The organism is Vogesella oryzagri (genome assembly GCF_040148885.1).
GTDB classification, from domain to species: Bacteria; Pseudomonadota; Gammaproteobacteria; order Burkholderiales; family Chromobacteriaceae; genus Vogesella; species Vogesella oryzagri.
In genome coordinates, this window is record NZ_JBEFLD010000002.1 from 223,600 (window position 1) to 272,781 (window position 49,182).

A 49,182-nucleotide genomic window follows, 5' to 3' on the forward strand; every position below is an offset into this window, starting at 1 on the left:
TTGGCCGCAGGCGGCCAAGCTTCCAGGCTGCAGGCAATATGCGTCGTTCAAACCTTATCGGCCCCGGCAACGCCGGACCGCTCCGGCCAGGTGCTTGAATTGGCCGCCTTCCGGTTTACACCACAAAGCCCCTGCGCATCGCGCAAGGGCTTTGTCTAGGTACTCAAGGTTGGCCGCATGCGGCCAACCTTTATCATGCGCCGCCGCGCGATCTCAGCTCTCGTCCAGTACCGGCGTGCCGGCAATCACCGAGGCATCGACGATGCGGCCGTCGGCCACGCGGTAGATCATGGTCATGGTCATGCTGCCGCGCCCTTCGGGAAAGGTGCGGGTCACGATCTCGTCGTCGATCACCACCTCGCCCAGCACCACGCGCCGGCGCAGCTCGGCATGCAGGTCCGGCTCGGCGAAGCGCAGGCGCATGCGCTCGCGGATGGCGGCATGGCCCTGCGCCACCAGCGTGGCCGGGTAGGCATACATGCAGGCATCGGCGGCATAGCAGGCCAGCAGCGCGTCGAGATCCTTGCGGTTGTAGGCATCCAGCTGGGCGGCCACCACTTGTTCCGGACTGCTCATCTCAGCTCTCCAGGTGGGCGGCGGCGCGGGCGCGGATGGTGGCAAAATCCTCGTCCAGCAGCAGCTGGCCGTTCTCCCACACCACGCGCATCTGCAGGTCGGCATCGCTGACCCGCTCCAGCGTGTTCACCCCCCAGGCGGAGCGGCTGTCGCGCGCCGCCACCACGCGCCCGCCCAGCGAGCGCTTGCCGGGGTCGGTCACCGGGTCCTTAAACACGTCGCGCCATTCGCCGCCGATGCGTACCGCCGAGCATTTCAGCGCCATCTTGTGGGTGTCGCGGTCCAGCTTCTGCAACAGCTCCGCGCCCATGCCGAAGGCGACGTTGTCGGCGCTGTAGCCCAGCTTGGCCAGCCGCGACAGGATGGCCTCGATGCTGGCCAGATTGACGCCGTCGCCCTGGATCACGCGTACATGGTTGAGCACGCGGTAACCCTTACGGTTCAGCGTGGTGCCAAAGGCGGCAGCCAACCGGTCGATCACCTCGGCCACCACCTGCACCGGCTCGCCGGAATCCGGGCGGATCACCACGGTGGCGCCGCTGTCGATTACCTGCTGGCGCAGGCGCTCGCCCCACAGTTCGCTGACCGCGTGGAACACGTCGTAGCTGTCGCTGACCACCGCCAGGATGGCGCCGGGTTTGGCGAACTGCGCCAGCATATTGGCAAACGCATCGCCCTCCTGCGCGCGGCCCCAGGCGGTGATGGTGGAATGCTCCGCCGCTGGGATCGAATACGCGGCGCACGGCTCGTGGTAGTGCCGCCGCGCCGCCGCCACCGCGGCCAGGGTGTCGCTGCCCATGAAGTTGACCAGGTGCGCCATACCGCCGATCTCGGCGCTCTCGTAGCTGGACACCCCGCGCGCGCCGAAGTCGTGCAGCTTGAACGGCAGCCCGTCCAGGTTGTCGGCAGTCTGCGTCAGATAGCGGCGGATGATCTCCTTGGCACGGAAGCTGCGCGTGGCCACGCTGATCGGGTACCAGGCGCGCAGCAGCGCGGTTTCCAGGAACGACACCACCCAGAACAGCTCCGGGTCGGTGGATTCGATGGTGATCATCGGGATGCCGGTGGGCACCAGCTCACCCTCGGCCACCGCACGGATGCGCACCGGCCAGTAGCCGCCATACAGCGCGAGGATGCGCTCGAAGCCGGCACGGTTGAACGGCAGGCCGTGCAAGCCGGCCAGCGCCTCCGCCTCGTCGATGTGCGCAGCGGTCAGCGGCTGGCTGAGGTAGTCCTTCAGCAGTGCCTGCAGGCCGAAAAACAGTACATGCGAAGCAGTGCCGCCGCGTGCAGCGACGTAGGAATACATGCCGTCGGTGCCCGGCGGGTACTGTTTCCAGTGGCTGAGCTTGTAGGAATCGGTATTGAGGATGGGATTGAAGGCCATGGCAGGATAGAGGCGCGTAACGATGGAGCTAGCATACGCCTGCCCACCGGCACTGTCATAACCGCTCGCGGCCGGCGCATGCGGCACGAGCATGTCGATGCTAAGCGGGCGTGCGCATCGCCAACGGCCATGTCGCCCGGCCGCCGGGCGAGGCGCAGCCCAGGTTGGCCGCACACCGCGACCACGGCCCGGCTTGGCAAGCCGGGAAACCGCCAGCCACGCTGGCGGTGGCGGTTGCTTCATGCATCAGCACGGTTGGCCAAGCCAGGTTTTTGCCGGCGGCCTTGGCCGGGCCAAGCCTTCTTGCCGCCGCTGGCCTCAACCAAGCGGCCAGGCTGACGACTCAGGCAAAAACGAAGTACTTGCGCACCGTCTCCACCACTTCCCAGGTGCCCTTCATGCCGGGCTCGATCACGAACACATCGCCAGCCTTCAGATGCACCGGCGCTTCGCCTTCCGGCGTGATGATGCAGTAACCGTCGAGAAAGTGGCAGTACTCCCACTTTTCGTAGTTCACCTCGAACTTGCCCGGGGTGCAGATCCAGGTACCCATGATCTTGCTGCCGTCTTTGGAGAGGTAGGCATTGAGGTTGACGGTATGCGGGTCGCCGCCGATGCGCTTCCACTTGGTGGCATCAACGACCGGGATAGGGCAGGTTTCACGCAACACAGTGATGAAATCGGACATGTCAGCTCCAGACGATCAGATAGAGGGCCGCTCATGATAGGTTCAATGCCCTGCCGGAAATTGTCTGCTTCCGACCAGCTTTGTCAGTGAACGGCACAATCGCTTGCGCCACCGCCAGCAGAGCGCGCGGCGGAAGAAACACGGTGTCGCACTGCCAGCATGGCAGCAGGATGGGGAAAGATGCCGGCCGGCCTAGCATTTTCCATGGCAATGTCGACCGGGATACATTGCTTGGCGCCCCCGGCACAGCAAAACCATGCCGTAATGGAAGTATTACCCGGACAGCAACCGAAGCAGCCATCTCCGGGCGGTTAGCGGAGCGGCAAGGTAGTACGCACCAACCGCTTTGATGGCCCCAGTTTGGGCAAGTACCGGCGGCAGCATGTCACAGCGAGATATCTGTCCCGCTTGAATATCCACCGTGCCGTTCCGTGCTTGATGATTAACCCGCAGCCATGATTTTTGGATAAAACAGCAAGGGGCTTCCATTGCATACCACGACAGTACTTGCCGCGACTGACTTTGCGTTCCAGCTGGCCGGCCGTAACGCCACACTGGAGGACATTTTCCCCGGCTTCCAGGACAGCGATCGAATCGGCATCGTGGTGAATCAACCATGTGGGGCGATGGGGGCAAGCTCCCTGCTAATGGCGGCGGCCACCCATTTTTATGCGGTGCATCGGCAGCAACTGGGAAATGAACCGGGAAAACGTAGAATCTATCCAGACTACTTTATTTTCCATGTGGGGAAATGCCATGGCAACCATGCACAATTGGATGTGTGGCCGCCACACAAGGAAGTGATCGTGGCGGATGATGCCGAGCAAATACTGGAGGCAATCAACGACCGCGGCATCACCCGGCTACTGGTTGAAGACCTGCCATTCTGTTCTGCCACTTTTCTGCGAGAAACGCTGGCCAGTGCCAGTCGGCGAATCCGGACCGTACTGGCCTACTCTTCGAGCGGTCGAGTCCGGCACGGCGATATTATCTGCACGCATAGTCTTCCCGTAGAAGGCTATATCCGGAAGATGCTTGGCGACTCGCAAGCGCTGGTCAAATTACCGGAAAAACAATACAGCAGCCTGCTGCAGGCCCGGGAAAACCTGCTTGCAGACGAGCAGGTCATGGAGCAATACCGCAGGATCGAATTGAGCACGGCCTTTGGCATGCTAACGTCGAACAGCAACCCCAGCGCACTCACGCAGCACTACATAGCTACCAGCCACCCGGATGCCGCCATTGTGCTGAATAAAGCGTGAACGCTGCCTGGAGCTTTCAGAGAGACGACCACGGCGGCAGACAACCGCCGGCTTCCCCCGGATTCGTGCAAAACCCTTAAGGCGGATATCGCCGGGGGGCGGTGGTGCTGGATAGCCGACGGCATAGACAGCACCCACCACGTTGGCCGCAGAGCGGCTGGTTCATGCCGATCAGGCCGCCGGCCGGCCGGTGCGCCGGGGGAGGCTTCGGCCCGGCCCAAGCCGCCAGTCGGCGAGGCGGTAGACCGCGGCCGGTTGAGATAGCAAACCGGCCGTGCCCTTGCCCGGCTTAACCGCGCCCCATTTACTTGAGACTGCCGCGCAGGAACTGCTGCAGGCGCTCGCTGGAAGGCTGCTGGAACAGGCGCTGTGGCGGCCCCTGCTCCTCGATGCGGCCCTGGTGCAGAAAGATCACGTGGCTGGACACCTCGCGGGCGAAGCCCATTTCGTGCGTCACCACGATCATGGTGCGGCCCTCCTCCGCCAGCGCCTGCATCACTTTCAGCACCTCACCCACCAGCTCCGGGTCCAGCGCCGAGGTCGGCTCGTCGAACAGCATCACCTCCGGCTCCATCGCCAGCGCGCGGGCGATGGCCACCCGCTGCTGCTGGCCGCCGGACAGCTGCGACGGGTACTTGGCCTCCACCCCGGCATTCAGCCCCACCTTGGCTAGGTATTTGCGCGCCCGCGCCACCGCCTCGTCGCGGCTGATGCTCAGCACGTGCAGCGGCGCCTCGATCACGTTCTCCAGCACCGTCATGTGCGCCCACAGGTTGAAGTGCTGGAACACCATTGCCAGCTTGGTGCGCACCTCAATCAGTTCCCGCTGCAGCGCACTGCTGCGCCGCCCGGCGGACGGGGCGTGCAGCACATGCGCGCCCAGCGCCACGCTGCCGGCACACGGTGTTTCCAGGAAGTTGATGCAGCGCAGGAAGGTGCTCTTGCCGGAGCCGGACGAGCCGATGATGCTGATCACATCGCCCTTTCGCGCTCGCAGCGAAATACCCTTCAGCACCTCGTGTGTGCCGAATTTTTGGTGGATGTCGTCCACCATCAGTGTGTACATGCTATGTCTCCTTGCCGGGCTCAGTGGCTGCCGGTGTGCAGAAAGGCCAGCCAGCGCCGCTCCAGCCGCCGGAAAATCCAGACGATCAGGAACGACACGGCGGCATAGATCAGGGCCGCGGTGCCAAAGGCTTCGAACGAGGCATAGGTGGCCGAATTGACATCGCGTGCCACTTTCAACAGCTCCGGCACCGTGGCGGTGAAAGCGATGGGCGTGGCGTGCAGGATCAGGATCACCTCGTTGCTGTAGTTGGGCAGCGCGCGGCGCAGCGCCGCGGGCAGGATGATGTGGCGGTACATCGCCCAGCGCGACATGCCGAAGGCCTCGGCGGCCTCGATCTCGCCGTGCGGAATGCTGCGGATGGCGCCGGCCAGGATCTCGGTGGTGTAGGCGCTGGTATTCAGCACGAAGGCCAGCAGCGCGCAGTTGAAGCCGTCCTGGAAAAACTGGTTCAGGTCCGGCTGCTGCTGCACCAGCTGCAAGCTGTACACGCCGGAGTAGATGATCAGCAGCTGGATGTACAGCGGCGTGCCGCGGAAGAAATAGGTGTACAGGTACACCGGCACGCGCAGCCGGCGCCTGGCCGACACCCGCGCCACCGCCAGCAGCACCGACAGCGGAAAGCCGATGCCGATAGTGGCCAGCAGCAACAACAGGGTCATGCCCAGGCCGGACAGGCGCTGGCCGTCGCTCCACAGATAGGCCAGCCAGTACTGTTGCAGGATCTCGATCATAGCCGTCCCTCCTTCACGCCCAGGTTGTAGCGCCGCTCCAGGCGGTGCAGCAGCAGGCTGGACACGGTGGTGATCGCCAGATAAATGAAGGCGGCCAGGAAGCTGAACTCGAACAGCGCCATGGTGCTGCGGCCGGCATCCTGGGTGACCTTGACGATGTCGGCCAGGCCGATGATGGACACCAGCGCCGAGGCCTTGATCAGCACCTGCCAGTTGTTGCCGAGACCGGGCAGTGCGAAGCGCATCATCTGCGGGAACAGCACGCGGCGGAAGGTCAGCAGCCGCCCCATGCCGTAGGCCGCTGCCGCCTCCAGTTGGCCGCGCGGCACCGCCAGAAACGCGGCACGGAAGGTCTCGGTGAAATAGGCGCCGTAGATAAAACCGATGGTGACCACCCCGGCGCTGAACGGATCGATATCGATCTGCGCCAGCGCCAGCGCATCGGTCAGCTGGTTCAGCGCGATCTGCAGGCTGTAGAACAGCAGCAGCATCAGCACCAGATCCGGCACGCTGCGGATCAGCGTGGAATAGCCCTGCGCCAGCCGGCGCAGCAGCGGCTGCGGCGACAGCTTGCACAGCGCGCCCAGCAGGCCGAACACGATGGCCAGCAGCAGCGACAGCAACGACAGCTTCACCGTCATCCACGTGCCGTCGATGATCTGGGCCTCATAGCCATAGAACAGCATCGGTGCTCCTTTCGAAAAAAACCGCCATTGGCGAGAGTGAACCAATGGCGGAAAGTGCAACTGAACCGGTTGCAACTGGGAGGAGGACTCAGTTGTTGTAGATGTCGAACGAGAAATACTTGGCGGCCAACTTCTGGTAGCTGCCGTCCTGCAGCATGGCGGCCAGCGCCTTGTTGATCTGCTGTCGCAGCGCCTCGTCTTCCTTGCGCAGGCCGATGCCGGTGCCGATGCCGAAGACTTCCGCGTCTTTCAGCGTGCCGCCGGCAAATTCGAAATTGGCGCCCTTGCTGCTCTTCAGCAGGCCATACTCGGCTTCCACCGCATCCTGCAGGCTGGCCTGGATGCGGCCGGAAGTCAGATCCTGGTACACCTGCTCCTGGTTCTGGTACGACACCACGTTGACCCCGGCGGCTTCCCAGCGCTTCTTGGCATAGCTTTCCTGCACCGTGCCCTGCTGCACGCCGATGCGCAGCCCCTTCAGCGACTCGGCGGTCGGCTGCAGCTTGCTGCCCTTGCGCGCCACCATGCGGGTGGGCGAGTTATAGGTGCGGTCGCTGAAGGCGATCTGCTTCTTGCGTGCCTCGGTGATGTTCATCGAGGCCAGGATGGCGTCGAACTTGCGCGCCTTCAGCGCCGGGATCAGGCCGTCGAAATCGTTCTCCACCCACACGCACTTGGCCTGCAGCCTGCGGCAAATCTCGTTGCCCAGATCGACGTCGAAACCGGCCACGCCGCTGGCAGTCTTGAACTCGAACGGCGCATAGGCCGGGCTGGTGCCGAACTTCAGCACATCGCCGGGTGCGGCCAACGTTACGGCGGACAGACAACCCAGCGACAGGGCAAACAGGGCTTTCTTCATTTCTCGTTTCTCCTTGCAGTACCGGCCTGGCTGGCCGGCTTATCTTTTTGGCGGCAGAAAGTTTTCGGCCACCATGCAGCGCGCACCGCCACCGCCCAGGTCCTCGATGGTGTCCAGTGGCGCGTGCGCCACCTGGCCGCAGGCCAGCAGCCGTGCCTGCTGCGCCGGGGTGAAGCTGTGCCAGGCGCGGCTGGACATGGCGAACACCGCGCCGCCGGCGGCATCCGCCAGCTCAATCACGTTGCCGCAGAAGCTTTCCATCTGCTGGTAGTCGATATCGATGATTTCGCGGCCAGCCAGCTGCAGGCTGGCGCGCAGCCGGTCGCGCTGCTGTGGGTCGCGGATGGACTGCAGGCACACCACCGCCAGGCGGCGGCCCACCGCCATCATCACGTTGGTGTGGTAGATGGCCGCGCCGTGGCGATCGACGGCGTCGAACGGCAATGCCCGGTAGCCCAGCTGTGGCAGCAGCGCGTCCAGCACCGCCGGGTGGCTGCGCGAGGACAGACAGACGTAGGCGACGCGCGCCTGGTGGTCGAACACGATGGAGCCGGTGCCTTCCAGAAACTGCCGCTGCGCCTCGAAGCCGCTCAGGTCGGTTACCGACTCGATGTAAAAATCCTGGCGCAGGCGCGCCAGCGTGCTGTCACGGCGCTCGCGGCGGCGGTTGGGTGCCTCCATCGGGTACAGGAACACGCGGCCGTCGGCGTGCATGCTGATCCAGTTGTTGGGGAAGATGGAGTCAGGGGTATCACCCGGCTGCTGGTCCTCGATCACCAGCACCTGCACCCCGGCGGCGCGCAGCGCGGCGACGTAGCCATCGAACTCGCCGCGGGCGGCGCTCTGCGCACAGTCCGGCTGCTGCTCCGGCTTCTGGAACCGGTTGGATTCGCTGGTTTCCGGGTTGGAAAAGAAATTCACCGGACGCACCATCACGATATTGCGGGTGGTTTGTTGCATGCTGCGATTTCCCTATGCCATTTATGCCAGCATGGCAAACAGGTTTTTCGGATTTTCCGGCTGCGGAATCAAATCGATAAGCTGGCCGATATTCAAATCGCTGGCCTTATCCAGTACAAAACGCAGTGCGGAAAAATCCTCCAGCGCAAAACCCACCGAATCGAATACCGTAATATCGTCGGCATTTTCACGACCCGGTTTCTGCCTATTTAATACCTGCCAGAATTCGGTTACCGGGAAATCCGCCGGCATTTGCTGGATATCGCCCTCGATACGCGTTTGCGGCTCGAATTCCACAAACACGCGGGCCATGTGCAGGATGTCGGCATGCAGTTCGGTCTTGCCGGGGCAGTCACCGCCCACCGCGTTGATGTGCATGCCGGGACGCACCATGTCAGGGGTGAGGATGGTGGCGTAGTTCTTGTCGGCGGTGACGGTGGTGATGATGTCGGCGTCGCGGCAGGCCTCACGGCTGCTGGCGCAGGCAGTGAGGCGGATGCCGGCAAAGCCTTCCAGGTTCTGCTGCAGCTTGCGCGTGGCGGCGGCATCGATGTCGTAGAGGTAGAACTGCGAGATGCCCAGCAGGCGGTGGAAGGCGATGATCTGGAACTCGCTCTGCGCGCCGTTGCCGATGATGGCCATGCTGCGGCTGTCCGGCCGCGCCAGTACGCTGGCGAACAGCGCCGAGGTGGCGGCGGTGCGCAGTGCGGTGGTAATGGTCAGCTCGCTCAGCAGCAGCGGGCTGCCGGTGGCCACTTCCGCCAGCGCGCCAAAAGCCATCACCGTCAGCAGATTATCGCGGGTATTTTTCGGGTGGCCATTGACGTATTTGAAACCATAAAACTGTGCATCGGATGTCGGCATCAATTCGATTACGCCATCACGCGAGTGATTGGCGACGCGGGCACATTTCTCAAATTGTTCCCAGCGTCTATAATCAGATTCGATATAATCTGCCAGCTCGCCGATAAAATTGGCAACGCCAATCCGGCTGACAATATTGCGAATGTCACGGGTGTCGATATAGCGTGTCATAACCACTGCCTTTCGGAAAATGTGTCGTGGTGTTGTGTTTTCTGGACGCTATTTTCCCTACAGCAGTTGCCAATATGAAGTTGCAGAAATGTGCAATTTTTATTGGTGACTTTACAAACTGCCAAGGCAATCTAACAATATGTCAATGAACGATACCGATCGACAGCTGCTGGCCCTGCTGCGCGACAACGCGCGCATGTCCGTCACCGAACTGGCGCAGAAGCTGCGTGTCTCGCGCGCCACGGTGCAGAACCGTATCGACAAGCTGGAACAAAGCGGGGTGATCATCGGCTACACCGTACGGCTGAAGCCGGAGGCGGAAGAGCACCGCATCCGCGCCTGGATGGGCATTGCGGTGGAAGGCAACAAGGCACCGGCCGTGCTGCAGGCGCTGCGCGGCGAGCCGCATGTCTATGCGCTGCATTCAACCAATGGCCGTTGGGACATCGTCACCGAGCTGCGGGCAGACACGCTTGAACAATTTGACAGGGTGCTGGGTCGAATCCGGTTGATACCGGGAATTGCCGCCACGGAGACCAGCATCCTGTTGTCCACGCACAAGGTTTGAGGGTGTTGCCTGCCTCTCCGCGCCAGCGCAAGAAGCAGTGAGTCAGCACTCGCTTTCATGGCGGCGCCTAGGACGGAAGCAGCCATGTTCGGCGGCCGCAAGGTTGGCCGCGGGGACCGAGTGGTACGGCCAGGGTTTTTCCCTAAACTGAATCGTTCCAAACCAACTGCCTACTGCAGCGTCACCACCATGGAGGAGGAAGCGTATGTGGCACAGACTTGCCTTGTTGCTAGGCCTGTTGCTCTCTATTCCTGCCTGGTCCGAAACGATTACTGTTGCCGCTGACCCGTATCCACCTTTCGTAGATTCGACGCAGCCAAAGCAGGGGATTACCTTGCAAATTGTCCGCGCTGCATATGCCACCCAAGGCTACGACATAGAGATGCACTTCGTGCCCTGGGCGCGAGCGATCAATGCCGTAAGGAATGGCGAATACGATATCTTACCCAATGCATGGTGGACACAGGAGCGAACAACGTTCCTGCTGTATAGCGCTCCCTACCTAAAGACGGAGATCAAGTTCATCAAGCGTAAAGGTGATCCATTCGAGTACACCGGGTTGGAAAGCCTGAACGGAAAGACGGTGGGTATCGTCCGCGGGTATGGCTATGGCGACCTATTCCTCAATGCCACCAACTTTGCGCGCCCCGAAGTCGGCAGCATCATGCAGAACATCAAGAAGCTGCTACTCGGCAGAATTGATCTGACCCTGGAAGACGAGATTGTGGTTCGCTCACTGCTGAAGCAGGATGCGCCGGATCTGCAGCAGCAGATCGAGTTCACACAGAACCCGCTGTCCACCCAGGAATTGCATGTCACCAGCGGCTTGAAGAACCCGCGACACAAAGCCATCATTGAGGCGTTCAACAAGGGGCTCGCCGCCATCAAGGCCAACGGCACATACGATAAAATTCTCACCGAGAATGGCCTGAAGCGGCCGTAGCTACGCATCGGGGAAGGCCCCCTGATGTGTTCCCTTACACGCCAAGTACGGCCACCTAGCGCCACACCCCGGTATTGGAGCCCAGGTAACTCTGGGACGACCTTGGACTTGAATCGCGCCTTGTCTGCCAGATAGTTCAAGGCTGTTTTCAAAGTGACAGCAGCCAGTGAACGTGCGAATGGCTGCTTCGGTCACGCAGCACACCTTGCGCGCCATATCCTTCCGGTCAAACCAAACAATCACATACAAAAAGAGGCCCTTCCGGGCCTCTTTAGTTTGGAGCAGTTGGAAACAAGCGGATCATGTCTTTGTTGTGACGTGACTTGATTGTCACGTGACAGACTTCATTTTTTCCGCTGTTAGAAACAAATAAAGTTCTTTCCAAAACCAACCGTAAGTGATTGATTTTAAAAAGCCGCCCACTATCTCAGGTTAGAAAAAGTTCTTTACCACATTGTAAAAATCTGGAATTTAAGTGAATTTAACAGATATTAAAGTCCTTTCTTCTGTTTCCACCAAGTACGGAACCAAATGCAGGTGCAGTCTACTTCTCGAATGCCACCTCATTGGCCGAAGCGATCACTCGCAGTCACAACCAAGGAAGACCGCTTAAGGTTGATTGCCGTCATTCGTTTCGAGATGCCGATTGTCGGCGATGACCGGAACATGACTTTCAGACTGCGGCAGCCCGGCCAGCTGCTCAATCACGAAGTCGTAGGAAGAAGTCCTCGTCAGCGCAGCAGTGGAAGAGTGCTGGCCGTGCGCCTACGCCAAGCGAAACAGGCGGCGGGAGCGAACTGCGCCTTCCCGTGGGGTTAATGACAACAAGCAGCCCTTTTGAACTAAGACCGCCTCGATGATCAGCACACGACCGTTTCGACGACGCCAGCGTCGGTGAGTAACTGGTAAAGGTCCGAGACCTTCTGGCGGTCACCTCGCTCATCACAGAACATGAACACAGCGCGTTGCTTGGCACGGGACAGCGCGACGAAGAACGTCGCAAGCCCCTCCGGATTGCCTGGCGTGTGGCTCCACCAAGACTTGTCGTCCAACCCGACGAAGGCAATCGTGTCGTACTCAAGGCCCTTGCTCTTATGCACGGTGAGAAGTGGAACTTGGTCCGTGCCTTCGTACAGGTCCAGACATGCAGCCCAGCTCTCAGTGGCTTCTGCGCACTCGCTGAGATGAATGGCGAGCCCCTCCCGAATCAGCTGGGCCATGTCATTGCGCTGATAGCGGACATGGGAGCGAACAATGCGCTCCATACTGAGGAACTCATAGACCATGTCGACGGCGGCTCCTGCGGCGGACTCCGTCGGCATATGTACGTCTAGGAAGCTTCGCAGCTCGCCCAGAAATCGCTCCAATGTGGTCTCAACGTTTCTTGTGCCGAAGGTAGCCGCGTATCGGCTTGCAGTGCTACACGCAACTGAGGACGTGGAAAATGCTTTCTCAGCCTTAGTCAAACGGGAGGAGCAGGCTACCGTCCTAGCACGGGGTGTTGGCTCACTCGACCGTGCCCGATCGGCTTCGTTTGCCGCCTATCAAAAAGGAGTCGTCAGCCTAATCGAGGTTCTGCAAGCCGATGAAAGCTTGCTCCGTACCTCCGACGCACAAGCACAGGCGCAAACAGAATCGGCACGTGCAGCGGTCGCAGCCTTCAAGGCACTGGGCGGTGGTTGGCAGCCTCGTGGGTCTGAGGTACTGGCAATCAAGTAGCAACAGGGGCAAACCCGGATTTCGATGCAAACCTGCCATTGCGAATCTCTCTACTCACCGACTCCTTTAGTCGAACTGAAGCTGGCCTGACTGACGAGTCGACAGTTGGCCAGCGGTGGTGCCTGTCTTACCATAATCGAGAAAGGGAGTGGTCACATTTTGAAACCCAACATCATATTTTTTAGCATCATGGTGACCACACTGGGCTTAGACTAGGGAATGCAATGTTTCAGCCAACACTCGAAGATTCATCAGATCGTCGCTTTGTGCCGGCATCACCAGATAGTAGCCGTGCTCACCCGAGTGGAATTGTGGGAATGGCATAACAAGCTCGCCATGGCTGAGCTGGCTCTGAAATAACCGGGGATCTCCCAAAACAACACCGTAACCCTGCACTGCGGCGCTGGTTGCCACTTCCAATGAGTCGAAAACTAGGTGCTGCCCCGGCAATGAATCAGTTGAAAACTGTCTCCACCAAGCTTGCCATTCATCCCGGCTGGCATTTGCATGGATCAGTCGACAAGTCTCCATTTCCGCCGGACTGTGTAGATCAATGGCCAGCGCTGGACTGCACATGGGCGTGAGCTGTTCAGGGAAGAGTAGTTCTGCATGCAGACCGTCCCACTGCCCATTGCCACGGACAATCATGGCATCAAACTCGGTATTGCTAAATTCGGGGGTATCACTAACTGCCGTACTTATCTCCAGATGAGTACCTGACAAGCATTGCTGAATTGCATCAAGACGGGGTAGAAACCATCGCAAGGCAAATGTGGAAGGCAGACGTAGCCGAATGCTGGTTTGTGGCTCCCTAGGCCTGCTGGAAAAGGCAGACAAGGACCCAAGCAAATGAGTAGCCAATGCATACAGCGCCTCACCATCGGGTGACATGCTCATTCCACTTGGCGTACGGTAAAACAGCATCATTTGGTAATGCTGCTCCAGTTGCTGGATCTGTCGGCTGACTGCTCCCTGGGTACGACAAAGCTGCCGGGCCGCACGTGTCAAACTCCCCAGACTGGCAACAGCAACAAATGCTTGCAGCCCCATCATGGATGGCAACGGCCTGGTCAGTGCATCCAGGGGGTATGCATGGAGTGCATTCCCCCCTTCAGAATTAGTCGATATTCCGCTCATGATAGTCTTTGCTAAGGTCTGGCTTCCAACTTGAGAAGGAGAGACTGATGTCTGATGTAGAAGCAAATTTTTTTGCGGGGAAGCTGAAAGAGTACCTGCGCGAGCTTGAAAAGAGCAATGTTGATGGTGTCGTCGCCTTGTTTGCCGAGGATGCCAAGATCTACTCCCCCTTACTGGGCTGGGTCAGTCCGCAACCGTTTTATAGCAAACTGGCTGATGCATCCGGAAACAGTACGATCACCTTGCTGGACATCTACCAAAGCACAGAAGGCAATCGTTCTTCATGCGCATTTTTCCGCTACGACTGGGTACTGCGAGATGGAAGCAAGGTCAGTTTTGATTGCGTTGATGTCTTTGATTTCAACGATGACGGCCTGATTGAGAAGCTTGTCATCGTTTATGACACGCATCAGATACGTGGAGACCTAGGAGATCGTTTTGTGTAACGGCCCCTCCAGATTAGGGTCGAGAACATTGAGCAATACATTGCCCAGGCAACAGCGGCAAGTGGGATAGATGACTAGCTGCTTCCGGTTCGAAGCAGCCTTTTTCATTTGCTGGGCGAGTGACGAGGTTACCCGAGTATCATGTCTTGCGACCCATACATTTCTAGTTCGTCAAACCAAGCAGTCGCATACGAAAAGAGGCCCTTCCGGGCCTCTTTTTTTTGATCTACCAGCAACAAGCTGGCAATGCTGATGCAATGAAAAACGTAATGTCTTCAATCACCAAATGGTAAAGTACTTTATTTATTGAGAAAGAACTTTATTTTATCGGAAAGAACTTTATTTTATAAAAACATCCGCCACATTTAATGACAATTAATTATTCAACAGTCACGCTCTTGGCTAGATTACGTGGCTTATCCACATCGGTGCCACGCGCCAACGCCACATGATAGGCCAGCAGCTGCACCGGGATGGAATGCACGATCGGGCTGAGGATGCCCACGTGGCGCGGGGTGCGGATCACGTGCACGCCGTCGGACTCGCTGAAGTGACTATCGGCGTCGGCAAACACGAACAGCTCGCCGCCACGGGCGCGCACTTCCTGCATATTGGACTTCACCTTCTCCAGCAGCGCGTCGTTAGGGGCAATCACCACCACCGGCATGTTCTCGTCCACCAATGCCAGCGGACCATGCTTGAGCTCGCCAGCCGGGTAGGCTTCGGCATGGATGTACGAGATTTCCTTCAGCTTCAGTGCACCTTCCAGCGCGATCGGGTAGTGCAGGCCGCGGCCGAGGAACAGCGCGTCGTTCTTGGCTGCGAACTGCTGCGACCAGGCGGTGATCTGCGGCTCCAGGTTGAGCGCGTGCTGCACGCTGCCCGGTAGGTGGCGCAGTTCGTCCAGATACTGAGCTTCCTGCTCGGCAGTCACGCGGCCACGCACCTTGCCCAGGGTTACCGCCAACGCGAACAGGCTGACCAGCTGGGTAGTGAAGGCCTTGGTGGAAGCGACGCCGATTTCGGCGCCGGCGCGGGTGTAGAACACCAGGTCGGAGGCACGCGGAATGGCCGATTCGCGCACGTTGCAGATCGACAGCGCGTGGCGGTGGCCCAAGCTGCGCGCGTATTTCAGCGCTTCCATGGTGTCCAGCGTCTCGCCGGACTGCGAGATGGTCACCACCAGGTGCTGTGGATCGGCGAAGGCGTCGCGGTAGCGGTATTCGCTGGCGATTTCCACATCACACACCACGCCGGCGATGCTTTCGATCCAGTATTTGGCGGTCAGGCCGGCGTAGTAGCTGGTGCCGCAAGCCAGGATCTTCACCCCGCTCAGCGTCGGCAGCACGTTGGCCGCAGCAGCGCCGAACAGTTCGGCGCTGAAACCGTCGTCAAGAATCGCCTCGATGGTGTCGGACAGCGCTTTCGGCTGCTCGTGGATTTCCTTCTGCATGAAGTGGCTGTACGGGCCCAGCTCCAGCGAGGCCAGCGACACGTCGGAGACGTGCACCTTGCGCACCACCGGCTGGTCGTCCTTGTCGATCAGCGTCACGCCGTCGCGAGTCAGCAGGCCGATGTCGCCCTCTTCCAGGAAGATCACGCGACGGGTGGCGGACAGGATGGCGGAGACGTCGGAGGCGATGAAGTTCTCGCCCTCGCCGAGGCCGACCAGCAGCGGGCAGCCCATGCGTGCGCACACCAGTTCGTCCGGGCGGTCCAGCGCGATGACGCCGATGGCGTAGGCGCCGGTCAGCTCGCGGGTGGCCTTGTGCACTGCGCGGAACAGGTCTTTTTCCTGCAGGTAGTACTGGTGCACCAGGTGGGCGATCACCTCGGTGTCGGTCTGCGATTCGAACACGTAGCCGGCGGCTTTCAGCTCGGCGCGCTTCTGTTCGTGATTCTCGATGATGCCGTTGTGCACCACCGCAATCAGGCCGTGCGACACGTGCGGGTGGGCGTTGTATTCGGTCACGCCGCCGTGGGTGGCCCAGCGCGTGTGGCCGATGCCAAGCTGGCCCTGCACGTTGTCGGCCTGTGCCGCGGCCTCCATTTCCGCCACGCGGCCAACGCGGCGCACGCGGGTGATCTGGTCACCAGCGTGTACGGCGATGCCGGACGAGTCATAGCCGCGGTATTCCAGGCGCTTCAGGCCCTCGACCAGCACGGACACGATATTACGGTTGGCGATGGCGCCGACGATGCCGCACATGTTTTATCTCCTTGAATGATCAGACAGCGACGGGGCGCAGATCAGCGTCACCCCCTTGGCTTGAATACTGTCCCGGGCTTCCGGCGACAGGGCGTCGTCGGTCACCAGGGTCTGAATGCGCGCCCACGGCAGTTCCAGATTGGGAATGCGGCGCCCGATCTTGTCGGACTCCACCATTACCACCACTTCGCGTGCCACTTCGGCCATCACCCGCGACAGCCCCACCAGCTCGTTGAAAGTGGTGGTGCCACGCGCCAGGTCGATGCCATCGGCGCCGATGAACAACTGGTCAAAATCGTAGGAGCGCAGCACCTGCTCGGCCACCTGCCCCTGGAACGATTCGGAATGCGGGTCCCAGGTGCCGCCGGTCATCAGCAGCGTGGGTTCGTTTTCCAGCTCGCGCAACGCGCCGGCCACATTCAGCGAATTGGTCATCACGATCAGCCCGCGCTTGTGGCCCAGCAGCGGGATCATGGCGCTGGTGGTGGTGCCGCTATCGATAATGATGCGGTTGTGGTCGCGAATGCGTTCCGCCGCCGCACGGGCGATGGCGAGCTTTCGCTCCGAAATACGGGCCGGGTCACCACTGTTGACCATCTCTGCCGGTAGCGATACCGCGCCACCGTAGCGGCGCAGCAACAGGCCACCGGTTTCCAGCAGCGCCAGATCCTTGCGGATGGTCACTTCGGAGGTGGAGAAGCGCCGGGTCAGCTCGTCGACGCTGATTTCACCGCGCTCCTGCACCAAGGCGACGATGGCGTGGCGACGTTGCTGCGTGTTTCGCTTGGTCATCAAATATTTCGTTTCGAAAGTTTTGCGAAATATATCAGCGAAACATGCCGCCGACAAGTACTGCTGTCGCCACAGCAAGCATGCCCATGCGGCCAACCTTGCCCCGCGTACAGGCAAGAAAAAACCGCCCGGCAGCTGGCCTGGGCGGTTATTGGTGAACGCAGCTAGCGTCAGCTCTTCTTCTGCGGCCGCTGCCAGCCGGGCACGGTCAGTTGCTTGGCGCGCGCCACCGTCAGTTGCTCGGACGGTGCGGTCTTGGTGATGACCGAACCGGCACCGATGGTGGCACCATCCTCCAGCGTCACCGGCGCCACCAGCATGCTGCCGGAGCCGACGAACACGCCGTTGCCAATGGTAGTACGGAATTTGTTCACACCGTCGTAGTTGCAGGTCACCGTGCCGGCACCGACATTCACCTTGCTGCCGATGTCGGCATCACCAATGTAGGTCAGGTGGTTGACCTTGGAGCCACTGCCGATGGTGCTCTTCTTCACTTCCACGAAGTTACCGATATGCACGTGGTCGGCCAGCTTGGCACCCGGACGCAAACGCGCATATGGGCCCAATTGGCAACCAGCGCCCACTTCGGCGTCTTCCAGGTGCGAATACGGCGCGATGCGCGTGCCCGCCGCCACGGTGACATTCTTCAGTACGCAGTAGGCGCCGATCTGCACCCCGGCGCCCAGTTTGACCTGGCCTTCGAACACGCAGCCCACATCGATGCTGACATCCTCGCTGTGCTCAAGTTGGCCGCGGATATCGATACGCGCCGGGTCAGCCAGGGTTACCCCGGCAGTCAGCAGCGCGCGCGCCTGGTTCAGTTGCAGCTGGCGCTCCAGCTCGGCCAGCTGCAGCTTGTTGTTCACGCCGGCGGCTTCCCAGCTGGCGCCCACGGTCACGCCCGGTACCGCGATGCCATCACGTACCGCCAGCGCAATGACGTCGGTCAGGTAGTACTCGCCCTGGGCGTTGCCGTTCTTCAGTTCCGCCAGCCAGCCTTCCAGCCGCGCGTTGGGCAGCACCAGCATGCCGGTATTGATCTCGCGGATCGCCTTCTGCTGCGGGTCACAATCCTTGTCTTCGACGATGGCCACGATGTCGCCGCCAGCATTGCGCACGATGCGGCCATAACCGCTGGCATCGGCCAACACATCGGTAAGCAACGACATACCGCCTTCGGCTGCGGCCAGCAGCTGCTGCAGCGTGGACAGGGTGGTGAGCGGCACGTCGCCGTACAGCACCAGGGTGTGGCCATCTTTCGGCAGGTGCGGCAGCGCCATCTTCAGCGCGTGGCCGGTACCCAGCTGCTCGGCCTGCAGCGCCCACTCCACGTCCGCATCCGTAATCGTCGCGCGTACCTGTTCGCCGCCGTGGCCGTACACCACCACGATCTTGGCCGGCTGCAGCTGGCGGGCCGTGGCGATCACGCGCGCCAGCATGGGTTGGCCGCCAATCGGGTGCAGCACCTTGGGCAGTGCCGAATACATGCGCTTGCCTTTACCGGCAGCAAGAATGACTACGCTGAGGGATTCCATGGATGCGTCCGCAACAATCTAGGTGAATAGCCCGCCATTATGCGGGGCTTTGCAGAAATGAAAAAGGCTGCCACTTGCGTGGCAGCCTGCGACTATACACTTGGCGCTTTCGCGCTATCAGTGCACGCGCTTGCGGAGGTATTCCAGCGCCTTGAGCTGGGCGATGGCCGCTGCCAGGGCAGCATGGGCCTTCGCCGTATCCAGGTCGTCGGTAGCGTGCTTGAGGGATTCCTCGGCAGCACGTTTGGCCTCGTTGGCGCGAGCTTCGTCGAGATCCTCACCGCGGATCGCCGTATCGGCCAGAACGGTGATGTGGGTGGGCTGTACTTCCAGCAGTCCGCCGGAAACAGCCACCAACACTTCGTCCTTGCTGCCCGGTACTGTCAGACGCAGTACGCCAGGCTTGATACGGGTCAGAAGCGGCACGTGACGTGGGTAAACACCGATTTCGCCTTCCAGCGCCGGCGCAACCAGAAACTCGGCTTCGCCGGAGTAGATCTGCTGCTCGGAGCTGACCACTTCCACATGCATCTTGGCCATGAGCCGTCTCCTTGATTACAGGGTCTTGGCTTTTTCCGCAGCTTCGTCGATACCACCAACCATGTAGAACGCTTGTTCCGGCAGGTGGTCGAATTCGCCGCTGAGAATCGCCTTGAAGCCCTTGATCGTTTCCTTCAGCGGAACGTATTTGCCCGGGGAACCGGTAAATACTTCAGCTACGTGGAACGGCTGCGACAGGAAGCGCTGGATCTTACGCGCACGGTATACGGTGAGTTTGTCTTCTTCAGACAGTTCATCCATACCCAGAATCGCGATGATGTCACGCAGTTCCTTGTACTTCTGCAGGGTGGACTGCACGCCGCGGGCGACGGAGTAATGCTCCTCGCCTACAACCAGCGGATCCAGCTGACGGGAAGTGGAGTCCAGCGGGTCAACGGCCGGGTAGATACCCAGCGACGCGATGTCACGGGACAGAACCACGGTCGCATCCAAGTGGGCGAAGGTGGTAGCCGGGGACGGGTCGGTCAAGTCATCGGCAGGTACGTATACGGCCTGGATGGAGGTAATGGAACCATCCTTGGTCGAGGTAATACGTTCTTGCAGGCGACCCATTTCTTCCGCCAGCGTCGGCTGATAGCCCACGGCAGACGGCATACGACCCAGCAGCGCGGACACTTCGGTACCGGCCAGGGTGTAACGGTAGATGTTGTCCACGAAGAACAGAACGTCACGGCCTTTGCCGTTGGCATCCTTCTCATCGCGGAAGTGCTCGGCCATGGTCAGACCGGTCAGTGCAACACGCAGACGGTTACCCGGCGGTTCGTTCATCTGACCGTACACCATTGCCACTTTATCAAGGACGTTGGAGTCCTTCATTTCGTGGTAGAAGTCGTTACCTTCACGGGTACGTTCACCAACACCGGCGAATACGGACAAACCGGAGTGTGCCTTCGCGATGTTGTTGATGAGTTCCATCATGTTAACGGTCTTGCCCACACCGGCACCACCGAACAGGCCCACCTTACCGCCTTTGGCAAACGGGCACAGCAGGTCAATAACCTTGATGCCAGTTTCCAGAAGTTCGGTAGCGGAGGACAGTTCGTCGAACTTCGGCGCAGCCTGGTGAATGGCGCGAGTGTGTTCGGAAGCTACCGGGCCGGCTTCATCAACCGGGCTGCCCAGTACGTCCATGATACGACCCAGGGTGGCGGCGCCAACCGGTACCGAAATCGGTGCACCGGTGTTGGTGATTGCCATGCCACGCTTCAGGCCGTCCGAGCTACCCATAGCAATGGTACGCACAACGCCATCGCCCAGCTGTTGCTGGACTTCAAGCGTCAGGTCTGCGTCAACCAGCTTCAGGGCATCATAAACCTTTGGCATGGCGTCGCGCGGAAACTCCACGTCGACCACCGGGCCAATGATTTGTACGATTTTGCCTTGGCTCATTATCGGTTCCTAACTCAATAAACTTTTACAGTCTGCGACGGTTATACCGCTGCGGCGCCAGACACGATTTCCGACAGCTCTTTGGTAATTGCTGCCTGACGTGACTTGTTGTAAACCAGACGCAGTTGCTTGATCGCGTTACCGGCGTTATCCGTTGCTGCCTTCATGGCCACCATACGGGCAGCCTGTTCGGAAGCCATGTTCTCGGCCACAGCCTGATACACGACGGACTCCAGGTAACGCTTGACCAGAAACTCCATGACGTCGGTGGCACTCGGCTCGTACACGTAATCCCAAGCATGGGCGTGCTCGACAACCATGTGTTCCTCGGTCAGCGGCAGCAACTGTTCCAGCGCCGGCTCCTGTTTCATCGTATTGATGAAACGGGAGTACACGAGATAAACCGCATCCAGTTCGCCTTCAGCGTACTGTTTCAACAGCACTGTAAGCGGGCCAATCAGTTTGTCCATCTTGGGCACATCGCCCAGATGCACTGCGCTTGCCACAACGTTCAATTTGGCGCGCTGGCTGGCGGCCAGGCCTTTTTGGCCCAGGGCGCACACCTGCACATCGACACCTTGTGTCTGCAGCTCGCTAACCTTGGCGTAAAAGCGCTTGATGATGTTGGCGTTGAGGCCACCACACAAACCCTTGTCCGAGGTTACAACGATAATGCCGGCACGCTTGATTTCGCTGCGACGGGCAAGCAGTGGGTGCTCCAGATCCGTATTGGCCGAAGCCAGGTGCGCCATGACAGCACGCACCTTTTCGGCGTAAGGACGGGCAGCGCGCATACGCTCTTGCGTTTTGCGCATCTTGGAGGTCGACACCATTTGCATAGCGCGGGTGATCTTCTGCGTGTTCTGCACGCTTCGGATCTTGGTGAGAATCTCTTTACCGACTGCCATATCCTGAACCTTTCTTTAACTCTAGGTATCCGAAAGACTCAGCTTAGAAGCTGTAGCCAGCCTTGAACGATTCGATCGCCTTGGCCAGTACTTTTTCATTGTCGGCAGACAGGTCACCAGACGCATCGGTCGCGGTCAGCACGTCGGCGTGGTTAGCGCGAACGTAGGCCAGGAACGCGGCTTCGAATGCCAGAGCACTCTTCACCGGTACGTCTTCGTAGTAACCCTTGTTCACCGCCCACAGCGTCAGCGCCATTTCGGCGGTCGACAGGGTGGAGAACTGTTTCTGCTTCATCAGCTCGGTAACCACTTCACCGTGTTGCAGCTGCTTGCGGGTTGCTTCGTCCAGATCGGAAGCAAACTGCGAGAAGGCTGCCAGTTCACGATACTGGGCCAGAGCCAGACGAATACCGCCGCCCAGCTTCTTGATAACCTTGGTCTGAGCCGCACCGCCCACGCGCGATACCGAGATACCGGCGTTAATGGCCGGACGGATACCTGCGTTGAACAGATCGGTTTCCAGGAAGATCTGACCGTCGGTAATCGAAATTACGTTGGTCGGAACGAAAGCGGAAACGTCACCAGCCTGGGTTTCGATGATCGGCAGCGCGGTCAGGGAACCGGTCTTGCCTTTCACGGCGCCAGCAGTCAGTTTCTCTACTTCATCCACGTTGATGCGGGAAGCGCGTTCCAGCAGACGGGAGTGCAGATAGAAAACGTCACCCGGGTAAGCTTCGCGGCCCGGAGGGCGACGCAGCAGCAGGGAAATCTGACGGTAGGCTACAGCCTGCTTGGACAGGTCATCGTATACGATCAGAGCATCTTCACCGTTGTCACGGAAGAATTCACCCATCGCGCAACCGGAGTACGGTGCAATGAACTGCAGGGCAGCGGCTTCGGAAGCGGTAGCGGCAACCACGATGGTATGACCCATCGCGCCGTGCTCTTCCAGCTTGCGTACCACGTTGGCGATGGAGGACGCTTTCTGACCTACGGCAACGTAGATACAAATAACGCCAGTGCCTTTCTGGTTAACGATCGCGTCCAGTGCAACGGCGGTCTTACCAGTCTGGCGGTCACCAATGATCAGCTCACGTTGGCCGCGGCCAACCGGAACCATGGAGTCGATAGACTTCAGGCCGGTCTGCATCGGCTGCGATACCGATTGACGGGCAATAACGCCCGGAGCAATCTTCTCGATCGGGGAAGTCTTGGTCGCATTGATCGGGCCTTTGCCATCGATCGGCTGACCCAGCGCGTTTACCACGCGGCCAACCAGTTCACGACCCACCGGCACTTCCAGAATGCGACCGGTGCACTTCACTTCCTGACCTTCGGAAATGTGCTCGTACTCGCCCAGGATCACGGCACCTACGGAGTCACGCTCCAGGTTCATGGCCAGGCCGAAGGTGTTGCCCGCAAACTCGAGCATTTCACCCTGCATGACGTCTGCCAGACCATGGATACGAACGATGCCGTCGGTTACGGAGATCACGGTACCTTTGGTACGGGACTCAACGCCTTCGGACAGGTTCTGAATCTTGGCCTTGATCAGGTCACTGATTTCAGAGGGGTTCAACTGCATGATCTCTCCTAATTCTTGAGGCTTGCGGCCATTGCCTGCAGTTTGCCGCTGACAGACGCATCAATCACGTCGTCACCAATCAGGATACGTACGCCACCGATCAATTCCGGTACTTCACGCACGACGATGCGTACGGATTTGGCGTATTTATGACTGAGAGATGCGGTCAGTTCGGCTTGCTGGGCATCGGTCAGGGCAAAAGCGGTTTCGACAGTAGCGTCGATCACACCTTCAGCCTGAGCCTTCAGCACTTCAAACTGGGCGGCAATTTCCGGCAGCAGCGTCAGACGGCGGTTTTCGATGAGGGCAACAACAAAGTTACGCACTTCGTCAGTTGCCTTATCACCCAGCACGTCAAACAACAGCGCCTCAATCTCTTGCGCGGTATGTTTCGGGTTGGTGACGACTTGCGTCACGTCCGGGTTCGCCACCATGGCAGCCAGCCACGCGAGAGCTTCCGACCACTTGCTCTGGGTCTGCTGCTCGGTGGCAAGGCTGTATACCGCTTCGGCGTAGGGCCTTGCTACGGTAATGAGTTCTGCCATGAGTTAATTAAAACTCCGCTTTGATGGAGGCCAACAGATCCGCGTGCTTGGCTGCATCGATCTCTTTGCGCAGGATTTTTTCTGCGCCGGTTACGGCCAGACCAGCTACCTGCTCACGCAGGGCTTCCTTGGCACGCAACACTTCCTGATCGATCTGGGCCTTGGCGTCCGCCACGAGTTTCGCACCTTCGGTACGAGCCACGTCTTTGGCTTCTTCCACGATCTGGCTGGCACGCTTTTCAGCAGCGATAACGAGTTCGGTAGCCTGTTGTTTGGCTTGACGAAGTTCGTCTGCTACGCGCTTTTCAGCCGCTTCCAGATCCTGTTTGCCGCGTTCTGCAGCGGCCAAGCCATCAGCGATTCGCTTGGCACGCTCTTCCATCATGTTGGTAAGCGGAGGCCAAACAAACTTCATGGTGAACCATACCAGGATGGCGAAAGTGATCGCCTGGCCCAGTAGTGTTACGTTGAATTCCACGCTTGTTTTCCTCCAGTGTGGTTACGACAACAACCGTTTCCGCTTAAAAATTAAGCGCCAGCTTTCAGTGCAGCAACAGCAGCGGTCAGGAACGGGTTGTTGAAGGTGTACAGCATTGCAACACCCACACCGATCATGGAAATGGCGTCCAGCAGACCAGCAATAATGAACAGCTTGGTTTGCAGAACCGGGATCAGTTCCGGCTGGCGAGCGGACGACTCCAGGAACTTGCCACCCAGGATGGCGAAGCCCAGAGCGGTACCGATAGCGCCGAGGCCAATGATCAGGGCTGCAGCCAGAGCGGTCATGGACTGGATCTGAGAAACGAGAGCTTCCATTTAAATCTCCTAAAGACTAATGCAAGGATGGTTTGAGAAAAGGTACTAAAAAAACACAAAAAATCAGTGATGCTCAACTGCCAGGCTCAGGTACACGATGGTCAGCATCATGAACACGAAGGCCTGCAAGGTGATAACCAGGATGTGGAAGATGGCCCACGGCGCACCCAGCACCCACTGCACACCCCACGGCAGCAGCGCGATCAGGATGAAGATCAGTTCGCCGGAGTACATGTTACCGAACAGACGAAGCGCCAGAGAGATCGGCTTGGCAGCCAGTTCCACCAGCTGGAACGCGAAGTTCACCGGCGCCAGGATAATGATCATCGGCAGGCTTTCGGCATGGAACGGCGCGGTAAACAGCTCCTTGATCCAGCCACCCAAGCCCTTGGCCGAGATGGAGAAGCCGATGATGCACAGCATCACGGACAGCGACATGGCGAAAGTGGCGTTCACGTCGGCGGACGGTACGACGCGGAAGTAAACGTGATGCGGGTCATGACCCAGCGCGGCGCCGATGTTGCCGGCAATCCACGGCAGCAGGTCAACCGGCAGCATGTCCATGGCGTTCATCAGGAACACCCACACGAAAATGGTCAGTGCCAGCGGGGCAACAACCTTGCTCTTGGCGTGGAAAATTTCCTTCACTTGGGTATCGACCATCTCAACGATGGACTCTACAAACAGTTGCAGACGGCCCGGGTTTTCCAGTTTAGCGTTACGGGCAACCTTGGCAAAAATGCCGACAAACAGGAAGCCCAGCAGCAGGGAAATGGAGAAGGTATCGACGTGCAGACTCCAGAAACCGCCCTCGTGCGAGGAGTTCCAGAACGTCAAGTGGTGCTGAATATACTCAGTTGCGTTACTTGCCATTGCGTTGGTCTCGATTATTGCTCAAAAGCCCGAACCAGTAGCCGGATGTCGCGGCGATATAGCCTGCAAACAGTCCCGCTACCGATAAATCCTTGAAAAATGCGAACGTAGCCGCAAATAACAGGACAGTGACAACAAATTTCACCGCCTCTGCCTGGTAATGCGCCCGCATCAGTGCTGACGGAGCTGCCCGCTGCACCTTGCCGGCGATCCGCACATACAGCAGGGCGGGCATGATGGCACATAGCCCGCCTATCAGTACAGACATTGGTACGCTGGGCACTGCACCAGCAATGAGTACGCTCACCAGCATGGCCAGCAAAGTCAGTCTGACCTGCGCGCGCAGTACGCGCTTGGCGTCCGTATTAATCATGTCTGAATCTGAAAAAATCGAGCGATTATAGGCTTGAGCTGACGAGAGCGTCAACTTTGCCCATTGGCATCTGTACATTTGTAACCAAGCTGTCAGCAGCTTGATTTTGCTTGAAGTTTTTCAAGTAGTCCGTCAAGTTCATCCAGACTTGCATAATCGATGATCAACTTGCCGCGCCCCTTGCCGGAATGGCGAAACGAGACCGACATCCCCAGACGGTCCGACAGCAGCCCCGCCAGCCGGTCGATATCCGGATCGCGACGCGCGGCACCGTCCGTTTTGTGGCCAACCTTGCCGCTTGCCGGCGCCTGCTGTACCCGCTGTTCCACCTCGCGCACTGTCAGACCTGCCGCCACGATCTCCTGCGCCAGCGCCACCTGCTCGATCACCGGCAACGGCAACAAGGCGCGAGCATGCCCCATCTCCAGCTGCCCCTGATGCAGCATGTCCTGCAACGGCTGCGGCAGCGCCAGCAGCCGCAATAGGTTGCTGACCGCGCTGCGCGAGCGTCCCAGCGCGGCAGCAGCTGCTTCATGGGTAAGAGCAAATTCGGCGATCAGTCGCTGAATGCCACGCGCCTCTTCGATGGGGTCCAGATCTTCGCGCTGGATATTTTCGATCAACGCCATCGCCAGCGCGGTTTCATCCGCCACACTGCGCACCACCGCCGGGATTTCCTGCAGGCCGGCCAGCTGGCTGGCGCGCCAGCGACGTTCGCCGGCGATCAGTTCGTAATCACCCAGTCCGACTTCGCGCACCACCACCGGCTGAATCACGCCCTGCGACTGGATGGATGCGGCCAACTCCTGCAGCGCCTCGTCCGCCATAAAGCTGCGCGGCTGATATTTGCCGGGGCGGATGCGATGAAGCGGCAGCGAGGTCAGGCGATCATCCGCCACCTCGACCGTGGAGAGGAGCGCGTCCAGGCCGCGCCCGAGTCCTTTCAGTTTGGCCATGGTTTATTGCTCGGTAGATTCGGTTTGCGGCTCCAGGCGGGCGATGAGTTCGCCAGCCAGGGCCAGATAGGCTTGCGAGCCACGGGCGGTGCGGTCGTAGACGATGCCGGGCAAGCCGTGGCTGGGCGCTTCCGCCAGCCGGATATTGCGCGGCACCACGGTGTCGAACACCTTGTCGCCGAAGTGGCGCGCCAGTTGCTCCGACACCTGCTGTGACAGATTGCTGCGCGCATCGAACATGGTGCGCAGCAGCCCCATGATTTCGATGCGCGGATTGACGGCGGCACGCACCTTGCGCAGCGTGCCGACCAGATCGGTAAGACCTTCCAGCGCGTAGTACTCGCACACCATGGGAATGAGCACGCCCTGCGCCGCCACCAGCCCGTTGAGGGTCAGCAGGTTCAGCGACGGCGGACTGTCGATCAGCACGTAATCGTACTGCTCCGCCACCAGTTCCAGCGCGTTCTTCAGCCGCGCTTCGCGCGCCAGCTCCTGCACCAGCTGCACCTCGGCAGCGGATAGGTCACGGTTGGCCGGCAGCACATCGTAGCCACCCTCCTTGGCCGGACGGCGCACTTCCTCGATGCTGTTTTCTGCCAGCAGCACGTGATACACCGACAGCGGCAGATCGCTCTTGTCGATGCCGCTGCCCATGGTGGCATTGCCCTGCGGATCCAGGTCGACGATCAGCACGCGCCGCCCCTGCTCCGCCAGGCCGGTCGCCAGATTGACCACCGTGGTGGTCTTGCCTACTCCACCTTTCTGGTTGGCAACGGCGATGATACGGGCTGTCATTTTGCTACCACGCGCACCAGGTGGCGCTCCGCATCCAGGCCGGGCACCTGCAACGGACGCACTTCCGACACGGCAAAGCCTTCCGGCAACTGGGCGATTTCCTCGTATGGGTACACCCCCTTCATCGCCACGAACTGGCCGTCTGCGGCCAACAGGTGGCGCGACAGCTTGACGAAATCGGCCAGCTCGGCAAAAGCGCGGCTGGTGATGCGGTCAAACTTCTGTTCCGGCTGATACGCCTCCACCCGGCCAGTAATCACTTCCACGTTGGACAGTTTCAGCTCGATGGCCGCCTGGCGCAGAAAGGTGGTTTTCTTGTGATTGGCATCCAGCAGCACCACGTGCAGATCCGGGCGGGCAATCGCCGCCGGAATGCCCGGCATGCCACCACCGGAGCCCACGTCCAGCAGACGGGTGCCACCGGCCAGCTGCGGTACCAGCGTCAGGCTGTCCAGCAGATGGTAGCTGACCATGCGCTCTTCCTCGCGGATGGCGGTCAGGTTGTAGGTCTGGTTCCACTTGGCCAGCAGGCCCAGGTAGCCTTCCAGCAGGCCAACCTGCTGTTCGCTCAGTTCCAGGCCGATGGCGGCCAACCCTGCGGTGATGTCTGCGCGGTGAGTCATGTCGTTTGCAATATTCGAATTCGTGGATCGCCCGATTGTAACGGGTATCAAAAACAAATGCGCCCCGAAGTCGGCACTCCGGAGCGCACTGCAGCATTTTTTGCGGCTCAGCTGGCGCTGCGGGCATCGGCAAAACCGCGCTTGAGGTGCACCAGCAGCAGCGCCACCGCCGCCGGGGTGATGCCCTGGATGCGCGACGCCTGGCCCAGCGTTTCCGGGCGATGCTGGTTCAGCTTCTGCGACACTTCCTTGGACAGCCCCTTCACCAGGCCGTAGTCGATGTCGGCCGGCAGCTTCACATCGTCCAGCTGCTCGCGGCGCGACACTTCCTCGTTCTGGCGGTCGATGTAGCCCTGGTACTTGATCTGGATCTCCACCTGTTCGGCCACCACCTCGTCAGTCACCCCCTCCCCCGCCAGCGACAGCGTCATCAGCTCACGGTAGGACACGTTGGGACGGCGCAGCAGATCGGCCAGCGAATATTCGCGCGTCAGCTTCTGGCCAACGATGCGCTCGTCCTCGCCCGGCTGGATCTTGCCCGGATGCACCCAGATGCTGCCCAGGCGCTGCTTCTCCGCTTCCACCGCGTCGCGCTTGCGGCAGAAGGCATCCCACTGCGCATCGCCGACCAGGCCCAGCTTGCGGCCAACCTCGGTCAGGCGCAGGTCGGCATTGTCTTCGCGCAGTTGCAGGCGGAACTCGGCGCGGCTGGTGAACATGCGATACGGCTCGGACACGCCCATGGTGGACAGGTCGTCCACCAGCACGCCGAGGTAGGCCTCGTCGCGGCGCGGGCACCAGCCGGCCTGCTCGCGGGCATACAGGCCGGCATTGAGACCGGCCAGCAGACCCTGCGCCGCTGCTTCTTCGTAGCCGGTGGTGCCGTTGATCTGGCCGGCGAAGAACAGGCCCTGAATGGCCTTGGTTTCCAGCGTCGATTTCAGCCCGCGCGGGTCGAAATAGTCATACTCGATGGCATAGCCCGGACGCAGGATGTGCGCGTTTTCCAGGCCGCGGATCGAGCGCACCGCCGCCAGCTGCACGTCGAACGGCAGGCTGGTGGAAATACCGTTGGGGTAGTACTCGTTGGTGGTCAGGCCTTCCGGCTCCAGGAACACCTGGTGGCTGTCCTTGTCGGCGAAGCGATTGATCTTGTCCTCGATCGACGGGCAGTAGCGCGGGCCGACGCCTTCGATCACCCCGGTGAACATCGGGCTGCGGTCGAAGCCGCTGCGGATGATGTCGTGGGTCTGCAAGTTGGTGTGCGCAATCCAGCACGGCAGCTGCTGCGGGTGCATGGCGCGGCTGCCGCGGTAGGAGAACACCGGCGCCGGGGTATCGCCCGGTTGCACTTCCAGCACCGAAAAATCGATGCTGCGGCCATCGATGCGTGGCGGGGTGCCGGTCTTGAGGCGGCCCACCGGCAGGTTCAGTTCGCGCAGGCGCGCGCCCAGCGTGGAAGCGGCTTCATCGCCGGCGCGGCCGCCGGTGTAGTTTTCCATGCCGACGTGGATCTTGCCGGACAGGAAGGTGCCGGCAGTCAGTACCACGGTCTTGCCGCGGAAGGTGATGCCGATGGCGGTGATGGCACCGGCCACGCGCTCGCCTTCGATCAGCAGGTCGTCCACCGGCTGCTGGAACAGCGTGAGATTGGGCTGGTTTTCCAGCATCTCGCGGATCGCCGCCTTGTACAGGATGCGGTCGGCCTGGGCGCGGGTGGCGCGCACCGCCGGGCCTTTGGAGGCGTTGAGGGTACGGAACTGGATACCGCTGATGTCGGTGGCCAGCGCCATGGCGCCACCGAGCGCATCCACCTCTTTCACCAGATGACCCTTGCCGATACCGCCGATGGACGGATTGCACGACATCTGGCCCAGGGTTTCGATGTTGTGCGTCAACAGCAGGGTGCTGCAGCCCATGCGCGCGGCTGCCAGCGCGGCTTCGGTGCCGGCGTGACCGCCGCCCACCACAATCACGTCAAAGGTCGTCGGGTAGATCATAAGGTGTGTAAGGCAAAGACCGGAAAAACGGAACCGGATATTGTACGCCAAAACAGTGCCATTGTAAGTCGTTGATTTTCATCATCCTGTTTGTCACCGCGGCTTAACCGCCATGTCATGGCGCAGTCATGACAACGACACGGCACTGTCAACCGCGCGCTCTAGCATGGTCTGGCGATTCATTACGGGAAAGCCGCATGCAATATCTCAGCGAACAGCAGCTACCGGCCGCCGCCGGCAAACTCAGCGTCCGCCTCGCCCGCAGCGACAAGGACATCCGCCGCGCGCAGAAGCTGCGCTACCAGATCTTTGCCGGCGAAATGGGCGCGCAGCTGGCCAGCGCCGCCGACGGCATCGACCGCGACGACTACGACGCCCACTGCGACCACCTGATCGTGGAGGACAACGCCAGCGGCAAGGTGGTCGGCACCTATCGCATGTTGCCGCCGTCGCGCGCACATGCCGTGCCCAGCCTGTATTCCGAGCATGAATTCGATCTCGCCCGCCTGGCCGGCATCCGCAATCACATCATCGAGGTTGGCCGCTCCTGCGTGCACAAGGACTACCGCCGCGGCGCGGTGATCGCCATGCTGTGGGCCGGCCTCGCCGACTACGTGCGCCAGCAGGGCGGGCAGTACCTGGCCGGCTGCGCCAGCGTCAGTCTGGCCGATGGCGGCCATCAGGCGGTGAGTCTGTACCGCCAGCTGGCAGGCAAACACCTGGCGCCAGCGGAATGGCGCGTGACGCCGCACCTGGCGCTGCCACTGGACCAGGTGATCGACGATGCCGCCCCGGCACCGCTGCCACCGCTGATCAAGGGCTATTTACGCGCCGGCGCCTGGGTATGCGGCGAGCCAGCGTGGGATCCGGACTTCAACTGCGCCGACTTCTTCATGCTGCTGCCGATGAGCCGGCTGGATTTGCGCCACCAGAAGCACTTCGCCGCCTGAGCCGATGCACGATCATCGGCGACGCGGTCGAGGCCGACGGTTGAAGGCGCAGTGACTATTTGCCAACTCCGCGCCCCAGCTGTCGCCTGCTGTCGCGCCGGCTCGCTAAGCGTGCACACGCGCCGATGACAGGCCAAGGTTGGCCGCAGACGCTGCGGCCAACCTTGTCTTGGCGCCGCCGCGCATCGGCTACAATCGCGCCATGCGCTTCGAACTCGACACCATCGGCGTGATCCACTCGCCGTACCAGGAAAAATTCGGTATTCCGCGCCAGCCGGCGCTGGCGCCGTCCGCCCCGGTAACGCTGCAACTGCTACCGCCCTACAACCAGCCGGACTGCGTGCGCGGACTGGAGGCGTTCTCGCACGTCTGGCTCAGCTTCGTATTCCATGAAACCGCCACCCGCGGCTGGCAGCCTCTGGTGCGACCGCCGCGGCTGGGCGGCAATGCCAAGGTCGGTGTGTTCGCCAGCCGCGCCACCCACCGCCCCAACGCGCTGGGGCTGTCGCTGGTCGAGCTCAAGGCCATCGACACCACGGACGGCGTCACGCTGCAGCTGGCCGGCGCCGACTTGCTGGATGGCACGCCGGTGCTGGACATCAAGCCCTACATCCCGTTTGTGGAAGCCAAGCCAGACGCACGCGGCGGCTTTGTCGATGGCCCGCCGCCGCAGCTGGCGGTGCAGTGGCAGGAGCGTGCCCGCGCCGATCTGGCCGCCTGGCCGGACACCCCGTCCTGGCTGCCGGCGCTGATCGACGAAGTGCTGGCGCAGGACCCGCGCCCGGCCTACCAAGACGACCCGGCCCGGGTGTACGGCATCCGTCTGGCGCACTGCGACGTACGCTTCAGTATTGCGGCCAACGTTGTCACCGTGCTTGAAATTGTCACCCCCGCCCCGAACTAAGCCTGGCTCGACGTTGTCAGAGCGGCGGATTGCCTTTGCAATCCGCACACATTGGAGACACATAGAATGAATTCCCGAGTGAAGACGACCGTATTGGCCCTCTCCCTCATTACCGTGCTGGCCAGCCCGTTTGCCGATGCCGCCCGCCTGGGCAAGGGTCGCAGCGCCGGCATGCAGCGCAGTACGCCGACGCAGTCGTTCCAGCAGCAGGCCATTCCGCCCAAGGCGCCGCTGCAGACCGCCCCGGCGCCGCAGCGCAAGGGCTCCGGTGTTGGCGGCATGGTCGCCGCCGGTGCTGCCGGTGCTGCCGCCGGCTACCTGCTGGGCTCGGCCATGAATGACGGCAAGACCACTACTGGCGAAAGCGGCGGCTTCCCGTGGCTGTACGTGATTGGCGGCTCGCTGGCCGGTCTGGCGCTGCTGTCGTTCTTCCGTCGCCGTGCGGCCAACCAGCAGATGTCGCGCGCGCCGCAGCCACTCAACACCCAGCCGATGCAGTTCCAGCCGGCCGGCGCCAATGGCATCCCACCGATCGGCTCTGGCAATCCGCAATTTGGCGGCAGCGGCCTGACCCCGCCGCCGGCCAGCCTACAACGCCTGCCGGACGGCACCGAAGTGCCGCACTTTCTGCGCCAGGCCAAGGCCACCTTCCTGCATCTACAGAACCTGAACTCGGCCGACAGTCTGGAAGAAGTGCGCAAGTACCTGACGCCGGAGCTGTTCCAGGCACTGAAGGAAGACATTACCGCCAACACCGAGCCGGCAGACTTCCCCCAACTGGACTGCCAGGTGGTGGAAGGCACCATGGAAAACGGCCGCATGATCTGCAGCGTGCGTTTCCACGGCCTGGTAAGCGAGAGTGTCGGTGCCTCGGCGGTACCGTTCGGCGAAACCTGGCACTACCTGAAGGACGACAGCAGCAACGGCAAGTGGCTGGTGGCCGGCATCCAGCAAGGTTGATCGCCACAAGCATGATCACCAAGGCGCCTGCGGGCGCCTTTTTATTTGCCCCATGCGCGATGGCCACTACGGTTAACGAGCAGACGAGCACAAGGTTGGCCGCATCATGGCCGACCTACCGCCGGCAACAAAAAGGGCTGCCCGCTGGCAGCCCTTTTGTCACTACAGGCGGCGCCTACTTCACCCCCGGCCCGGTGACGCCGTCGAAGCCCAGTGCGAACAGCATGCTGGCCTCCTGCTCGGTCTTCACGCCTTCGGCCACTACGCCCAGGCCGATGTTGTGCGCGATATTGCACACCCCTTTGAGGAAGGTCTGGTTGCCATTGTGCTGCTCAATCTGCTGCACGAAGCTGCCGTCCACTTTCAGGTAGTCGATGCCCAGGTCGTGCAACTGGCCAATCAGGCTGAACTGGCGGCCAAAGTGCTCGACGCCGATCTTGCACGGCAGTTCTTCCAGCGCCAGACACAAGGCGCGGAAGCGCTCGAAACGCGGCACCACCCCGGCCTCGGCCATTTCCAGCCACAAGCGGGCGGCGGCCTGGCGCTGGTTGCGTACCAGCGCCGCCAGTTGCGCCACAAAGCTGTCGTCGTCCAGCGACTCTGCCGCCAGGTTCACCCCCAGCCCCGGGCAGGCCGGATCGGCCGCCAGCTGCGTCAGCGCCAGCCCCACCGCGGCCAGATCCAGCGCCGCCACGCGGCGGGTACGGATCGCCATCGGCAGGAACTGTCCGGCCGGCAGCCAGTCGTCGCCCTGCTTCAAACGCAGGGGCGCCTCTTCATGCAGCAAGCCGCCATGGGCATTACGCACCGCAAAGCGCACCAGCTTGAATTCGCTGCTCGCCAGCGCCTGATCCAGCAGCCCCCCCCAGCGCTCGGCGGTCAGCGCCAGCGGCTTGTTGACATTGCTACCGGCGATTTCCACCCGCGTGCCGCCGTTAACCTCGGCCAGCGCCAGCGCGGCATCCAGCCGCGACATCACATCGCGGATGGAATCGCCCGGCCGCAAGTCGGTGGCGGCCATGGCCAGCACCACCGCTTCGCCGGCAAAACTGCTCAGCAGGGCGGCCAACTCGTCGTGCAGCGCCGCCACCTTGTCGGCATCGAAATGACTTTGCTGTGCCAGCAAGGCGAAATCGGCACCATTCAGCCGCGCCGCCAGGCTGTCATCGCCAAACCGCTGGCTATTGCGCAGGCTACGGCCGAACTGGGCCAGCATTTCATCGGTCAGCGGCCGCCCCAGGTGGGCGTTAAGCTCGGCCAGCGCGCCGATGCGCATCAGCACCAGCACCTCCTGCGCCACATCCTGCTCACCCAGCGTGGCGCCGAGGCGGCCCATGAAATAATCGCGATTGGCCAGCGCCGTCACCTTGTCGAAGTTGATTTGCTGGCGCATTTCCTCCAGCCGGCTGGCTTCTTCTTCGAACATCGCCTTCACGCGGGTGACCATGGCGTTCATGGCCTGGGCCAGCCGCCCCATCTCCGGGCCATCCGGCTCGGGGATGGTGACAAAGCGGCGCTGGGTAATGGCCTTGGCCTGATCCACCACCGCCAGCAGCTGGCGGCGGATGGTGCCGACGCCAAGCGAGCCGATCAGTCCCACCACGATGCCGGCGATGGCGACCCAGAACGACACGGTAAGCGCACCCTGCCACAGCGAGGCATAGGCGTAGCCGGCTTCGCTTTCCACCTCGACCACCCCGGCCTGCATCCAGCCGCTACTCACCATCGCCCGTGCCGGCGTGCTGCTCAGCGGGAATATCTGGCGGAACCACTGCGGTGCGCCACCGAATTGTGCGGCATTTATGCGCTGCACCGTGGGCTTGCCGGCGGCATCCAGCCAGGTGATGCTGCGAAAGTGCCCCTGGTCGAAGGCGGCATTGACCAGCGTTTCCCCCATCGCCTTGTCGGCATGATTCTGCGTGATCAGCAGCGCCAGTGAGTTGGCCGCATCCGCACTCTGCGCAGCCAGTTGCTGCTCCAGGTAGTTGCGGGCGTTGTAAAGGTTGGCCGCCAGGCTGCCGGCAGCGGCTAGCACCACGGCGGCCACCACCAGAAACCACAGCTGTTGAATCAGGGAAACGCGTTTCATCCTAGCCGCTCTCAATTGATAAAGCCTTCGGCTTTCATTTTGTCTATCAACTGCCGCCAGCGGGTAAGCCGGTCGACACTGGCATTGGGCGCACTGCCCCCACCCACCCAGATGCCATCGCCATTGAAACTGAATACCGGTTGCAGATCGCTACGTTGCGATGCCGGCATGATGCTGCTGATCAGGCTGTCCAACACCATCGGCTCTACCGTCGGTGCCGGGTAGTAGGCCAGCACCATGTGCGCCTGGGTAATGGTGCTGCCCGGGCCGCCGATACGCGCCTTAACGTAAATCATGCGCAGCTTCTGCGGCGCCACCCCCAGCTCCCGCAGGGTGAAGTACTTGGCAAAGGCATAGTCTTCGCAGTCACCGGAGCCCTTGCTCATCGACTCCAGCGGCGTGGCCCAGTAGTCCACCTGCTTCCACAGCTCGATGTCTTCCATGTAGTGCAGGCGCTGATTGAAGAACTGGTTCACCTCGCGCACCTTCACCTCGTCGCTGCTTTCCTTGCCCAGGCGCAGCACCAGCTGCTGCCAGTCGCGGTAAATACGCAACACTTGCGGCCCGTACAACTGCTGCGCCCGATCAGCCGTCACACTGGCCACCACCAGGCCGGCAAGCAACAGCAGCGCACTACAGACAGATGCCAGCAACCATAGTCGCCATCTGCCTTGCATGAAAGGCCGCGCAAACTTCGCGAAAGCTTCTATACCAACCATACAGGTCACGGCCCACAGAGCAAAACACTGTCCTGCAACCACAGCGTTTTATCTTTTTACTTGACACTGCAATATGCAGTTCCGAAAATTCCTATACTATAGCTATTATTTAAAATACTTCGAACCATCCGGTTTACAATTTCTAGGCATAGGTGAGGCTATCATGAACTTTCGTCGTAAATATCTGAATGGCTACACGCTTATGGCATTGTTTGCCATGGCCATCCCCACGTTGTCGCACGGCCTCGCACTCAAAGACGCCGTCATTCAAACCGTGAAAGATAACCCGGAAGTCGGGATGAAGTGGTACAACTTCCGCGCCAGTGCCGAAGAAAAAGGCATCGTGCGGGCCGAGTTCTTCCCCACTGTCGACCTGAGCTACACCGTTGGCCGCGAACACCTGCGCGATCCGATCAACAGCACCACCGCCACCGACAGCAAGTTCACCCGTCACGGCTATGCCGCCACCCTGAACCAGAACCTGTTCACCGGCTTCCAGACGGTAAACCAGCTCAAGCAGCTGGACTACACCGCCCGTGCCCGCTACTTCGAATACCTGGCTGCGGCCGAGACGCAGAGCCTGGAATCGGTGCGCGCGTTCATCGACGTAGTGCGTTATAGCAAGCTGGTCGAGATCGCCGAGCAGAATTATGCCGTTCACAAAGGCATTTACGAACAAATCCTGCAACGAGTATCGCAGGGGGTTGGCCGCCGCGTGGATCTGGAGCAGATCAACGGCCGCCTGAGCCTGGCCGAATCCAACCTGATCAACGAGATGTCCAACCTGCATGATGTGAAGGCCCGCTACGCCCGCATCATGGGTGAAGAACCGCCGGCCGAGCTGACCCTGCCGGCACTGGATCTGAACCTGGTGCCCAGCAACGCCGATCTGATGCCGCTGGCCGACAAGAGCAACCCGACCCTGCTGGCTGCGCGTTCGTTCTACCGTGCTTCCGAACACGACATCAACGTCCGCAAAGGCGCCTTCTCGCCGAAGCTGGACCTGCGCGCCACGCACACCAACACCGATAACTATCAGGCGACCGACAACAACTACCGCGATACCGCGGTTGAGCTGGTGGTCAGCATGAACCTGTTCCGCGGTGGTGCCGACCGTGCCCGCCTGCTGGCCGCGACCGAGCGCAAAGGCGAAGCCGAGGCGATGGGCATCAAGGCCTGCCGCGACATGCGCCAGCAAGTCAGCATCGCCCACAACGATGTGATGAAGATCAGCAGCCAGCTGGATGCCCTGCGTCAACACGCGCTGTCTACCGAGAAAGCGCGCGATGCCTATCGCAGCCAGTTCGACATCGGCCAGCGTACCCTGCTGGACTTGCTGGACAGCGAGAACGAACTGTTCGATGCCCGCCGCGAACAGATCAACGGCGAACTGAACCAGCAGCTGGCAACCTACCGCGTGCTGGGTGAATCCGGCCGCCTGCTGGAAGCGCTGCAAATCCAGCCGCAGGACAGCTCGCTGGCCCGCGCCGACGACCTGACCTACCCGAGCTGCTCCACCGACTACACCGCACCGATAGCGTTCGACAAAAACAAAGTCGGCGCCAGCACCGCGCCTATCGTGGCCAAGACCACGCCGCAGCCGATCGAGCGCGATGTCACCGTGCGCGTGCAAGTGCAGTTCGACCTGGATTCCGCCAAGCTGCGTCCGGAAAGCATCCCGGCGCTTGACCAGCTGGTCACCACCCTGAACATGCCGGAACTGGCCAACAAGCGTTTCCGCGTGGAAGGCCACACCGATACCACCGGCAACTTCAACCACAACCTGGACCTGTCCAAGCGTCGTGCCCAGGCCGTGCGTGACTACCTGCAAGGCAAAGGCATTCCGGCCAGCCGTCTGGACAATCAGGGCTACGGCAGCACCCGCCTGCTGCCGAACCTGGCACCGACCGACCCGACCCACCGCCGCGTTGTCGTGGTGATTCAGGACAACTCGGCCCCAGCGGCACCGCTGCCAGTGAAAAAACCGCTGAAGAAAGCGAAAAAGCCGGTAGCGCCGACTAACTAAGCGCCAGGGCAATAGCAAAATGGCCGGTCACTGACCGGCCATTTTTTTTGCGGTGACAATGCAGCATTCACACCGTGAAGCGGGTGATGCTGCCATCCAGCTCGCCCGCCTGCTGCTGCAGATCTGCGGCCAACGTTGCCGCCTGCTGCACCGCCAGGCTGGTTCTATCGTTCATCTGCGCAATCTGCTCCATGCTGCGCGCAATGTCCTGGCTGGCCACGCCCTGTTCGCGCACCGCGGCCACCATCTCCGCCACCTTGTGCACCGAATCCAGCGACGTGGTCATGATCTGCTGCAGGGCCTGCGCCACACGGTCGGTATCTGCCACCCCGGCCGCCACCAGTTCGCCAGCCTGTTGCATGGCGACATGTGCGCTGCGGGTATCGTCCTGCACACCCTGAATGCGCTGGGCAATCTCGGCCGTCGCCTGACTGGTACGTTCTGCCAGTTTGCGCACTTCATCCGCCACCACGGCAAAACCGCGGCCGGTTTCGCCGGCGCGTGCCGCTTCGATCGCGGCATTCAACGCCAGCAAGTTGGTCTGGTCGGCGATATCGCGAATCACCCCGACGATATTGCCGATTTCACTGGAGCGCAGGTTCAGGCTGTCGATCGCTCCGCCGGTATGGCTGATGCTGTCGGCAATGCGCTGGATCTGCCCGGCTGCCGTTCCGGCCAGCGCCGCGCCCTGTTCGGCGGCGCCGGCGGCCGCGTGCGCCTGCTGCTCCACGCCCTCGGCGTTGTCGGCCATCACCGTAACGCTGACCGTCAGCTGCTCGATGGCCGCCGCGCTGGCCGCCGCAGCCTGCGACTGGTTGGCCGCCGCGCCGGAAATATCGGCGGACACCGCCGACAGCTGCTCGGCCGCGCCAACCAGGCGCCCGGAATGCTGGTGCGACTCGGCAATCAACTCGCGCACCGACACCACCAGCACATTCAACGCCTGCGCCACCCGCCCGATCTCGTTGCGGCCATAATCCGGCAGCTGCAAGGTCAGGTTGCGGCTGCTCGCCAGCGCCTCCACCGTGCCGGTAATGGCCCGCAGCGGGCGACGCACCGACAGCACAATCTGCGCGGCAAACAGGCAGCCCAGCAACAACACCAGCACTGCCACACCCAGCAGCACGCGGTTGGACTGCGCAATACTGGCCGTTACCGCCTGCTCTTCCGCCTGCGCGCCAGCCATCGCCTGCGCCACCAGCTCTTTGGTGCTGCCCTCCATGCTATGGATGGCCGGCTTGAACGGCTCCATTGCCTGGTTGGCATCCTGCGTCGTAAGAAGTGCACCAGCCGCAATCTGCGCCGTCACCGTGTTGAAGCCCTGCTCATAACTACCCAGCGCCTGCTGCAAGGCCTGCATATGCGTGCGACTGTCGCCATCGGCCAGCTTGTCCGCCACCTGCAGATGCTCGCGCGCCTTGCCCAGGCTGCCATTCCACTTGCTGATGTAATCGCTGCGCTTGGCGGCATCGCCCAGATTGATGAAGGCATCTTTTTCATAACGACGCAGATTGCCCATTTCCGCACGCAGCGACTGGATCTCGTTGCTGAACTGCAAACGGCCTTCCACCAATACCTGCAAGCTGCCGCCGGCCAGCCGCAGCGCGCTGATCCCGCTGCCGGCCACCAGCAGCAGCCCCAGCAACAGCACGGCGAAACCGGCAATGATGCGGGTGGAGAATTGCATATTCTTGAACATATCGGCTCCCGTTCTTGCGATTCAGGCCAGCCCGGTGGCCAGCATGCCGCAATTTTGCGCGCCGAATGTTACAAACCGATGAAGGTACGCTGCGCGTTGGCCGATGTCGCCGCGGCCAACTCTGTCAGCGGCATCTCGCGTAACCCGGCCAGCACGGCGGCAATACGCGGCAGGTTATCCGGCCGGTTGGGCTGCCCCTGCGCCCACTCCGGCGGAATGTCCGGGCCATCGGTTTCCAGCACGATGGCCGACAGCGGCAAGTTGGCCGCCAGCCGGCGGATGCGCTGCGAGCCCTGATACGTCATCGCGCCGCCAAAACCGAGGCAAAAACCCAGCTCGATAAACGCCTGCGCCTGCTGTTCGCTACCGTTGAAGGCATGCGCCACCCCACCGCGCACCCGCACCTGCCGCAGACACTTCAACACCTGGTCCACCGCGCGTCGCACATGCAGGATCACCGGCAGATCGAAACGTCGCGCCAGCTTGAGCTGCGCCAGCAACAGCTGTTGCTGGCGCAAGGGGTCCAGCCCGGGCACAAACAGATCCAGCCCGCACTCGCCCACCGCCACCGGCCGCTCGCGTGCCAGATAGTCGGCCAGCAGCTCCAGATGCGCGTCCTGATGCTGCGCCAGGTACATCGGATGCAAACCGTAGGCGACCGCCACGCCAAACTGCTGCCGCATGGCCCGCACCGCCTCGAAGTTGGCCGCAGCCACCGCCGGCACAATTGCCTGCTGCACGCCTGCCGCCTGCGCCGCACGCCACAGCGCCGCGCGGCCCGGGGCAAACTCCTCTGCATCCAGGTGGAGATGGGTATCGATGAACATGATGGCTCGATTAAGACAGGTATTGGATCACTGGAAAGTAGCGGCAGACGGCGGGGAATACCAGCCCTATCCGCCAGCGCTGACACGCGCGGTTGCGCGCTGCGCCGGGGGCGCAACTTTGCCATAAACAACTACGCTGAAGGAGAGTGGCGACAGGCACGGCATGCAACAACAGCGGTGCCGGCACTTGCCTGGCCGCTGTAGCGGCCATCAACGCGGCGCCACAAGTCGCACCAAGTTATTTTAAGGAGTCGAGGTCATCATGAAACAAGTCATTTCCAGCGTGCTGCTGCTCGCCGTCACGCTCGGCAGCCTGTCCGGTTGTGCCAATATGAACGACACCCAGCGCACCACCGGCACTGGTGCGGCCATCGGCGCCGGCATCGGCGCGATACTGGGGGCGGCCACCGCCGGCGGCAACACCGGCCGCAGCGCGGCCACCGGTGCCGTGCTGGGCGCCGCAATCGGCGCGGGTGGCGGCTACCTGTGGTCGCAGCACATGCAGAAACAGAAGGAAGCCATGGAGCAGGCATCGAAAGGCACCGGCGTCAGCGTGAGTCAGACCAGCGATAACCAGCTGAAGCTGAACATCCCCAGCGATGTATCCTTCGACAGCGGCCGCTATGACATCAAAGCCAATCTGCGCCCGGTGCTGGACAGTTTTGCCAGCAGCCTACAGCAGAACCCGGTAACCACCGTGCGCATCATCGGCCATACCGACAATACCGGCAGCGATGCCATCAACAACCCGCTGTCGCTCAACCGCGCCAAGGCAACGCGTGACTACCTGGTACAGCGCGGCGTGGCCATGAACCGCATCACCATCGAAGGCCGTGGCGCGCGCGAACCGGTTGCCGACAACAACACCCCGACTGGCCGTGCGGCCAACCGCCGGGTGGAAATCTTCGTCGCCGAAGCGGCCAAGTAAGCCCCAATCCGCCGGCGCAACAAAAAACCCGCAAAGCCTTGTGCTGTGCGGGTTTCTGTACGTCCAACGATTTTTCACGTGGTGCCCGGGGCCGGACTCGAACCGGCACGCCTTGCGGCGGGGGATTTTGAGTCCCCTGCGTCTACCAATTTCGCCACCCGGGCGAAAAATCATTAGGGGACGGATTATAGTCGGCGAAGATTGGCACTGTAAACCTTATTCCGCCGCCTTAAGCTGCAGCGCCGCATCGTACAGCTGCTTCTTGTTGAGGTCGTAGTGGCCAGCCACGATGGCGGCGGCCTGTTTGGTTGGCAGCACGGCGGCCAGTTCGGCCAGCAGCTGGCGCGCCGGCGCCGGCAGGTCGTCATCGGCCGTCTCGACCCGGGCGGCGGCATCAATGATCAAGACACATTCACCACGCTGTTGATTGCTGTCGGCACGGATGCGTGCGGCCAACTCGCCGGCCGGCAGGCGCAGAAAGGTTTCAAAGGTCTTGGTCAGCTCGCGTGCCAGCACCAGCGGTCGCTCCGCGCCCAGCGTGGCGACGATGTCTTCGACACATTCCAGAATACGGTGCGGCGCTTCGTAGCACACCACCGCGTAGTCGGCCTGCTGCCATTGCTGCAGCGTCTTGCAGCGCGCGCCGCTCTTGGGCGGCAAAAAGCCGTGAAAGTGAAAATGCCCGGTTTCCAGACCGGCGGCGGACAAGGCGCCAATCACCGCCGAGGCGCCGACGATGGGCACCACGCGCAGCCCGGCCGCCCACACCGCATCCGCCAGCCGCGCGCCAGGGTCGGAAATACCGGGCGTGCCGGCGTCCGACACTTGCAGCACGATCTTGCCTTCGCCCAGCCAGCTCACTACCTTGGCCGCCATTTCACGTTCGTTGTGCTCGCGCAGGCTTACCAGCTTTTTATGGATGCCGTAGGCCGACAGCAGGCTGCCGGTCACCCGGGTATCTTCGGCCAGCACGATATCGGCAGCGTGGAACCCGGCCAGCGCGCGCACGGTCACATCCGCCAGATTTCCAATGGGCGTGGCCACCACATATAATGCCCCGTCGATAAACGTTTCCCGAGCAGAATTCATCAAGTGATCAAGCGCTGTCTGCACGTATTGGCTCCATGGGTTTCCGGCACTGCCGTTTTATTGGCGGCCAGTGTAGCGATTGCCCAATCCCCCGGCTACATCCTGCAGCAAAATCAGCAGCAACTGCAGCCGGTCCCCGGCAGTAAGCCTGCGATCAGTGCTGCTGTCGCCGCGCCTGCCGTCCTGCCCGTCGCCACCGCCCGCCCTGCTGGCAAGGCCATTCACCTCGGGCTGCTGTTGCCACTGGAGTCGCCGCCCTTAAAAGAAGCGGCGCAAGTGGTGAAGGATGGCTTCGATGCCGCTGCCGCGGCCAACCCGGACAGCGCGGTGCAAATCAGCGTGGCCAGCCTGGCGGACGAAAGCAAGGTGCTCGACGGCTATCAGCAGTTGGCCGCAGAGGGCGCCAGCTTCATCGTCGGCCCGCTAACCCGACAGGGTGCGGCCAACCTGGCACAGGCCAGCAAGCTGCCCACCCTGGTGCTGAACACGCTGGACAAAGCACCGCCGGCCGGCAGCAAGGTGTGGAGCCTGACCCTGGCGGTGGAGGCTGAAGCGCCGCAGGTGCTGCGTCTGCTGCAGGACGACGGCCGCCAGCAACCGCTGCTGCTGTTCAACGGCGAGGCGCTGTCACACCGGCTGCGGCAGGCGTTTGTCGAGTCCTGGACGCCACGCGCGGGCAAACAGCTCAATGAGCTGGATGTCAGCACGCTGGACGCCGACAAGCTGGGCGCCGCACTGGCGAGCAGCGATGCGGTGATTCTGGCGCTGGACAGCAAGGAGGCCGCGGCGACCCGTGCCTTGCTGCCACCGGCCATGCCGGTGTATGCCAGCTCCCTGATCAACACCCAGCAGCCTCCCGCCGTGCTGCAGGGCGTGCGCTTCGTCGACATGCCGTGGTTCCTGATGCCGGATCACCCGGAAACCCGTGGCATCCCCCGTCCCAGCGGCAAGCTCACCCGCGCCACCGAGCGCCTGTATGCACTGGGGGTGGATGCCTACCGCCTGGCCGTGGCGCTGGCCGGCAGCAAAAATCCGGCACAGATCAAGCTGGGCGGCGCCACCGGCGACCTGCGCATCGGCAAGAGCTGGCAAGTACAGCGTGAGCTGCCCAGCAGCGTGCTTGGCGCCAGCCAATGAGCCGGGAGCGCGGCAGCGCGTTTGAGCAGCAGGCGGCCCGCTTTCTGCAACAGCAGGGCCTGCAGCTGGTCTGCAGCAACTGGCACTGCCGCTTTGGCGAGATCGATCTGATCATGCGCGATGGCGCCAGCCTGGTATTTGTCGAGGTGCGCGCCCGTCGCGACCCGCGCTTTGGCGGTGCCGCCGCCAGCATCAGCGCGGCCAAGTGCCAGAAGCTGACCGCTGCGGCCAACCTGTACCTGAGCCAACAGCGTCTCAACACCCCCTGCCGCTTTGATGCCGTGCTGTTCGATGGCGACAGCGCGGCGCAGTGGCTGAAAAACATCATCGGCTAGCCCCAGCGGGTTAGCCTGGCAAGACGCAAGGAACAAGCATGGACCTGATTGATCGCGCCGGTGGGCATTTCCGGGAAAGCATCGCCACCCTGCAGATGGTGATGGATGAGCTGTCTCCCGCCGTGGCGGTAGCCGCCGAGCGGCTGGTGGCCAGCCTGATGAACGAGGGCAAGATCCTGGTCTGCGGCAACGGTGGCTCGGCGGCCGATGCCCACCATTTCGCCACCATGATGCTGGGGCATTTCGAGAAGGAACGCCCGGGTCTGGCCGCCATCGTGCTGTCGTCCGACGGCCCGTCGCTGACCGCGGTGGGGAACGATTACGAGTTTGACCTGATCTTCTCCAAGCAGGTGCGGGCGCTGGGGCATCACAACGACTTGCTGCTGGTGATCAGCTGTACCGGCAATTCCGCCAATATCATCGAAGCCATTTATGCCGCCCACGAGCGCGGCATGAACGTGATTGCCCTCACCGGCAACGACGGCGGCCAGGTGGCCGAGATTCTGGCGCCGGAAGACCTGCACCTGAATGTTCCCGTCACCCGCGCCGCCCGCGTGCAGGAAGTGCACCTGCTGCTGCTGCATGCGCTGTGTGACGCCATCGATTACATGCTGTTGGGAGGTGAATGATGAAACAACGCGTAACGGCCCTGTTGCTGGCCACGCTGGCTGCGGCCAACCTTTCCGCCTGCTTTCCGCTGGTGGCCGGCGGTGTAGCGGCTGGCGCCATGGTGGCCACTGACCGCCGCACCAGTGGCGCCTACGTGGAAGACCAGAGCATCGAGCTGAAGGCGGGGCAAGTGATGCGCGAGCGCTTTGCCGCCGCGCATGTGACGGTGACCAGCTACAACCGCGCCGTGCTGCTGACCGGCGAAGTGGCCGATGACGCCCAGCGCAGCGCCGTCGAGCTGCAACTGCGCGGCATGCCCAATGTGCGCCGCATTTACAATCACCTGGTGGTGGCCCCCAGCTCCAGCCTGCCGCAGCGCAATGGCGACATCTGGCTGACCACCAAGGTGCGCACCCGCCTGCTGGAAGGCAACGGCTACCCGCCCAATGCCGTCAAGGTGGTCAGCGAACGCGGCGTGGTCTACCTGCTGGGCCTGCTAACCAGCGCCGAGGGTGAGGCCGCCGCGCAGGTGGCCGCCACTACCTCTGGTGTGCAGCAGGTGGTTACCCTGTTCGAGCCAATCGGGCAGTAAGCATGCTGCATAAGAAAACCGGGCCTAGGCCCGGTTTTTTGTTGGCAACGCTGACCCTAGCGCGGCAGCAGCACGTCGGTACACAGCACGTGCATTTCCTCGTCGATTTCAATCGCCATCGACAGCGTGACACAGGTGCGGGTATCGGTCATCGACAGGTACGGCTCGCTCATGTACAGCACGCCGGGTTGATCGATGGCGTGCTGGAAATAGGTCCGCCGCGACCAGACCGCACCGGTGGTGTCCTCCAGCGGCGCAAAGCGCAGGTTGTCCTCCTCGCTGAGCTGGCGCGCATTGAGGTTGCGGCCCTTCTGCCGCCCTTCATGGTCCAGCAGGAAGCAGCGGATCACATCCGGCAGCGCCAGCATCGGCTGGGCGGCAAAACGGAACTCGCTGCCCTGCATCAGCGCTATCGCCGTCTGCACGAAGGCCTGGCGTGACAGCTCCAGCTGACGCCGGTTGAGCTTGCGCCGCAGCAGCTCGCGGTTCATCAGCTCGTCCCACTTGGCATCCAGCCGTGGGGTAATCAGCGTATCGGCATCCGGCAGCGCCGCCGGGCGTGCCACATAAAAACCCTGCACCAGATCGCAGCCTGAATCCAGCGCCACCACCACATCAGACTCGCTTTCCACCCCTTCTACCACCACCAACGCACCAATTTCGTGCATCAGTCGCACCAACCGCGACAACAGGTTACGGGTGCGCTGCTGGTTGACGGCACTGCGCAGCAGATTGCGGTCGAACTTGACGAAATCCGGCTCCAGGCTGCACACGCGATCAAGATTGGAATGTCCGACGCCAAAATCGTCTATCGCCAGCAGACAGCCCTGCTCGCGCAGCATGGCGACGCCTTCCAGCAAGCGCGCATCCAGCTCGATGGCCTGCTCCAGCACCTCCAGCACCACGCTTTGCGGGGCAATGCCGGCCGCGCGGATGATATTGCCCAGCTCCGCCGCCTGCTTGGGGTCGGACATGGTCATGGCGTCCACGTTCAGGAACAGCCAGCGGTGGCTATGCGGCATGGTGGCAAAGCGCTGGCAATGCGCGGCGCACACCGCCAGGTCCATGGCCACGCGTTCGTCACGGCGGATATAGCGCTCGTATACCTCCGGCGGCGACAGCGCCCGCCCTTGCTCCGAAGCGCGCAGCAGGGCCTCCAACCCCACGGTGCGGCGGTGGGCCAGGCTGTAAATGGGCTGAAAATGAGAATCCAGCAGCAAGGAATCCCTTACCGGTCGCTTATCCACAACGTTCCTCCATCATCTGATGGGATCAAATTAGCAATAGTCGTTCCAGTGTATGTGAGGTTGGCCGCAAGCCCAACGTTTGCCACCGGTTTCTTGCCAGTACACAACAAAAAGGCCGGGGTATCCCCCGGCCCTTGGCGCACTGACAGTATGCGTTGCTTACAGATCCGTCTTCAGATTGCCGTTGGTTAGCAGCTTGTTGATGATTTCGGCATCACCGGAGCCTAGCGTACTCAACTGCACATTCTGAAGGGTGATGGTCTGATCGTAACCATTGCCGATATGACCGCTACTGCTGATCTGCACCACAGTATTGCTACCATCAGCAGTGAAATGCAGGTAGTTGCTCAGGTTACTGCTGTTTTCACCCTGCAGCAGATCCTTCAGATCCAGCACATCGCCACCGGCACCGGCCTTAAAGTCGGTGATAGTGTCGCTGGGCTTGCCAGACGTACCCAGATCACCCAGCTCCCACTTGAAGGTGTCGATACCGCCACCACCAGTCAGAGTATCATTACCAGCCCCCCCCACCAGCAGATCAGCATCATCCCCGCCGTTGAGAGTATCGTTGCCGGTTCCGCCATACAGCGAATCACTGCCAGTACCACCATACAGTTTGTCGTCACCAGCCTCGCCATACAGCTTGTCATTGCCATGGCCACCCATCAGAACATCGTTACCATCACCACCATATAGCGTGTCGTTACCTGCACGGCCATCAATGAAGTCATTGCCGTTGCCACCCTTCAGGGTGTCATTACCAGTAGTGCCGTAGGCAATATCATCACCAGACAGATAATCGACTGTTACACCGGCTTCGGTAGATGTCGACGTAGCCAGCTCGCCACCGTTGGTGTCGCTACTCAGCCAACCCCTGTCATTTTCAGAAGTAATGGTGTTGCTGTCGAACTGGGTAGCATAGTTCCAGCTATTGTTATTGTGTGTGTCGACATACTCGTCCGAGTTGATCAGGGTCGCACTACCACTAGCAGCTCCCGTTACATTGATGGTGAACTGTTCATTGTTCTCCAAGATAACAGTGCTGTTGCTGGTCACTGTCAGATAGACACGCAGTATCACGGTACCGCTTTCGGCATACAGCTGCTCATAAGACAACGAGACACCAGTTGGCAGACTCTTGTTCACCAGAGACAACGATGCATTCATATCGCTGTCCAGCACCCGGATATCCCAGTACAAGGAGCTACCCGGCTCCATTGTGGCAATCCCGCCTGACGCAGATTTCACCTTCATATCAAACTGGTTGGTGTTGTCTGTGTAGTTCATTTGCCAAGTGGTACCCCCGGTGTAGCTAATCTGCGGGTCCTCAACTGCTGTCACCGAGATAGTCAGCGTGGATGCATCGGTAGTTTTGCCGTCAGTTACGGTGTAGTTAACAGTCGGCACCGGACCGTTGAAATCCTTCACCGGCGTGAATACATAGCTACCGTCTGCATTGATCTTCAGCGTACCGATATTAACAATCGTGGCAGTCTGGCCTGCAGTGTAGCTACTGCTACCGATGGAGAAGCTACTTACCGTTACCGCGCCTTCGACACTGCTAGTACCAGTTAGCACCGAGCCGGTCAGCACTCCATCTTCAGGCACTGTCTCAACCTCGTTGGCGTCGCTAAAGCTATCGATTACCGGAGTTACGTTGATGCTCAGCGTGGAGGTATCGGTGCTCGCACCGTCGCTCACGGTGTAGGTCACCGTGGGCACGCTGCCGTTGTAGTCGGCTACTGGGGTAAACACGTACCTGCCATCAGCATTGATCTTCAGCGTACCGATATTGACGATCGTGGCAGTCTGGCCTGCGCTGTAGCTGCTGTTACCAATGGAGAAACTACTTACCGCCACCGTGCCTTCAACACTACTGGTGCCGGTCAGCACACTGCCCTGCAACGTGGTGTCTTCCGCCACGCTCACCACCTCGTTGGCGTCACTGAAACTGTCGATCACCGGAGTCACAGTAATTTTCAGCGTGGAGGTATCAGTGCTCACGCCATCGCTCACGGTGTAGGTCACGGTCGGCACGCTGCCGTTGTAGTTGGCCGCCGGGGTGAAGGTGTAACTGCCGTCACTGCTCAGTTTCAGAGTGCCTACGCCGCTAATACTAGCGGTGTCACCTGCGCTGTAACTACCGCTACCGATCTGGAAGCTGCTGATGCGTACCTGGCCATCCACGCTGCTGGTGCCTACCAGCACATTGGCTTGCAGCGTGGTGTCTTCCGTCACACTTACCACTTCGTCGGCATCAGTGAAGCCATCTATTACCGGAGTCACACTGATCTTCAGCGTGGAAGTGTCGGTGCTCACGCCATCGCTCACGGTATAGGTCACAGTGGGCACACTGCCGTTGTAGTTGGCCGCAGGGGTGAACACATAGCTACCATCACCATTCAACTTCAGACTGCCTACATTGCTAATGTTGGCGGTTTCTCCCGCGCTATAGCTGCTGCCACCGATCTGGAAGCTACTAACACTTACCTGGCCATCCACGCTGCTGGTGTCGGTCAGAACGCTGCCCTGCAGGGTGTGGTCTTCTACCACACTAACCACTTCGTCAACATCAGTGAAGCCATCGGTTACCGGAGTCACCGTGATATTGAGGGTGCTGCTGCTACCGGTGTTGGTGGTGTAGCTGATGGTCGGCACTTCACCGTTCCAGTTGGCCGCCGGGGTGAAGGTGTAGTCGCCGTTGGCGTCGATGTGCAGTTCGCCAGACGCCAGCTTGACGGTGGCGCCATCGTTGCGGTCCACACCGGTGCTGACACCGTCGATGCTGATGCTGACCACACTCAGGTCGCTGTCGATGTCGCTGTCGTTGGCCAGTACGTTGCCAGTGGCGGCTTTGTCTTCGGCAACGGTGTTGCTGTCGGTGACCAGTACGCTAGCGTCGTCTACCGGGGTGACGGTGATATTGAGGGTGCTGCTGCTACCGGTGTTGGTGGTGTAGCTGATGGTCGGCACTTCACCGTTCCAGTTGGCCGCCGGGGTGAAGGTGTAGTCGCCGTTGGCGTCGATGTGCAGTTCGCCAGACGC

The 49,182-nt window shown here is 61.2% G+C and carries 48 protein-coding genes and 1 tRNA gene; 14 read left to right on the forward strand and 35 right to left on the reverse strand.

All coding sequences use genetic code 11. From position 1 onward, the window contains the following. Positions 1-213: 213 nt before the first annotated feature. From ABNW52_RS03750 to ABNW52_RS03760, 3 genes are all read right to left on the reverse strand, one after another. The gene (locus ABNW52_RS03750; protein WP_349584216.1) at positions 214-576 is read right to left on the reverse strand and encodes a nuclear transport factor 2 family protein; all 363 of its coding nucleotides are present in this window, start codon (positions 574-576) and stop codon (positions 214-216) included. A gap of 1 nt (position 577) precedes the next feature. After that, positions 578-1,963 carry a nicotinate phosphoribosyltransferase gene (locus ABNW52_RS03755; RefSeq protein WP_349584219.1) on the reverse strand — a complete coding sequence of 462 codons (1,386 nt, stop codon included), beginning with the start codon at positions 1,961-1,963 and terminating at the stop codon, positions 578-580. Positions 1,964-2,306: 343 nt separating this feature from the next. Then, positions 2,307-2,651: a cupin domain-containing protein gene (locus tag ABNW52_RS03760; RefSeq protein ID WP_349584221.1), complete on the reverse strand. Its 345-nt coding sequence runs from the start codon at positions 2,649-2,651 to the stop codon at positions 2,307-2,309. A gap of 488 nt (positions 2,652-3,139) precedes the next feature. On the opposite strand from ABNW52_RS03760, the gene ABNW52_RS03765 reads away from it, so the two are divergent. Beyond that, on the forward strand, positions 3,140-3,913 hold the full coding sequence (locus ABNW52_RS03765; RefSeq protein ID WP_349584223.1) for a hypothetical protein: 774 nt from the start codon (positions 3,140-3,142) through the stop codon (positions 3,911-3,913). Between the two features lie 304 nt (positions 3,914-4,217). On the opposite strand, the gene ABNW52_RS03770 is transcribed toward ABNW52_RS03765, so the two are convergent. From ABNW52_RS03770 to ABNW52_RS03795, 6 genes are all read right to left on the reverse strand, one after another. Continuing rightward, positions 4,218-4,979: an ABC transporter ATP-binding protein gene (locus ABNW52_RS03770; RefSeq protein WP_349584226.1), complete on the reverse strand. Its 762-nt coding sequence runs from the start codon at positions 4,977-4,979 to the stop codon at positions 4,218-4,220. A gap of 20 nt (positions 4,980-4,999) precedes the next feature. Then, positions 5,000-5,713 (reverse strand): histidine ABC transporter permease HisM, encoded by a 714-nt coding sequence (hisM, locus tag ABNW52_RS03775; protein ID WP_349584229.1) that lies wholly within the window; start codon positions 5,711-5,713, stop codon positions 5,000-5,002. After that, positions 5,710-6,399 (reverse strand): ABC transporter permease, encoded by a 690-nt coding sequence (locus ABNW52_RS03780; protein ID WP_349584231.1) that lies wholly within the window; start codon positions 6,397-6,399, stop codon positions 5,710-5,712. Before ABNW52_RS03780 ends, hisM begins: the two co-directional genes overlap by 4 nt. Before the next feature lie 88 nt (positions 6,400-6,487). Continuing rightward, a complete protein-coding gene (locus ABNW52_RS03785) occupies positions 6,488-7,258 on the reverse strand; it encodes an ABC transporter substrate-binding protein (RefSeq protein WP_349584234.1) in 771 nt (256 codons plus the stop codon). 39 nt (positions 7,259-7,297) lie between these two features. After that, a complete protein-coding gene (gene ctlX, locus ABNW52_RS03790) occupies positions 7,298-8,218 on the reverse strand; it encodes a citrulline utilization hydrolase CtlX (protein ID WP_349584237.1) in 921 nt (306 codons plus the stop codon). 21 nt (positions 8,219-8,239) lie between these two features. Beyond that, the gene (locus ABNW52_RS03795) at positions 8,240-9,253 is read right to left on the reverse strand and encodes an ornithine cyclodeaminase (protein ID WP_349584240.1); all 1,014 of its coding nucleotides are present in this window, start codon (positions 9,251-9,253) and stop codon (positions 8,240-8,242) included. Positions 9,254-9,398: 145 nt separating this feature from the next. On the opposite strand from ABNW52_RS03795, the gene ABNW52_RS03800 reads away from it, so the two are divergent. Further along, entirely contained in the window at positions 9,399-9,821 is a 423-nt protein-coding gene (locus ABNW52_RS03800; protein WP_349584243.1) for an Lrp/AsnC family transcriptional regulator, read from the forward strand. 205 nt (positions 9,822-10,026) lie between these two features. Further along, positions 10,027-10,764, forward strand: coding sequence for a substrate-binding periplasmic protein (locus tag ABNW52_RS03805; protein WP_349584246.1), 738 nt, complete (start codon positions 10,027-10,029; stop codon positions 10,762-10,764). 860 nt (positions 10,765-11,624) lie between these two features. On the opposite strand, the gene ABNW52_RS03810 is transcribed toward ABNW52_RS03805, so the two are convergent. Beyond that, positions 11,625-12,050: a 3'-5' exonuclease gene (locus ABNW52_RS03810; protein WP_349584248.1), complete on the reverse strand. Its 426-nt coding sequence runs from the start codon at positions 12,048-12,050 to the stop codon at positions 11,625-11,627. On the opposite strand from ABNW52_RS03810, the gene ABNW52_RS03815 reads away from it, so the two are divergent. After that, the gene (locus ABNW52_RS03815; RefSeq protein WP_349584251.1) at positions 12,049-12,483 is read left to right on the forward strand and encodes a TolC family protein; all 435 of its coding nucleotides are present in this window, start codon (positions 12,049-12,051) and stop codon (positions 12,481-12,483) included. The genes ABNW52_RS03810 and ABNW52_RS03815 overlap by 2 nt on opposite strands. Positions 12,484-12,690: 207 nt before the next feature. Here the strand turns inward: ABNW52_RS03815 and ABNW52_RS03820 are convergent, their stop codons facing one another. Continuing rightward, positions 12,691-13,536: a LysR substrate-binding domain-containing protein gene (locus ABNW52_RS03820; RefSeq protein ID WP_349584253.1), complete on the reverse strand. Its 846-nt coding sequence runs from the start codon at positions 13,534-13,536 to the stop codon at positions 12,691-12,693. Between the two features lie 131 nt (positions 13,537-13,667). On the opposite strand from ABNW52_RS03820, the gene ABNW52_RS03825 reads away from it, so the two are divergent. Beyond that, entirely contained in the window at positions 13,668-14,066 is a 399-nt protein-coding gene (locus tag ABNW52_RS03825) for a nuclear transport factor 2 family protein (RefSeq protein ID WP_349584256.1), read from the forward strand. Between the two features lie 379 nt (positions 14,067-14,445). On the opposite strand, the gene glmS is transcribed toward ABNW52_RS03825, so the two are convergent. From glmS to mnmG, 16 genes are all read right to left on the reverse strand, one after another. Continuing rightward, positions 14,446-16,275: a glutamine--fructose-6-phosphate transaminase (isomerizing) gene (gene glmS / locus ABNW52_RS03830; RefSeq protein WP_349584259.1), complete on the reverse strand. Its 1,830-nt coding sequence runs from the start codon at positions 16,273-16,275 to the stop codon at positions 14,446-14,448. A 3-nt stretch (positions 16,276-16,278) separates the two neighbouring features. Continuing rightward, positions 16,279-17,067, reverse strand: coding sequence for a DeoR/GlpR family DNA-binding transcription regulator (locus ABNW52_RS03835; protein ID WP_349584261.1), 789 nt, complete (start codon positions 17,065-17,067; stop codon positions 16,279-16,281). A 170-nt stretch (positions 17,068-17,237) separates the two neighbouring features. Beyond that, positions 17,238-18,602 carry a bifunctional UDP-N-acetylglucosamine diphosphorylase/glucosamine-1-phosphate N-acetyltransferase GlmU gene (gene glmU, locus ABNW52_RS03840; RefSeq protein ID WP_349584264.1) on the reverse strand — a complete coding sequence of 455 codons (1,365 nt, stop codon included), beginning with the start codon at positions 18,600-18,602 and terminating at the stop codon, positions 17,238-17,240. A 117-nt stretch (positions 18,603-18,719) separates the two neighbouring features. After that, complete coding sequence (locus ABNW52_RS03845; RefSeq protein WP_088966117.1) at positions 18,720-19,142, reverse strand: F0F1 ATP synthase subunit epsilon; 423 nt, start codon at positions 19,140-19,142, stop codon at positions 18,720-18,722. Positions 19,143-19,157: 15 nt separating this feature from the next. Further along, positions 19,158-20,552 carry a F0F1 ATP synthase subunit beta gene (atpD, locus tag ABNW52_RS03850; RefSeq protein WP_349584267.1) on the reverse strand — a complete coding sequence of 465 codons (1,395 nt, stop codon included), beginning with the start codon at positions 20,550-20,552 and terminating at the stop codon, positions 19,158-19,160. A gap of 41 nt (positions 20,553-20,593) precedes the next feature. Further along, complete coding sequence (gene atpG / locus ABNW52_RS03855; RefSeq protein WP_349584269.1) at positions 20,594-21,460, reverse strand: F0F1 ATP synthase subunit gamma; 867 nt, start codon at positions 21,458-21,460, stop codon at positions 20,594-20,596. Between the two features lie 43 nt (positions 21,461-21,503). Beyond that, positions 21,504-23,045 (reverse strand): F0F1 ATP synthase subunit alpha, encoded by a 1,542-nt coding sequence (gene atpA, locus ABNW52_RS03860; RefSeq protein ID WP_349584272.1) that lies wholly within the window; start codon positions 23,043-23,045, stop codon positions 21,504-21,506. 8 nt (positions 23,046-23,053) lie between these two features. Continuing rightward, positions 23,054-23,590, reverse strand: coding sequence for a F0F1 ATP synthase subunit delta (locus ABNW52_RS03865; RefSeq protein ID WP_349584275.1), 537 nt, complete (start codon positions 23,588-23,590; stop codon positions 23,054-23,056). Between the two features lie 7 nt (positions 23,591-23,597). Further along, positions 23,598-24,068 carry a F0F1 ATP synthase subunit B gene (locus ABNW52_RS03870; RefSeq protein WP_349584277.1) on the reverse strand — a complete coding sequence of 157 codons (471 nt, stop codon included), beginning with the start codon at positions 24,066-24,068 and terminating at the stop codon, positions 23,598-23,600. Positions 24,069-24,118: 50 nt separating this feature from the next. Continuing rightward, positions 24,119-24,406 (reverse strand): F0F1 ATP synthase subunit C, encoded by a 288-nt coding sequence (atpE, locus tag ABNW52_RS03875; RefSeq protein ID WP_174876065.1) that lies wholly within the window; start codon positions 24,404-24,406, stop codon positions 24,119-24,121. 63 nt (positions 24,407-24,469) lie between these two features. Further along, on the reverse strand, positions 24,470-25,279 hold the full coding sequence (gene atpB, locus ABNW52_RS03880; protein ID WP_349584280.1) for a F0F1 ATP synthase subunit A: 810 nt from the start codon (positions 25,277-25,279) through the stop codon (positions 24,470-24,472). Next, on the reverse strand, positions 25,269-25,652 hold the full coding sequence (locus ABNW52_RS03885; RefSeq protein WP_349584282.1) for an ATP synthase subunit I: 384 nt from the start codon (positions 25,650-25,652) through the stop codon (positions 25,269-25,271). Before ABNW52_RS03885 ends, atpB begins: the two co-directional genes overlap by 11 nt. Positions 25,653-25,744: 92 nt before the next feature. Further along, complete coding sequence (locus tag ABNW52_RS03890; RefSeq protein ID WP_349584285.1) at positions 25,745-26,608, reverse strand: ParB/RepB/Spo0J family partition protein; 864 nt, start codon at positions 26,606-26,608, stop codon at positions 25,745-25,747. A gap of 3 nt (positions 26,609-26,611) precedes the next feature. Next, complete coding sequence (locus tag ABNW52_RS03895; protein WP_349584288.1) at positions 26,612-27,403, reverse strand: ParA family protein; 792 nt, start codon at positions 27,401-27,403, stop codon at positions 26,612-26,614. Beyond that, a complete protein-coding gene (gene rsmG, locus ABNW52_RS03900) occupies positions 27,400-28,026 on the reverse strand; it encodes a 16S rRNA (guanine(527)-N(7))-methyltransferase RsmG (RefSeq protein ID WP_349584290.1) in 627 nt (208 codons plus the stop codon). The genes ABNW52_RS03895 and rsmG overlap by 4 nt, the downstream gene beginning before the upstream one ends. Positions 28,027-28,133: 107 nt before the next feature. Beyond that, positions 28,134-30,026 (reverse strand): tRNA uridine-5-carboxymethylaminomethyl(34) synthesis enzyme MnmG, encoded by a 1,893-nt coding sequence (gene mnmG, locus ABNW52_RS03905; protein WP_349584293.1) that lies wholly within the window; start codon positions 30,024-30,026, stop codon positions 28,134-28,136. 197 nt (positions 30,027-30,223) lie between these two features. Here mnmG and ABNW52_RS03910 point away from each other — a divergent pair, with 197 nt between their 5' ends. The 3 genes from ABNW52_RS03910 to ABNW52_RS03920 all read left to right on the forward strand — a co-directional run bounded on the left by ABNW52_RS03910 (position 30,224) and on the right by ABNW52_RS03920 (position 32,840). Next, positions 30,224-30,976, forward strand: a complete 753-nt coding sequence (locus ABNW52_RS03910) for a GNAT family N-acetyltransferase (RefSeq protein WP_349584296.1) — start codon at positions 30,224-30,226, stop codon at positions 30,974-30,976. A gap of 202 nt (positions 30,977-31,178) precedes the next feature. Beyond that, a complete protein-coding gene (gene tsaA / locus ABNW52_RS03915; protein ID WP_349584298.1) occupies positions 31,179-31,880 on the forward strand; it encodes a tRNA (N6-threonylcarbamoyladenosine(37)-N6)-methyltransferase TrmO in 702 nt (233 codons plus the stop codon). 78 nt (positions 31,881-31,958) lie between these two features. After that, entirely contained in the window at positions 31,959-32,840 is an 882-nt protein-coding gene (locus tag ABNW52_RS03920; RefSeq protein WP_349584300.1) for a Tim44 domain-containing protein, read from the forward strand. 175 nt (positions 32,841-33,015) lie between these two features. Here ABNW52_RS03920 and ABNW52_RS03925 read toward each other — a convergent pair whose 3' ends face one another. Both ABNW52_RS03925 and ABNW52_RS03930 read right to left on the reverse strand, forming a co-directional pair. Continuing rightward, a complete protein-coding gene (locus ABNW52_RS03925; RefSeq protein WP_349584302.1) occupies positions 33,016-34,929 on the reverse strand; it encodes a bifunctional diguanylate cyclase/phosphodiesterase in 1,914 nt (637 codons plus the stop codon). 11 nt (positions 34,930-34,940) lie between these two features. Further along, complete coding sequence (locus tag ABNW52_RS03930) at positions 34,941-35,582, reverse strand: transglutaminase-like cysteine peptidase (RefSeq protein ID WP_349584305.1); 642 nt, start codon at positions 35,580-35,582, stop codon at positions 34,941-34,943. A 229-nt stretch (positions 35,583-35,811) separates the two neighbouring features. Between ABNW52_RS03930 and ABNW52_RS03935 the strand changes: the two genes are divergently transcribed. Beyond that, on the forward strand, positions 35,812-37,674 hold the full coding sequence (locus ABNW52_RS03935; protein WP_349584307.1) for a TolC family outer membrane protein: 1,863 nt from the start codon (positions 35,812-35,814) through the stop codon (positions 37,672-37,674). A gap of 67 nt (positions 37,675-37,741) precedes the next feature. Here ABNW52_RS03935 and ABNW52_RS03940 read toward each other — a convergent pair whose 3' ends face one another. Both ABNW52_RS03940 and ABNW52_RS03945 read right to left on the reverse strand, forming a co-directional pair. Continuing rightward, entirely contained in the window at positions 37,742-39,373 is a 1,632-nt protein-coding gene (locus ABNW52_RS03940; RefSeq protein ID WP_349584310.1) for a methyl-accepting chemotaxis protein, read from the reverse strand. A gap of 68 nt (positions 39,374-39,441) precedes the next feature. Further along, positions 39,442-40,200 carry a TatD family hydrolase gene (locus ABNW52_RS03945; RefSeq protein ID WP_349584313.1) on the reverse strand — a complete coding sequence of 253 codons (759 nt, stop codon included), beginning with the start codon at positions 40,198-40,200 and terminating at the stop codon, positions 39,442-39,444. A gap of 262 nt (positions 40,201-40,462) precedes the next feature. On the opposite strand from ABNW52_RS03945, the gene ABNW52_RS03950 reads away from it, so the two are divergent. Next, a complete protein-coding gene (locus tag ABNW52_RS03950) occupies positions 40,463-41,128 on the forward strand; it encodes a YiaD family glycine zipper/OmpA-like lipoprotein (protein WP_349584316.1) in 666 nt (221 codons plus the stop codon). Positions 41,129-41,207: 79 nt separating this feature from the next. Here ABNW52_RS03950 and ABNW52_RS03955 read toward each other — a convergent pair. Both ABNW52_RS03955 and rsmI read right to left on the reverse strand, forming a co-directional pair. Further along, a tRNA-Leu gene (locus tag ABNW52_RS03955) sits at positions 41,208-41,292 on the reverse strand. A gap of 52 nt (positions 41,293-41,344) precedes the next feature. Next, positions 41,345-42,217: a 16S rRNA (cytidine(1402)-2'-O)-methyltransferase gene (rsmI, locus tag ABNW52_RS03960; protein ID WP_349584318.1), complete on the reverse strand. Its 873-nt coding sequence runs from the start codon at positions 42,215-42,217 to the stop codon at positions 41,345-41,347. Positions 42,218-42,277: 60 nt separating this feature from the next. On the opposite strand from rsmI, the gene ABNW52_RS03965 reads away from it, so the two are divergent. Genes ABNW52_RS03965 through ABNW52_RS03980 form a run of 4 tightly spaced genes read left to right on the forward strand, consistent with a single transcriptional unit; the run spans position 42,278 to position 44,890 of the window. Continuing rightward, positions 42,278-43,354, forward strand: a complete 1,077-nt coding sequence (locus ABNW52_RS03965) for a penicillin-binding protein activator (RefSeq protein WP_349584321.1) — start codon at positions 42,278-42,280, stop codon at positions 43,352-43,354. Then, the gene (locus ABNW52_RS03970) at positions 43,351-43,689 is read left to right on the forward strand and encodes a YraN family protein (RefSeq protein ID WP_349584323.1); all 339 of its coding nucleotides are present in this window, start codon (positions 43,351-43,353) and stop codon (positions 43,687-43,689) included. Before ABNW52_RS03965 ends, ABNW52_RS03970 begins: the two co-directional genes overlap by 4 nt. Before the next feature lie 38 nt (positions 43,690-43,727). Beyond that, on the forward strand, positions 43,728-44,318 hold the full coding sequence (locus ABNW52_RS03975; protein ID WP_349584325.1) for a phosphoheptose isomerase: 591 nt from the start codon (positions 43,728-43,730) through the stop codon (positions 44,316-44,318). Next, positions 44,315-44,890, forward strand: coding sequence for a BON domain-containing protein (locus ABNW52_RS03980; protein ID WP_349584328.1), 576 nt, complete (start codon positions 44,315-44,317; stop codon positions 44,888-44,890). The genes ABNW52_RS03975 and ABNW52_RS03980 overlap by 4 nt, the downstream gene beginning before the upstream one ends. A gap of 56 nt (positions 44,891-44,946) precedes the next feature. Here ABNW52_RS03980 and ABNW52_RS03985 read toward each other — a convergent pair whose 3' ends face one another. After that, the gene (locus ABNW52_RS03985; protein ID WP_349584330.1) at positions 44,947-46,137 is read right to left on the reverse strand and encodes a sensor domain-containing phosphodiesterase; all 1,191 of its coding nucleotides are present in this window, start codon (positions 46,135-46,137) and stop codon (positions 44,947-44,949) included. Between the two features lie 159 nt (positions 46,138-46,296). Then, positions 46,297-49,182: tandem-95 repeat protein (locus ABNW52_RS03990; RefSeq protein ID WP_349584333.1), on the reverse strand; the 2,886-nt coding region annotated here is incomplete at its 5' end.

What these genes read in the sequence shown, in the direction of transcription:
- ABNW52_RS03970 (WP_349584323.1), top strand. Translation starts at nt 43,351, where the DNA reads ATGAGCCGGGAGCGCGGCAGCGCGTTTGAGCAGCAGGCGGCCCGCTTT.
- atpE (WP_174876065.1), bottom strand. Translation starts at nt 24,406, where the DNA reads ATGGAAGCTCTCGTTTCTCAGATCCAGTCCATGACCGCTCTGGCTGCA.
- rsmG (WP_349584290.1), bottom strand. Translation starts at nt 28,026, where the DNA reads ATGACTCACCGCGCAGACATCACCGCAGGGTTGGCCGCCATCGGCCTG.
- ABNW52_RS03910 (WP_349584296.1), top strand. Translation starts at nt 30,224, where the DNA reads ATGCAATATCTCAGCGAACAGCAGCTACCGGCCGCCGCCGGCAAACTC.
- hisM (WP_349584229.1), bottom strand. Translation starts at nt 5,713, where the DNA reads ATGATCGAGATCCTGCAACAGTACTGGCTGGCCTATCTGTGGAGCGAC.
- ABNW52_RS03770 (WP_349584226.1), bottom strand. Translation starts at nt 4,979, where the DNA reads ATGTACACACTGATGGTGGACGACATCCACCAAAAATTCGGCACACAC.
- ABNW52_RS03845 (WP_088966117.1), bottom strand. Translation starts at nt 19,142, where the DNA reads ATGGCCAAGATGCATGTGGAAGTGGTCAGCTCCGAGCAGCAGATCTAC.
- atpD (WP_349584267.1), bottom strand. Translation starts at nt 20,552, where the DNA reads ATGAGCCAAGGCAAAATCGTACAAATCATTGGCCCGGTGGTCGACGTG.
- ABNW52_RS03800 (WP_349584243.1), top strand. Translation starts at nt 9,399, where the DNA reads ATGAACGATACCGATCGACAGCTGCTGGCCCTGCTGCGCGACAACGCG.
- glmU (WP_349584264.1), bottom strand. Translation starts at nt 18,602, where the DNA reads ATGGAATCCCTCAGCGTAGTCATTCTTGCTGCCGGTAAAGGCAAGCGC.
- ABNW52_RS03865 (WP_349584275.1), bottom strand. Translation starts at nt 23,590, where the DNA reads ATGGCAGAACTCATTACCGTAGCAAGGCCCTACGCCGAAGCGGTATAC.
- ABNW52_RS03895 (WP_349584288.1), bottom strand. Translation starts at nt 27,403, where the DNA reads ATGACAGCCCGTATCATCGCCGTTGCCAACCAGAAAGGTGGAGTAGGC.
- ABNW52_RS03810 (WP_349584248.1), bottom strand. Translation starts at nt 12,050, where the DNA reads ATGGTCTATGAGTTCCTCAGTATGGAGCGCATTGTTCGCTCCCATGTC.
- ABNW52_RS03795 (WP_349584240.1), bottom strand. Translation starts at nt 9,253, where the DNA reads ATGACACGCTATATCGACACCCGTGACATTCGCAATATTGTCAGCCGG.
- ABNW52_RS03750 (WP_349584216.1), bottom strand. Translation starts at nt 576, where the DNA reads ATGAGCAGTCCGGAACAAGTGGTGGCCGCCCAGCTGGATGCCTACAAC.
- ABNW52_RS03980 (WP_349584328.1), top strand. Translation starts at nt 44,315, where the DNA reads ATGATGAAACAACGCGTAACGGCCCTGTTGCTGGCCACGCTGGCTGCG.
- ABNW52_RS03940 (WP_349584310.1), bottom strand. Translation starts at nt 39,373, where the DNA reads ATGTTCAAGAATATGCAATTCTCCACCCGCATCATTGCCGGTTTCGCC.
- ctlX (WP_349584237.1), bottom strand. Translation starts at nt 8,218, where the DNA reads ATGCAACAAACCACCCGCAATATCGTGATGGTGCGTCCGGTGAATTTC.
- ABNW52_RS03755 (WP_349584219.1), bottom strand. Translation starts at nt 1,963, where the DNA reads ATGGCCTTCAATCCCATCCTCAATACCGATTCCTACAAGCTCAGCCAC.
- ABNW52_RS03805 (WP_349584246.1), top strand. Translation starts at nt 10,027, where the DNA reads ATGTGGCACAGACTTGCCTTGTTGCTAGGCCTGTTGCTCTCTATTCCT.
- ABNW52_RS03975 (WP_349584325.1), top strand. Translation starts at nt 43,728, where the DNA reads ATGGACCTGATTGATCGCGCCGGTGGGCATTTCCGGGAAAGCATCGCC.
- ABNW52_RS03835 (WP_349584261.1), bottom strand. Translation starts at nt 17,067, where the DNA reads ATGACCAAGCGAAACACGCAGCAACGTCGCCACGCCATCGTCGCCTTG.
- ABNW52_RS03950 (WP_349584316.1), top strand. Translation starts at nt 40,463, where the DNA reads ATGAAACAAGTCATTTCCAGCGTGCTGCTGCTCGCCGTCACGCTCGGC.
- mnmG (WP_349584293.1), bottom strand. Translation starts at nt 30,026, where the DNA reads ATGATCTACCCGACGACCTTTGACGTGATTGTGGTGGGCGGCGGTCAC.
- ABNW52_RS03925 (WP_349584302.1), bottom strand. Translation starts at nt 34,929, where the DNA reads ATGAAACGCGTTTCCCTGATTCAACAGCTGTGGTTTCTGGTGGTGGCC.
- ABNW52_RS03890 (WP_349584285.1), bottom strand. Translation starts at nt 26,608, where the DNA reads ATGGCCAAACTGAAAGGACTCGGGCGCGGCCTGGACGCGCTCCTCTCC.
- ABNW52_RS03935 (WP_349584307.1), top strand. Translation starts at nt 35,812, where the DNA reads ATGAACTTTCGTCGTAAATATCTGAATGGCTACACGCTTATGGCATTG.
- ABNW52_RS03825 (WP_349584256.1), top strand. Translation starts at nt 13,668, where the DNA reads ATGTCTGATGTAGAAGCAAATTTTTTTGCGGGGAAGCTGAAAGAGTAC.
- ABNW52_RS03785 (WP_349584234.1), bottom strand. Translation starts at nt 7,258, where the DNA reads ATGAAGAAAGCCCTGTTTGCCCTGTCGCTGGGTTGTCTGTCCGCCGTA.
- ABNW52_RS03780 (WP_349584231.1), bottom strand. Translation starts at nt 6,399, where the DNA reads ATGCTGTTCTATGGCTATGAGGCCCAGATCATCGACGGCACGTGGATG.
- ABNW52_RS03815 (WP_349584251.1), top strand. Translation starts at nt 12,049, where the DNA reads ATGTCGACGGCGGCTCCTGCGGCGGACTCCGTCGGCATATGTACGTCT.
- atpG (WP_349584269.1), bottom strand. Translation starts at nt 21,460, where the DNA reads ATGGCAGTCGGTAAAGAGATTCTCACCAAGATCCGAAGCGTGCAGAAC.
- atpA (WP_349584272.1), bottom strand. Translation starts at nt 23,045, where the DNA reads ATGCAGTTGAACCCCTCTGAAATCAGTGACCTGATCAAGGCCAAGATT.
- ABNW52_RS03760 (WP_349584221.1), bottom strand. Translation starts at nt 2,651, where the DNA reads ATGTCCGATTTCATCACTGTGTTGCGTGAAACCTGCCCTATCCCGGTC.
- ABNW52_RS03945 (WP_349584313.1), bottom strand. Translation starts at nt 40,200, where the DNA reads ATGTTCATCGATACCCATCTCCACCTGGATGCAGAGGAGTTTGCCCCG.
- glmS (WP_349584259.1), bottom strand. Translation starts at nt 16,275, where the DNA reads ATGTGCGGCATCGTCGGCGCCATCGCCAACCGTAATATCGTGTCCGTG.
- ABNW52_RS03820 (WP_349584253.1), bottom strand. Translation starts at nt 13,536, where the DNA reads ATGATGGGGCTGCAAGCATTTGTTGCTGTTGCCAGTCTGGGGAGTTTG.
- ABNW52_RS03885 (WP_349584282.1), bottom strand. Translation starts at nt 25,652, where the DNA reads ATGATTAATACGGACGCCAAGCGCGTACTGCGCGCGCAGGTCAGACTG.
- atpB (WP_349584280.1), bottom strand. Translation starts at nt 25,279, where the DNA reads ATGGCAAGTAACGCAACTGAGTATATTCAGCACCACTTGACGTTCTGG.
- rsmI (WP_349584318.1), bottom strand. Translation starts at nt 42,217, where the DNA reads ATGAATTCTGCTCGGGAAACGTTTATCGACGGGGCATTATATGTGGTG.
- tsaA (WP_349584298.1), top strand. Translation starts at nt 31,179, where the DNA reads ATGCGCTTCGAACTCGACACCATCGGCGTGATCCACTCGCCGTACCAG.